The following is a 57671-nucleotide window of genomic DNA, read 5'->3' as shown; positions in this document are numbered from 1 at the left end:
GTCCTGGGACCTGACGAGGGGGTGGGAGTGACCGCGGAGACCGACTGGGGCGGCGCCCCGTCCGTGCTGCGCATGATCCTCGGCAGACGGCTGGAGGAACTGCGCACCCGGGCCGGCCTCAGCTACGCCGAGGCCGGTGCCGCCATCGGGGTCAGCCACTCCACGATCCGCCGCATGGAGGCCGCCAAGGTGGCCCGGCTGCGGCTCGCGGACGCCGAGAAACTCCTCCGGGTCTACGGCGTCACCGACCAGCAGGAGATCGACACCTTCCTGCACTCCGTGCGCGAGGCCAACAAGCGCGGCTGGTGGCACACGTACCGCGACGTCATGCCCGACTGGTTCTCCGCCTACCTCAGCCTGGAACAGGCGGCCCTGCACATCCGCGCGTACGAGAACCAGTTCATGCACGCCCTGTTGCAGACCGAGGACTACGCCCGCGCCCTGCTCACCGCGGCCGGTCCGCACGTCTCCGCGGAGGCCACCGAGCGCCGCGTCGCCCTGCGCATGCGCCGCCAGGAACTGCTGACCAGAGCCACGCCGCCACGGCTGTGGGTGGTGATGGACGAGACCGTGCTGCGCTGGCCGGTCGGCGGCCCCGAGGTGATGCGCGCGCAGATCGACCACCTCATCGAGGTCAACCGGCTGCCCCAGGTCACCGTGCAGCTCATGCCGTTCGCCAACGGCCCGCACCCCGCCCTGTCGGCCGGCGCCTTCCACCTCTTCCGGTTCCGGGCCCGCGAACTGCCCGACATCGCCTATCTCAGCGGCCTCCTCGGGGCCGTCTACCTCGACAAGGCCGACGAGGTCGTGGTCTACCGGGAGGCCCTGGACCGGCTGAGCGCCCAGGCCGCGTCCGCCAGGAAGACCGAGACCCTGCTCGCCGCGCTGCGCAAGGAGTGGTGACCCGCCCCGACACCCGCCCGCCCCGCCCTCGTACCTGCTGATGCGAAGCCCCGAGCCCCACCTGACCGAATGGGAGACACGGCGTTGCCCGACAACGGATGGCCGGCCGACCGGATCGACACCGAGAACGCCCACTCCGCCCGCATCTACGACTACATACTCGGCGGCAAGGACTACTACCCCGCCGACAAGGAGGCGGGCGACGCCATGTCCCGGGAGTGGCCCGCGCTCCCGGTGCACATGCGGGCCAACCGCGACTTCATGAACCGTGCCGTGCGCTGGCTCGCCGAGGAGGCGGGCATGCGCCAGTTCCTGGACATCGGCACCGGCGTCCCGACCTCGCCGAACCTGCACGAGATCGCCCAGGCCGTGGCCCCCGAGTCCCGGGTCGTCTACGTCGACAACGACCCGATCGTGCTCACCCTCTCCCAGGGCCTGCTGGCCAGCGCCCCCGAGGGCCGCACGGCGTACATCGAGGCCGACTTCCGTGACCCGGCGGCCATCCTGGACGCCCCCGAGCTGCGCGAGACCCTGGACCTGAGCCGGCCCGTCGCCCTCACCGTCATCGCGATCGTCCACTTCATGCTGGACGCGGACGACGCGGTCGGCGTCGTACGGCGGCTGCTGGAGCCGCTGCCGTCCGGCAGTCACCTCGCGATGTCCATCGGCACCGCCGAGTTCGCGCCCGAGGAGGTGGGCCGGGTATCCCGCGAGTACGCGGCCCGCGGCATGCCGATGCGGCTGCGCACCCTGGACGAGGCCCATGAGTTCTTCACGGGTCTGGACCTGGTCGAACCCGGCATCGTCCAGGTGCACAAGTGGCACCCCGACGGCAGCGGCGAACAGGGCATCCGGGACGAGGACATCGCGATGTACGGCGCGGTCGCCCGCAAGCCGTGACAGACCCGGGGCCGAGGTCCGACCCACCTCCCGGACCTCGGCCCCGCCTCCCGTCGTACCGACGGCCGGGGCGGTCGCCGGCCGCTACCGTGAGCCCATGTACACCACCCGCGTCACCCGGCACGTGGCAGCGCCCCCGCACGCCGTCTACCGGGCCCTGACCGACCCGGAGGCGGTCGCGGCCTGGCGGGTCCCGGCCGGCATGACCGCCCGCGTGCACGCCTTCGACGCCCGCGAGGGCGGGGCCTTCCGGATCTCCCTCACCTACGACGACCCGGCCGGCGCCGGGAAGTCCGGCGGACGCACGGACACCTACCAGGGGCACTTCGCCCGGCTCGTGCCCGGCGCCCTGGTCGTCGAGGTCTTCGCCTTCGAGACCGGCGACGACGCCCTGCGCCCCACGATGACCATGACGACGACGCTCACCGCGGCCGACGGCGGCACGCACGTGGAGATCCGGCACGAGGGCGTCCCCGACGCGATCGCGCCCGAGGACAACGAACGGGGCTCCCGCATGGCCCTGGACAACCTCGCCCGACTCGTCGAGGGGCGGGAGCCACCCGCACCGGAATGACCGGAAAGAGTGGAGTGGAAAGCGGAACCGGGGCGCGCGAAACGCGGTCTTAGGGTCTGTCGACGGCCGGGATCGGACCGGTCGCGAAGAAACCGGGGGAATGGGACACATGTCCATGCGCAACCGTAAGACCCTCCTCACCGCCGCGGCCCTCACGGCCGGCCTCACCCTGGCCGCCGTCACGCCCGCCCTGGCGGGAGCCTCCGCGAGCGGCACCACCCGTGCCGCCGCCGTGTCGTCCGCGCAGGGCGACCCGCGGAACGTCACCCAGCACGTGGCCGACTTCTACGGCGCCTACATCGACGCCGTCTGGGCCACCGACGACCCCACCGCCGCGGCCAGTGCCAAGGCGCTGCGCGGCTTCTACCTCTCCGCCGCCGCGCAGAAGAAGGTCGCCGCCTTCGAGAAGAAGGAACACGCCGACGGCATCCTGTTCGCGCAGAACGTGCCGGTGAAGTGGAAGGTGGCCTACACCGGCTCCGGTGCCGGTCACGCCACCAGCCGGGTCACGCTCACCTGGGGGGACGGGCCGCACCCGCAGGTCAGCCGGATCGACGTCCAGTCCGACCTGAAGACCCTGAAGATCACCGGCCTGAAGCCGGCCGGCTGACCGGGGTACCGGGCGCGGACCCCGCTCCGCCCCATTCGGAGCGGGGTCCGCGCCCGACCGGGGCCCTCCCTCGGGCCGAGGCGGGCGCGGGTGCCGTGGATCAGGCGTTGCCGTGGATCAGGCGTTGGGGTCGAAGGGGATGCCCGACGGCATGGAGTGCGCCAGCGCGTACTGGAAGTCGCCGTCGTCGATCTTGATGGTGGCCGCCCCGAAGTCCGCGCTCAGCAGCTTCTCGCGGTAGCCCGCCGGATAGCCGTTCCAGCCGACCAGCCGCGGATAGAACCAGCCGCCCGTCACGTTCTCCGGCGGCTCGTCGTTGGTGTTGGCGAACCGGAAGCAGTGGGTCGAGACGCCGTCCTTGTGGTAGACGATCTTCGGGTGGGTGCCGTCGAAGCGCACCGAGGAGCGGTCCGCCACCTGGTAGCCGGAGTGCTGGGACACCGAGACGTACTGGACGGTGTTGTCCTTGATCCACACCACCACGTGCTCCCAGTCGTGGGTGTGCCCGATGGCGGCGGGTCCGTAGGTCGCCTGGTCCTTCTCGAAGTAGCTGGCGTACATCACCGCACACCAGTCGTTGTTGCACTTCTCGCGCGAGTAGGTGTTGGCGTTGGCGAGCTGCGCGTAGTCGTGGCAGTGGCCGTTGACGTCGCCGCCCAGCTTCAGGCCGGGGTTGATGGTGCCGTCGCTGCCGATGGCGGCGGTGGCGTAACAGCCGTCCCCGTCGTAGTCGTAGGCGGGGGAGAAGGTCTGCTCCAGGCCGTCGGCGTTCTGCGGCAGCAGTTGCAGGACGTTGGCGTCGGCGGTGCCGGGCGAGGTGAGGACGAGGGCGAGCGCGCCGAGGGCGGCGGCGAGCGCGGAGGTCAACTGACGCACGTGGGCTCCCTGTTGTCGAGGCGCCGCAGATTCTCGCAACGCCTCGGCGGGAGGGGCTACCCTCTGAACTGAACTTTGCCGCAAGGCCAGTTGAACGTGGCGGCCGAAGCCGCCCGAGTGGGTGCTGTCGTACCGCTATCCGCCGGAAGCCAGGAGTTCACCCTGGTTACAGCGGTTAGGACGCGATTCGGACCGATGCCCGGGTCGTGCGTCGGCGGCGTCCGCGCCGGGCTCGCTCACCCGTGACGGGCCATCTCGCCGCGGCCGTGGTGGCGGCGCTCGACGGGGGTGCGGTGCACCGCGATGAGCGCGGCGTCGTCGCCGAGCCGGCCGCCGACGTGGGCGAGCAGATCGCGCCGCAGGTGGTGCATCAGCGCCTCGGGGCTGTCCTCGGTCCACCGCGCGACCCGGTCGGCCAGCGGATAGAACCGGCCGTGCCCGTCCCGGGCCTCCATGACCCCGTCCGTGTAGAGCAGCAGCGTGTCGCCCGGCTCGAAGGAGAACACGTCCATGGTGTGCTCGGCACTCGCGTGCACCCCGAGCGGCGGCGACGGGTGCAGACTCGGGACGGTCACGACGTGACCGGGGCTGAGCAGCAGCGGCGGCGGATGACCGCAACTGGTCATCCGGGTGACCGGGTCGCGGTCCGGGATGTCCACGAGCAGCGCGGTGGCGAACCGCTCGCCCTCCTCCTCCGGAGTCTCCAGATCGGCCGCGTAGCGGGTGACGCTCTGGTCCAGCCGGGTCGCCAGCTCGTCCAGCGGGATGTGCCGGTAGGCGCTCTCCCGGAACGAGCCGAGCAGCAGCGCGGCCTCGCCGATGGCGGGCAGCCCCTTGCCGCGGACATCGCCGATGAGGAGTCGGACCGAGCCGTCGCACACGGCCGCCGCGTAGAGATCGCCGCCGATCTGGGCCTCGTCCTCCGCGGCCAGGTACAGCGAGGCGATCCGCAGCGGGCCGATCTGCTCGGGCAACGGCCACATCAGGACGTGCTGCGCGGCCTCGGCGACCGTGCGGACCCGGGCGAGCTGGGTCTGCCGGCGCTCGCGCAGGACGCTGTAGACGACGGTGAGCACCACGAGGATCGCGAGGGTGATGATCTGCACCATGTGATTGGTGGTGGCGAGACCGCCGCGGTGGACGCCGATGAGGAACTGAGCGGTCAGCGCCAGCGCCCCGATGCCCGCCGTCGCCCGGGGGCCGGCGAAGGAGGGGGTGAGCGCGGGCGCGATCACCAGGGCCGGTCCCAGATGGATGTCCCAGGGCAGCCGCAGGTCCGCCACCGTGATCACCACGATGAGCAGGACCGGGAGCACCAGCAGCGCGTGGACCGACTGCCACCGCTGCCGGAGGCGGATGCGCGCGGCCCCGGGTGCCATGCCTACCAGCGTGCTCCCGGCCTGGTCGACCGGCCACTCGCTGGGTGCGGCTGCCTCACGGCGACCGCCGTCGCGGCCCGGCCGGCCGTCGGCCCCGGCACCGGCGGGCCGGGGCCCGGCCGACCCCGCCCCGGCCCCTGGGACCCCGGCGCTCGTCGTCGAAGGGGTGAAGCCTTTCGGTGACGCCGTGTCGCCGACGGCGCGCCGGGTACCCGTACGCACCCCGGGGCCGATCCGGCCGCCCCGGGACGCAGGGTGCCGAATGGAGAGGTCATGACGCACAACGGGGAGGACACCGCGCCCCTCCGGCGACCGGAGGTCACCGAACTCCGCCTCGCCGCGGACGGGGCCGGCCTGGAGTTCTCGTCCGCGCCGGAACCGGCGCAACTGCCGCACGACCGCAGCCAGGCGATCCTGGAGGCCGCCAAGGAGATCGGCTCGCTCCTCAAACGCGCGGGCCACCCCTTCGCGCTCGCCGGGAGTGTGGCCGTCTACGCCCACGGCGGCAGCCGCTACCTCCAGCACGACGCGGACTTCGCCATCCTGCCCGACGACGCCGAGGCGGTGGCCGTCACGCTGAGCGAGGCCGGCCTGCCCGTGCGGACCCCACCGGAGGACTGGCTGCTGAAGACCACCTGCCACGGGCAGAACATCGACATCATCTTCGCGCTGGCCCACCAGCCCGTCACCCGGGACATGCTCGACCGGGCCCATGTCCTGCCGGTCGACTCGGTGCTCATGCCGGTCCTGTCGCCGACCGACCTGATCCGCAGCCTGATCAGCGCCTTCTCCGAGCACTACTGCGACTTCGGGTCGGTCCTGCCGGTGGCCCGCGCCGTCCGCGAGAAGGTCGACTGGGACGAGGTCCGCACGACCTGCGGCGGCCAGCCCATGCCGGCCGCCTTCCTCTTCCTCCTCGAACGGCTGAACGTGATCGATGCCCAGGAGGGGCAGCCATGACCGACACGAGCCCGCCGCCCCCGTCGGCGGCAGGGAGTCTCGACTACCGCGTCGCCCACCTCGCCGAGCACCTGGCCTCGGGAGACCTCGGGGAACTCGGCGTACGGCTCGAACTGCGCGGCGACGCCGTCCTGCTCACCGGCACCGTGCCGTCCACCCAGTGCCGGGACGACATCCTGCGCATGGCCCGCGAGGAACTGGCGGGGCACCCGGTCCACAGCGACCTGCGCATCGCCGGGACCTCCTCGCCCGACCACGGAGAGGACCTGACATGATCCGCGTCGCGGCCGTGGGCGACATCCACATGGGCCCCGAGAGCCAGGGCACCCTGCGGCCCTCCTTCGAGACACTGCCCGCGTGCGCCGACGTCCTGCTGCTCGCAGGCGACCTCACCCGTCACGGCACACCGGAGGAGGCCGCGATCGTCGCCCGCGAGATCAAGGACCTCGGGGTCCCCGTCGTCGCCGTACTGGGCAACCACGACCACCACGACGAGCGGCCCGAGGAGGTCACCGCGATCCTCCGGGACGCGGGCGCGCACGTCCTCGAAGGGCAGGCGGCCGTCGTCACCGCCGACGGCGCCCGGATCGGGGTCGCCGGGACCAAGGGCTTCGGCGGCGGCTTCGTCGGCCGCTGCGCGGGGGAGTTCGGCGAACCGCTGATGAAGGAGTTCGTCCGTTACACCCGTCGGAGCGCCGACGGCCTGCACAGCGCCCTGAAGAACCTGGAGGAGTGGGACTGCGACGTGCGGATCGCGCTGACCCACTTCTCACCGGTGCCGGACACCCTGGCCGGGGAGCCGCTGGAGATCTACCCCTTCCTCGGCAGCTACCTGCTCGCGGAGGCCATCGACACCGGCGGCGCCGACCTCGCGGTGCACGGCCACGCCCACGCCGGCACCGAGCACGGCATGACCAGCGGGGGCGTCCGCGTACGCAACGTCGCCCAGCCGGTCATCGGCCAGGCGTTCCACGTCTACCACCTGCCAGGCCGGCACGGGTGACGGGGCGGGGCGCCGGGCGGTGCCGGGTGGGTGGTCAGCGGCGGGATGGACCGGCCGGCGCCGGACGCAGCCGAGTCTTTGTCGGCGCGGGTGGCTCCGCCCCAGGTGTGTCCGCACCGCCGCCGAGCGCCGGGGCCTCGCGGCTGGTGGCGTCACTGTCCGCCGCGGGCGACGCGGTTCACTCCCGGCGCTGCTGAGCCCGCGCGACGCCGTTCTTCGTCGGTGACCAGCGGCATGGGTCAGCCGCGCAGATACCCTCGCCCGGGTGTCACGCCGCCGTGCTCAGTGCCTCGCGGCCCGTCACGTCGCCGTCCTTCGCGGGCAGTGTCAGCGGTGCCGGTTCGCGGTGGCGGCGCAGCAGCAGGCCCGCGCCGATCGACCCGGCGATCAGCAGGCCGCCGGCCACCAGCGCGCCGCGGGCGCCGGCCCACTCCATGAGCAGGCCCAGCAGCGGCGGACCGCCGAGGCTCCACACCGTGCCGACGCTGCTCCACACGCCGAGCACCCGGCCCCGCAGATGCGGCGGCGGATCGGTCTGGAGCACGGCCGTGCCGGCGGTGTCGGAGACGGACTCCACGATCGCCATCGGCAGCACCAGGACCAGCAGCACGGCCAGCGACGGCGACAGGCCCGCCACCACCTGGAGCAGCGCGCCCCCCGCCGCCAGCAGACCCACGGTCCGCACGGACGGCCTGCGCAGCCGGGCGCCGAGGACGGCTCCGAGGATGCCGCCGACGGCGAGCACCGTGGACACCGTGCCGAACGCCCCGGCGCCGCCGGCCAGCGGTCCGGTGACGAGGACGGCGAGCGTCAGGCCGTAGTTGCGGCCGAAGACGGAGCTGAGCCCGGTGATGCCCGCGAGCGCGACCAGGCGGGGCCTGCGCGCGAAGAAGGACAGGCCCTCCCGCACGGTCATGCCCGCGCGCGCCGGAACCGCCCGCGCCCCGGCCGCCGGCTCCCCGGCGGCCCCGGGCACCGGCCGCAGGAACGGCACCACCGCGGCCACGAACAGGAACGACAGCCCGTTCGCGGCGTACGCGGCGGACGTGCCGAGGAAGCCGACGGTGACCCCGGCCAGGGCCGTGCCGGCCAGCCGGCCCGCGCTGTGCACCAGCGCGCCCACGCCGATCGCGGACGGCACGTCCTCCACCGGCACCAGATCGTTGCCGAGCAGGGCACAGGCCGGTCCGTCGACGGTGGCGATGACGCCGGTCACGCCGGCCAGCACCAGCAGCGCGGTCATGTCGATCCGGTCCAGCGCCACGAGCAGCGCCGTGGTGAAGGCGACCGCGCCGAGCAGGGCCTGGCTGACGGTGACCGTCAGCTTGCGGGGCCAGCGGTCCACGGCCGCGCCGCCGAGCAGGCTCACGAACAGCGCGGGCGCGGCCTGGACGGACATGGACAGTCCGGTCGCCGCCGCCGAGCCCGTGATGTGCAGGACGAGCAGGTTCTGCACGGTGAGCTGCATCCACGTGCCGGCGTTGGAGACGAAGTTCGCGGCCGACCACCAGCGCATGCCCCGGTGCCGCAGGGAACGCCACGGCGAACGCGGGGCCGGGGCGGTGAGGGGTGCTGACGGGGGCTGGACAGGGTCAGAAGACACGACGGGGTACTCGACAACCGGGAAAGTGGAGGACCGGCGAGCCCGTCGGGTCGGCAGCGCTGCACGGCCGGGGCTGCCAGGTCAGGGCGCCGACCATGGTGGCAGACGGGACGGCACGGTCGACGCCACCGCGTCCACCGGCACCCGGCCACATCCGCCAAACAGCCTCGGGCGTACGGTGGTTGGGGCGCGCGTGGGGTTCCTCACAGGCCCGGTTCCAGCCGGTCCGTCCCGAGGAGGTGTGCGCACCGCACGGCGTCACAGCGAACGGGCCCTGGCGACCCTCACGAGTACCGGGAGGCACCACCGCGGCAACCGCGAAGAACCCGCGGTCACCGGGCGGAGTCCCCCCGGCGCTTCTAGCGGTTGACGGCCCTCATCCCGGCCTCGTCATACCGCTCACCCGCCACCGCGGGCAGCTCCGCGTCGATGCGGGCCAGGTCGTCCTTGGTCAGCTCGATGTCCACCGCGGCGGCGTTCTGCTCCAGGTAGGTGCGGCGCTTGGTGCCCGGGATCGGCACCAGGTCCTCGCCCTGGGCCAGCACCCACGCGATGGCCAGCTGGGCCGGGGTCACGTCCTTCTCGGCGGCGATCTCCTTCACCTTCTCCGCCAGCCGCAGGTTCGCCTCCAGATTGGCGTCCGTGAACCGCGGGTTCGTGCGCCGGAAGTCGTTCTCGTCCAGCTCGTCGCGCGAGGTGAAGCGGCCCGCGAGGAAACCCCGGCCGAGCGGCGAGTACGGCACGAAGCCGATGCCCAGCTCCCGGCAGGTGGGCAGCACCTCGGCCTCCACGTCCCGCGACCACAGCGAGTACTCGCTCTGCACCGCGGTGACCGGGTGCACGGCGTGCGCGCGCCGGATGGTCTCGGCGCTCGCCTCGCTCAGCCCGATGTACCGCACCTTGCCCTCGGCGACCAGCTCGCCCAGCGCGCCGACCGTCTCCTCGATGGGCACGTTCGGGTCGACCCGGTGCTGGTAGTACAGGTCGATGTGGTCGGTGCCCAGCCGCTGGAGCGAGCCGTGCACCGAACTGCGCACATGCTCGGCCGAGCCGTCCTGCCGGCCGACCGTGCTCATGTCGCCGGGGACGGCGTCGTCCATCCGGTAGTTGAACTTCGTGGCGATGACGTACTCGTCGCGGTGGCCCCTGATCGCCTCACCGACGAGTGACTCGTTGGTGAGCGGCCCGTAGACCTGCGCGGTGTCGAGGAAGTCGATGCCGAGTTCGAGGGCGCGCCGGATGGTCGCGATGCCCTCCTCCTGGTCGGCGGAGCCGTAGAAGGCGGACATCCCCATGCACCCGAGCCCGATGGCCGATACCTGGAGGTCCCGTAGCCTGCGCTTCTGCATGTGGGGTCACAGCCTTCCGTGCACTCGTCGGTCGTTCTCCGGGCGCGAGGGCCTTCTTCCATCTAGCGACGGAATCCGGCACCCGGCATCCCGTGGGGGAGCCGGGTCCGGGCCGTGCGCACCGGTGTTCTGCGACGCTACGAGCTGGAGTGCTCTCGAAGTCAAGCGGTGCCGGGGCGGGACGGTGTTCCGCGGCGTTACGGATTCAGCCGTACCGGCAGTTCGAACAGGTCGTTCTGGGTGACCACCGGCTTGTTGCGCAGTTCGCTCGCGGGGACCGCCAGGTCCAGGCCGGGGAAACGGGCGTACAGCGCGGGCAGGGCGACGCTCGCCTCCAGGCGGGACAGGGCGGCGCCGGGGCACACGTGCGGGCCGTGGCCGAAGGAGATGTGCCGGTTCTTCGTGTCGCGGGTGATGTCGAACTCTCCGGCGGTCGGGCCGTGGGCACCCTCGTCCCGGCCGATCGCGCCGTACGACACGATCAGCGCGTCCCCGGCCGGGATCACCTTGTCGCCGACCGGTACGTCCTCGGTCGCGAAGCGGATCAGGACGTGCGAGGTGGGGGTGGAGTAGCGCAGCGTCTCCTCGACGACCGCGGACCAGTCGGCCCGGCCCGACAGCACCAGGGCGCGCTGTCCGGGGTGGGTGGACAGGTTGACGACGGCGTTGACGATCAGCGAGATCGTGGTCTCGTGGCCCGCCGCCACCATGAGCTGGAGGGTGGAGACGATCTCCTCGTCCGTGAGGCGGTCGCCGTCCTGAGAGGCGAGGACCAGCGCGCTGGTCAGGTCGTCGCCCGGCGCGGCCCGCTTGGCCGACACCGTCTGCGCCATGATCTGCGCCAGCTCCGTGAGGGTGGCGACGACCTCCTCCGGCGCGGTCTGCGTGGAGAAGAACTTCTCGAACAGCACCTTCAGCCGGGGCAGCAGGCCCTCGTCGATGCCCATCAGGTCGGCGATGACGTACATCGGCAGCGGGTAGGCGAAGGCCGCCTTCAGATCGACGGTCCCGCCGTCCGCCGGCAGCGCGTCCAGCAGGTCCTGGGTGAGCTTCTCGATCCGCTCCCGCATCCGCTCCACCCGGCGCGGGGTGAGCGCCTGCGCGACCAGGGTGCGCAGCCGGCGGTGGTCGGCGCCGTCCACCGTGAGCATGGAGCGGCCCGGGTTGGCCAGGCCGATCAGCGGCCAGTCCGCGGGTATCTCACCGCGCCGCCAGGCGCCCCAGACGTCGATGTCCTTCACCAGCCGCGGGTCGGTGAGCAGCGCCTTGGCCTCCGCGTGGCGGGTGACGGCCCACACCGGTACACCGCCCGGCAGTTCGACGGCGGCGAGCGGGCCGGCCGCGCGCAGCGCCGCGCTCTCGGCGTCCAGATCGGTGACGAAGGGATCGAGGGCGATGCGGGGTGCTTCGGTACCGGTCGTCATCGTGACGTGCCTCCCAGGGCAGGGGTCGGGTACGGCGGGTACGGCTCCGGTCCGGGGCGGCCCCGGGCGGGCAGCGCGACAACGGGTCGGCCGAGGCGACGCGGGTCAGCGGCCGGGTACGGGGCTGAACCGGACGGGCAGCCCGGACAGTCCCCTCAGCCAGGGCGAGGGCCGGCGCCTGAGGGACTCTGCGGGCACCGCCAGATCGATGTCCGGGAGCCGGTCCAGGACCACCTCGATACCGGTCCGCGCGATCACCTCGGCGATCTCCTGCGCGGGGAACGGGCAGCGGTGCTCGCCGTGGCCGAAGGAGAAGTGCGCGTTGTTGCCGCCGGTCAGCGCGGAGGCGTCGGTCCGCACCTGCGGGTCGGAGTTGGCCCCTTGCAGACCGAGCAGCAGCAGATCACCGGCCTTGACGCGCCGGCCGCCGAGGTGCGTGTCGCGGGCGGCCCAGCGGCCCGCCACGTTCTGCGTCGGCGTGTCCTCCCACAGCACCTCGTTCATCGCCTCGGCGACGCTGTTGCGCCCGCCGAACAGGGAGGCGGCGAACCGGTCGTCCGTCAGCATCAGCCGGAGCGAGTTTCCGATCCAGTCGGCGGTCGGCTGGTGCCCGGCCGCCATCATCACCATCAGGTCCTGCGCGATCTCCTCGTCGCTGAACCCGCTGTCGTCGGCCAGCATCCGGGAGACCACGTCGGCCGCCGGCTCCTTCCTCCGGTCGGCCAGCAACTGCGCCATGGACGCGGCCAGATGGGCCTGCCCGGCCAGCGCCCGCTCCCGCCCGTCGATCATGTCGTTCAGGGCGGTGACCAGCCCCGGACCGTCCTCGTCCGGGAAGCCGTACAGCCGGGCCAGAACCCGTACCGGCAGCAGCATCGCGTACTGCGCCACCAGATCGGCCTCACCCGCCGCGCACAGCGCGTCGATCAGCTCGTCCGCGAACCGCTCGGCGTGCGCGCGCAGTTCGAACGCGTCCACCTCCTCCAGCGCGTTGCTGATCATCGCCGCGCGCTGCCGGTGCCGTTCGCCGACCGTGTAGAGGATCGACGGCTGCTTGTGCCCGATCATGGGCAGCAGCGGCCAGTCCGCGGGGATGTTCTCCCACTGGTTCCACAGGTCCGAGTCCCGGCTGAACAGCACCGGGTCACCGGTCACCTGGTGCAGTTCCCGGTAGCCGAGCACCAGCCAGGCCGGGATGCCCCCGTCGAGCAGTACCGGCACGACGGCGCCGTGGTCGCGCCGCATCTCCCGGTACAGACGGGCGGGGTCGGTCTGGAACCGGGGCCCGCTCAGCGGGACGGCGTCGGGCGTGGTCACACGAACTCCTGTCGGGGCAGGACCGTCCGCGCGGACGGGTCGGCGTACCGGTTCTTCACGTGCTGCACCAGCGTGATCAGCACCTGCTTGCCCGACTCCCGGGAGCGGGCGTCGCAGTCGACCAGCGGCACCTGCGGGTCCAGGTCCAGGGCCTCGCGGACGTCCGCGCCGGCGCGGACCGGACCGCCGAAGTCGTTGCAGGCCACGATGAACGGCGTGCCGTGGTGCTCCAGCCGGTCGATGGCGTACCAGGAGTCGTCGATGCGCCGGGTGTCCACCAGGACGACCGCCCCGAGCGTGCCGGAGAACAGCTGGTCCCACAGGAACCAGAACCGCTCCTGGCCGGGCGCGCCGAACAGGTACAGCACATTGCGGGCGTCCAGGCTGATCCGGCCGAAGTCGAAGGCGACGGTGGTGCCGGACTTGCCGCGCACCTGGCGGATGTCGTCCACCGTGGCGCCGGCCTGCGTCATCGTCTCCTCGGTGTTGAGGGGACGGATCTCGCTGACCGAGCGGACCAGCGTGGTCTTGCCGACGCCGAAGCCGCCCACCACCACGATCTTGAAACCTTGGTCGGCGGTGGCACCCAGCGGGGTGCGCGCGGGAGTGCGCGCGTCAGAGATTGCGGAGTCCAACGAGCACCTGCTCCAGGATGTCGGGATCGGTAATGGCCGGTCTGCGCGGATGCCGGGCGCTGACCCGGCCCGCCGCGAGCAGATCGCACAGCAGCACCTTGGTGATGCCCACGGGCAGCCGCAGTTCGGCGGCGATCTCCGCCACCGAGGCGGGGAACCGGGTCAGCTCCAGGATCGCCACGTGCTCCGACTGCATGCCGGTCGCCGGCTCCGACTCGGCGACCACGAGGGTGACCAGGTCGAAGGGGTTGTCGGGGCTGGTGCGGGTGCGTCCCTGGGTGATGGTGTACAGCCGGTCGGGGGCGTCGTCCCGGCCCGGGCGGTTCATGCCCGGACGGTCCAGGTCCGGCCTGTCCCTGTCCGGTCGGCTCATGACGTGCGGGGCGGAGCGGTGAGGTACTCGCCGAGCTGCTCCACCAACTCGCTCATGTTGTGGCCGATGACGCCGGCGTCCGCGTCCTCCGTGGCGATCACGGCCAGATGGGCACCGGCACCCGCCTCCACGATGAACAGCACTCCGCCGTAGAACTCCGTCATCGCCGAGCGCACACCTCCGCTGCCGTCGCCGAACTCCACGGACGCGCCGTGCGACAGCGACTGGATGCCGGCGGCGATCGCGGCCAGCTGGTCGGCCTGGTCGACGCTCAGCTCTGGCGTACGGCACAGCTTCAGCCCGTCCCGGGACAGCACGAGCGCGTGCCGGGCACCCGGGGTCCTCTCCAGCAGGCCCTCCAGGAGCCAGGTGAGCTTGTCGTCGGCGGTGGTCGGGCCGGTCATGAAGTGGTGTCGCCTTCCGGGTACGCGTGCGGGTGGGAGGGGGCGGGGGAGCCGTGTTCGTCGGCGCCGTACGAGGAGTCGCCGGCCGGCACACCGTCCGGCGGCGGGGTGGCGGCTCGCTCGTCCGGCGCCGTGGTGTGCGAGGTGCCGGTGGGGTGGTTCTGGGACTGGTCTGCGGTGGGGTCGGTGCGGCGGGTGCCCGGCGCGGACGGGCGTACCGCCTGGCGGAAGCTGCTGAAGCGGGCGGCGCGGGTCCTGCCCGCGTCGGAGGCCGGGGCGGCGCGGGGAGCGTCGGCGGCCGGTGCCGTGCGGTGCCGCGTGTTGTCCGGCGCGGTGTCGTGTTCGGCCGTGTCCGGCGCGGTGCGGTGCTCGGGGTCGCTCGGCGCGGTGCGGTGCGGTGCGTCGTCCGGTGCGGTGTCGTGCTCGGCGGGGGCCGGCGCGGTGGGGGGTGTGTCGGTGCTCGGCGCGGTGCGGTGGTCCGCGGTACCCGGGGCCGTACGGTGCTCGGGCGTGTCCGGCGTCGTCCGGGTGCGTTCCGCTCGGGCGAGGGTGCGGCCCCGGCGACGCCTGGGCAGACCGGCCGGGCCCTCCTCCGGCGGCGCGGCGGGCTCGTGGACGACCGCGGTGTCCACGGCGGCCGGGGCCGGCGCGGACGGGCCGCTCCGCGGTCGCGGGGCCGCGGAGGACGGCTCGACGGGTGCGGAGGCGGGGCTGGTCAGGATCTCCTGCGGGATGAGCAGCAGCACGCCCGTGCCGCCGCGCGCCGACGGCCGGAACGACACCTTGAGCCCGTGCTTGCGGGCGAGGCGGCCGACCACGGCGAGCCCGAGCCGGGTGCCGGTCAGACCGCCCAGCTCGGCCACGTCACCGGAGACCGCCCGCTCGGCGCGGCGCAGCTGCACCTCGCCCATCACCAGCCCGCTGTCCTCCACGGACACGATGGCCCCGGCCGGCACCTCCTCCACGTAGACGTGGACCTCGGCGGTCGGCGGCGAGAAGTTGGCGGCGTTGTCGAGGAGTTCGGCGAGCGCGTGCATCACGCCCTCGGCGGCGTGCCCGGCGACGGCGGCCTCACTGACCGAGTGCACCCGCACCCGCCGGTACCCGGCGATCCGCCCCATCGCGCCGCGCAGGATCGACTCCATCCCGATCGGCCGTGCCCAGCGGCGGCCCGAACGCGCCCCGGTGAGCACGGCGATGGAGTCCGCGAGCCGGCCGGCCTGGGCGGTGCGGTGGTCGAGGTGGAGCAGGTCGGCCAGCACGTCCTCGTCGGTGTGCCGGTCCTCCATCGCCCGCAGGTCGGCGAGGGTCGCCGTGGCGAGGGCCTGCATCCGGGCGGCGACGTTGGAGGTCGCGGCGACCGCGGCCGCCCGCTCCCGCCGGGCCCGCTCCAACTCGCCCGAGAGACGGGCGTTCTCCTTCGTGACCCGGTCCAGCTCCCGCGCGCCGTCCTCCTCCAGACGCGCGCGTTCGGCCGCGAACGACCCCGTGAACTCGGTGCGCTGCTGCGCGAGTTCGTCGATGAGCCGCTGCTGCTCCTGGCGGGCCTCCTCGGCCGTACGGGCCTGCTGCTGGAGCAGCCGTCCGACGTCCTGCGTGACGCTCTCCAGCCTGCGCCGGGTGCCGCGCGCGGTCCGCAGGGCGTGCGCGGCGGTGGCCACCGCCACGCTGAGCACGACCGCCGCCGCGCCCGCGCCCGCGGTGAGCGGGGTGCGCACGGAGTCCGGCGCCACCGCAACGGCCGCGCAGACCACGAGCGCCGACAGCACGCCGGTCACGGCGAGGGCGGAGACGAACGTACGGAGGGAAGGTCGGTCGCCGGGATGCGTGGGCGCGGTCATCGGTCCGGTCTGATCCTTGCGGCGGAGACGGCGGGTTGGGGCTGGGCTGGCAGGAACATCGGGTGGTGAGGCGTGACAACGATGGTGAGGCGTAGCACCGGTGGTGAACTGGCGGTCACTATACGAGAGTTCTTGATCGAAATAGAAAGGTTCCGTACTACTTCCGGACCGCGGCCCGAGAAACGCCTGTATCGGAGGACGGTTCCGCGGGGATGCCGGTTGCCTCCCGGCCCCTGTTTTCCGCGCCGTGCGCCTGTGCGTCTTCCCACACCGGCGTGCCCTCGCGACGGATGTTGACGCCCGCCTCCCGGCTCGCTGGACTGCACGGAGGGGCGGGTCGGACCGGAGCGATCCGTGCATCCGCACGATCCCGCCCGAAGCAGACGGATGACGGACGAAACGCCTCGCACGGTCGGACCGCCGGGAGCGAGGCGAAGGGGGCGATGCGCGTGACGGGGGAACCGACGGCGACGGGCTGCCGTGCCTCATGACCGCTGAAGGGCGCACCCCGCGTGTCCGCCCGCCGCTCGCGCGGCTCGCCCGGTTCACCGGGCGGACACTGTGGAGCGAGTGGCACGCCATCGTCGTCGACCCGGTGCGACGGCTCGCGCGGCGCGGACTGTCCGGGCTGCTGCTGGCCTTCGTCGCCGCGTTCGGCGTCGTCTTCTTCCACGACATCGCCCAGCACCCCACGGGAGCGCTGTGGGTGGAGCGGCTCGGCGGGGTCCGGGCCGAGCTTCCCCTGTGGCTGTCCCTGCTGCGCACCCCCGTGTCGCTGTACGTCCCCGCCCTCGACCTGCCGGTATGGGCGGGCATCACCCAGCTGTTCCTCGCCTTCGCCCTCGCCGAACTGGCCCTGGGCCGGGCCCGGACCCTGGTGATCGCCTACGCCACCACCCTGGCCGGCACCCTCACCGCCCGCCTGATGATCGCGCTGGGGCCCGGCTGGTGGGGGTTCGGACTGCCGCCCGAGGCCGGGCAGGTCCTGGACACCGGGCCCTCCGCGGCCGTGGTCGGCCTGTTCACCTACCTCTCGGCGGTCCGGCGCGCGCCCGTGGTGTTCACGCTGACCGGCGGCTCGATGGTGTGGGAGTCCGTCGCCGTACCCAACCTGGCCGGCCGCGAGCACCTGATCGCGGTGGCCGCGGCGATCGTCCTCGGTCTGCTGCACGGCCGGGGGGAGCGGCTGCGTGCCGCCGTACGGTCCCCGCGGCCCGCGCGTCGACGGCCCTCGCGCACACCCCCGCCCGTCCCCGGCCCCACCCCGACGGCCGACCGCCCCGGACATACCAAGGCCAAGGTCTCGGCGCATTCCCTCGAACGCTAGTCCGACCCGGCGGAACATCCCGCACCGCGCTGCCGCTTCCGACCCGCCCGGCCCGGCGCGCCCGTGTGGCGCCGCCCACCCCGTCGGTGTGATGGTTTTCGCACATCGACCCGTACGGGCACCCCCTAAGGTGGCCGCGAGTACGGCAGGTGTGGCTGACACCAGGGTGTTCGTCGCCGGCAGGCAGCTGAAGGGAATCCAGGATGTTCCGCAAGGTGCTGGTCGCCAACCGTGGAGAGATCGCGATCCGCGCGTTCCGGGCGGGCTACGAACTCGGTGCGCGCACCGTCGCCGTGTTCCCGCACGAGGACCGCAACTCGCTGCACCGGCTGAAGGCCGACGAGGCGTACGAGATCGGGGAGCCGGGCCACCCGGTGCGGGCCTACCTCTCCGTCGAGGAGATCGTGGGCGCCGCCCGCCGGGCGGGCGCCGACGCCGTCTATCCGGGGTACGGCTTCCTGTCCGAGAACCCCGAACTGGCCCGTGCCTGCGAGGAAGCCGGCATCACCTTCGTCGGCCCCAGCGCGGCCACCCTGGAGCTGACCGGCAACAAGGCCCGCGCGGTCGCCGCCGCCCGCGCCGCGGGCGTGCCCGTTCTCGGCTCCTCCCAGCCCTCCACCGACGTGGACGAACTGGTGCGCGCCGCCGAGCGGATCGGCTTCCCCGTCTTCGTCAAGGCGGTCGCCGGCGGCGGCGGGCGCGGCATGCGCCGCGTGGAGGACCCGGCCCAGCTCCGCGAGTCCATCGAGGCCGCCTCCCGCGAGGCCGCCTCCGCGTTCGGCGACCCGACCGTCTTCCTGGAGAAGGCCGTCGTGGAGCCCCGCCACATCGAGGTGCAGATCCTCGCCGACGGCGAGGGCAACGTCATCCACCTCTTCGAGCGGGACTGCTCGCTCCAGCGCCGCCACCAGAAGGTCATCGAGCTGGCCCCCGCGCCCAACCTGGACCCGGAGCTGCGCGACCGGATCTGCGCCGACGCCGTCCGCTTCGCCCGGGAGATCGGCTACCGCAACGCCGGCACCGTCGAGTTCCTGCTCGACCGCGACGGCAACCACGTGTTCATCGAGATGAACCCGCGCATCCAGGTCGAGCACACCGTCACCGAAGAGGTCACCGACGTCGACCTGGTCCAGGCCCAGATGCGGATCGCGTCCGGCGAGACCCTCGCCGGCCTCGGCCTCTCCCAGGACACGGTCACCCTGCGCGGCGCCGCCCTCCAGTGCCGCATCACCACCGAGGACCCCGCCAACGGCTTCCGCCCCGACACCGGCCGGATCAGCGCCTACCGCTCCCCGGGCGGCTCCGGCATCCGCCTCGACGGCGGCACCACCCACGCCGGTACGGAGATCAGCGCGCACTTCGACTCGATGCTGGTCAAGCTCACCTGCCGGGGCCGTGACTTCCAGGCCGCCATCGGCCGGGCCCGGCGCGCGGTCGCCGAGTTCCGCATCCGGGGCGTGGCCACCAACATCCCCTTCCTCCAGGCGGTCCTGGACGACCCCGACTTCCAGGCCGGCCGGGTCACCACCTCCTTCATCGAGCAGCGCCCGCACCTGCTCACCGCCCGCTCCTCCGCCGACCGCGGCACCAAGCTGCTCACCTACCTCGCCGACGTGACGGTCAACCAGCCGCACGGCCGACGGCCCGACCTGCTCGACCCCCTGACCAAGCTGCCGCCGCTGCCCGCCGGCGAGCCGCCCGCCGGCTCCCGCCGGCTCCTCGTGGACCTCGGCCCCGAGGGCTTCGCCCGGCACCTGCGCGAGTCGCCGACCACCGGCGTCACCGACACCACGTTCCGCGACGCCCACCAGTCCCTGCTCGCCACCCGGGTACGCACCAAGGACCTCCTCGCCGTCGCCCCGGTCGTCGCCCGCACCCTCCCGCAACTGCTCTCCCTGGAGTGCTGGGGCGGCGCCACCTACGACGTCGCGCTGCGCTTCCTCGCCGAGGACCCCTGGGAGCGGCTGGCCGCCCTGCGCGAGGCCGTCCCCAACATCTGCCTCCAGATGCTGCTGCGCGGTCGCAACACCGTCGGCTACACCCCGTACCCGACCGAGGTGACCGACGCCTTCGTACAGGAGGCCGCCGCCACCGGCATCGACATCTTCCGCATCTTCGACGCCCTCAACGACGTCGGCCAGATGCGGCCCGCCGTCGACGCCGTACGCGAGACGGGCACCGCGATCGCCGAGGTCGCCCTCTGCTACACCGCGGACCTGAACGACCCGTCGGAGCGCCTCTACACCCTCGACTACTACCTGCGCCTCGCCGAGCAGATCGTCGAGGCCGGCGCCCACGTCCTCGCCATCAAGGACATGGCCGGCCTGCTGCGCGCCCCGGCCGCCGCCAAGCTCGTCTCGGCGCTGCGCCGCGAGTTCGACCTGCCCGTGCACCTGCACACGCACGACACCGCCGGCGGCCAGCTCGGCACGTACCTCGCCGCGATCCAGGCCGGCGCCGACGCGGTCGACGGCGCGGTGGCCTCCATGGCCGGTACGACCTCCCAGCCGTCGCTGTCCGCGATCGTCGCCGCCACCGACCACTCCGAGCGGCCCACCGGCCTGGACCTCCAGGCCGTCGGCGACCTGGAGCCGTACTGGGAGGGCGTCCGGAAGGTCTACGCCCCGTTCGAGGCCGGCCTCGCCTCCCCGACCGGGCGCGTCTACCACCACGAGATCCCCGGCGGCCAGCTGTCCAACCTGCGCACCCAGGCGGTCGCCCTCGGTCTCGGCGACCGCTTCGAGGACATCGAGGCGATGTACGCCGCCGCCGACCGCATCCTCGGCCGGCTGGTGAAGGTCACCCCGTCCTCCAAGGTCGTCGGCGACCTGGCCCTGCACCTGGTGGGCGCCGGGGTCTCCCCGGACGCGTTCGAGGCGACCCCCGACAAGTTCGACATCCCGGACTCGGTGATCGGCTTCCTGCGCGGCGAGCTGGGCACCCCGCCCGGGGGCTGGCCGGAGCCGTTCCGCACCAAGGCGCTCCAGGGGCGGGCGGCGCCCAAGCCCGTGCCCGAGCTGTCCGCCGAGGACCGCGAGGGGCTGGCGAAGGACCGCCGGGCCACCCTCAACCGGCTGCTGTTCCCCGGCCCCACCCGCGAGTTCGAGACGCACCGCCAGTCCTTCGGCGACACCAGCGTCCTCGACAGCAAGGCGTTCTTCTACGGCCTGCGCCCGGCCAAGGAGTACGCCGTCGACCTGGAGCCCGGCGTCCGGCTGCTGATCGAGCTCCAGGCGATCGGCGAGGCCGACGAGCGCGGTATGCGGACCGTGATGTCCACGCTCAACGGCCAGCTGCGGCCCATCCAGGTCCGTGACCGTGCGGCGGCCTCCGACATCCCGGTCACGGAGAAGGCCGACCGCTCCGACCCCGGCCATGTCGCGGCACCCTTCGCCGGGGTGGTGACCCTGGTCGTCGCCGAGGGCGACGAGGTGGCGGCGGGTGCGACGATCGCCACTATCGAGGCCATGAAGATGGAGGCCACGATCACGGCCCCCAAGGCGGGCCGCGTCTCCCGCCTCGCCATCAACCGCATCCAGCAGGTGGAGGGCGGCGACCTCCTGGCGGAACTGACCTGACCTGACGCCGCCGGGTTCGCCGCCGGGGCGGCGACGCGTGGTGGGGCCGGTGCCGGACGCCGTGAGGCGGGTGAGCCGGCGGGAACCGCAGTCGGTGGCCCGGAGGGCGTCGAGGCGCTCGTGGCGGGTGGGCGGGACCGCCCGGCCGTCCGGAGGATGGTGAGCCGGCCGGCGCCGCCGATCGCCTGGCGGCGCGCTGTGGCCCGGAGGTCCCGATCGGCTCTGGCCCGGGGGAGCCGGGCCAGGGCCGTCCCCAGGGAACCGGGCCCCGAGCCGCTGGCCGGCGGGCCGGAGATCCGACCTGTGCCCCCGTGAGCCGAACCGGCAGCGGTCCGTGGTGAGCGGGAGCCCGGCGCCGTACACGCCTTCGTCACCCGCGGCCGATGAGGTGGCGCAGACGGGCGAGGAGGAGGTGCGGGTCGTGGCGGGTGGTGGACGCGGCGCTCGGGACGTACACGGTTCGGCCGCGGACCGCCACGGAGGTCGGGTTGGACAGGCCGTCCCGCGCGGTCAGCACGGTCGTGACGGTGCCGTCCGCGCGGACCAGGACGACCCTGTTGCCGGTGTTCAGCGCGGCGAGCACGCTCCTGCCGTGGCCGGGAAACGCGAAGTCGTCGATGCCGGCGAGTCCGTCGGCCCGGGTCTCGACGGGTCCGGCGGCCCCGTCCGGGCGGACGGGGACGCGCAGCAGCGTGCCCCGGTCGGTGTTGGACACCCACACGGAGTCCCGGCGGACCTTGACGCCGTTGGCGCCGAAGCCGCGGGCCGGGGCCGCCGGGAGCGGAGCGAGGGCCGCGCCCTTCGCCCATGCCGTGGCCGTGCCGCCCGCCTGCGGGACGCGCCAGACGGTGCCGCGCGCCGAGTCGGCGACGTAGAGCACGCCCCGCCGCTCGTCGAGGGCCAGCCCGTTGGGCAGCCCGTCGGCCGGCAGCGCGGCGATCTGCTCCGGCGCGTCGCCGGGGGAGAGGCGCCAGACGCCGGTCGCGCTGGTGCCGGTGGCGTAGTCGACGTACAGCGTGCCGTCGTGGGCGCGGGCGATGCCGGTGACCACGGCGCTGTGCAGCAGGGGCGTGGCGGCGTGCGCGACGGCGGGCAGGGTGGCGCGGGTCCGGACGCGGCCGTCGTCGGTGACATGGGCGACCTGCCGGGCGAAGGCGAAGGTCACGTCGGCGGAGCCGTCGAGGTCGAGCGCGATGTTCTCGGGCGTCTGCCCGGCGGCCAGGTCGAAGTGGGCGAGCACGCGCGCGTCGGTGACGAGGGGCTCATGGGCGGGGGCGGGCGCGGCGGCGACGAGGCCGAGCGCGAGCGTGGCCGCGGCGGCTCCGGCCAGACGGGGGAGTAGGGGCATGTGACCTCTTCTCGGTCGGCGCGCGGCGGCGCCGGCGTGCGGGGTCACACCAACATGACGGGGAGCGGGTCGCCGGTGGCGGTAACCGGGGCCGCGGCATCGCCCGCGCGGACCACCGGCACGGCCGTACGAGGCACGGCCCGGCGACGTACCGCCCGGCCGCGTGGTCCGCGTGCGTCCCGTCAGTCCCAGAGCGGATACGTCATGACCTGCTTGAAGCCCTCCGGACGGCCTTCCTGGTAGGTGAGGCTGATCCGGCTGTAGCGCTGCACGTCAGGGTGCTTCTTCCAGGGCTGGGGGCCGTCGAGCCGGACGGTCACCGGGTACGCGTGGAAGGAGCCGGCCGCGCAGTACGGCTTGCAGTCGTTGACCATGTTCATGCCGACGGCGGTCGCCCCCTCCGGACCCCACTTGGTCCAGTGGAGTCCGGCGAGGCGGCTGTTTCCGTCGCCGCAGGCCAGGATGAAGTCGCCGGGGCGGACGGTGCGGTTCCACAGGCAGTCGACCAGGACCGGCTGCGACGGACCGGTGTGGGACGGCGACGCGCCGGCGCGGGGCTGCGTCGTGGCGGTGACCGGCGGACTGGCCGTCGCCGTGGTCATGGCCGCTGTCAGCAGGGCTCCCGCCGCGAGGACGATCGCCGTTCCCGTCACTGGTCCGCGCATGGTCGCTCCCACCCGTCGTGCTGTGTCCGACCGCGTGCACCCGACGCTACGACCCTCCCGCCGTTCGCACCAGTCGCGCAGGTCGGGCCGGGTGTCAGCCGTGCGAGACGGTCAGCCCGTAGAAGGCCACGCGGGCACCGTTGGTGGTGCTGTCCGAAGAGGACTGGTTGTAGGAGCCGGCCTTGAAGTACTGCTTGTACGGCTTGAAGGAGGACGGGATGGCGTAGTGCGTGGTCGTGCCGTTCACGGTCAGGTCGATGGTGTTCCCGCCGGAGACGGCGATGGTGTAGTTCCAGGTCTTGCCGATGGACACGTGCCCGACGGGGTGCTGGGTCTGGCCGCCGTCCGGCGAGTCCTCGGTGCCGAGGACGATGTCCCCGTTGGCGCGGTAGTACAGCTCCACCAGCGGCTTGGTGGAGGAACCGCCCGAGCCGAGGTGGATCTGGCCGACGCAGACGTTCTTGGTCACGGACACCACGCGCAGGGTCGCGCTCATCCGGTGGCTGCCGCTGAGCGCCCAGTCGGCGGCGGAGCCGTCGCGGTTCATCTCGCGCAGTTCGGAGCGGGCGTACTTGGAGTTCGGCGTGGTGACGCCCTTCTCGGGCGCCCAGAAGGTCATGGCGCCGTCGCGGGTGTCGGTGTAGAAGTACGCGTCCTGGTAGCCGTTCGCGCCCTGGAGCCGGGACGACGGGATCGTGGTGGGCTTGCCGGGGGAGCCGACGGGCTCCTGGAGCTGCCACACGGACAGGTCGAAGTTGCCGCCGGGTGCGACACGCGGGTCGGCCGCGTCCGCGCCGCCGGTGGCGAGGGCGGTGAGGGCGAGGGCGAGGACGGCGGTGGCCGTCGCCGTGGGTATCCGGGATCGGGTCATGTGGGGGTCCCTTCGTCGGACCGGATGCGGACCGGGTGCGGGCCCGGTGTGCACCAAGGGTTCGTTCAAGATGGTGAACGCTGAACGCATCCTTGTTCTCCGGTGACCCGAGAAGTTAAAGGTCTGAACCAGACACGTCAAGAGTGTGCGGCCGACTCGCACGCCGTCGACGGCCCCTCACCAAGAGCCCTTCTCGATCGCTCGGCACCCGTGGCCCCTGACCGCGCTGGTGCCGACGTCGTCGATCCGGTCGCAGTGCCAGTCGTTCCGGCCGGCCCGGTCCTCGACGTAGACGCCCCCGCCTCCGGTCGGCTCGGAGACCTTGGCGCACCCCTCGCCCACGAGCGTGCCGGAGCCCTGGTCCTCGGAGGTGCTCGCGCAGTCGTAGTAGTAGGGCGGTGACGCGGTTGCGGCGAGGGCGGCCGGGGCCGACAGCGTCCCGCCGCCTGCTGCCAACAGGCCGACGCAGAGGGCCGTCACGGTCCGGCGGCGCGTGATGCGAGCGCGCATGCGGCGTTCCTTCCGGTGCTCGGCCGGGTGAGCGGGCGGGTGCTGATCCGGATCCGGCCTCACGCGGGAGCGTTCCACCCGGCCGACCGCCCTGAAGCACCGCTCACCCGAACGAGGACAGCGGGTGGTCCCGCTGTGCGCCGCGCACCGTCAGGAGAAACACACCGCCGCCCGCTGACCATCCGTCACGGGGACGGGCTCGCGATGCGGAGCGGTGCCGCGGGACCCGGAGCGGTGTCGGTCTCGCCGGTGGCGTCCGCCCACCAGTCGGCGCCGTCCTCGGCGTAGCGCAGCAGCACGCCCTCGCGGATCGCCCAGGGGCAGACGACGGCCCGGGGCAGGCCCATCAGCTTCAGCGCCGTGTGCCCCACGACCGCTCCGGCCAGGCTCTGGGCGGCGCGCGGCGCGGAGATCCCGGGCAGCTGGGCGCGTTCGACGGCGGGCAGCCCGGCGAGGGCGTGCACCGCCGCGCGCAGGTCCCGGCAGGCCAGCTCCCGGTCCACGAAGGGGCCGAACCGCCCCGGCGCGGCCCCGCACAGCCGGGCCAGTTGCTGGAACGTACGGGACGTGACGGCGGCGGTGCGCGGACGCTCCCAGCGGATCCGCGAGGCCACGTCCCGCAGTTCATGGCGGATACGGCGGCGCAGCTCCTTCAACTCGCCCGGCCCGGGCGGATCCTGGACACCCAGGTACTCCCGGGTCAGCCGGTTCGCGCCGAGCGGCAGGGACGCGGCGAAGTCGGGCAGCCGGCCCCGGCCGAAGGCCACCTCCAGCGAGCCGCCGCCGATGTCGAGCAGGGCCAGGGGCCCCGCCTTCCAGCCCAGCCAGCGGCGCGCCGCCAGGAAGGTCAGCTCCGCCTCCGTCTCGCCGGGCAGGGTGCACATGCGGATACCGGTGCCGGACGCCACCCGTTGCAGCACCTCGTGGCGGTTGGGGGCGCTGCGCACCACCGCGGTCGCGAAGGCCAGCGGGCCCGCCGCGTGCCACCGCCGGGCCGTGGCGCCCGCCGCGGCCACCGCCTTCACCAGTCGCTCCACCGCCTCGTCGGCGATGGTGCCGTCCGGGCCGACCTGTTCGGACAGGCGGAGCTTCCACTTGACGGTGTGCACCGGCAGCGGAACACCACCCTCCACGTCTGCGATCACCAATCGGACCGTGTTCGACCCCGCGTCCACCACGCTCACCCGCATGGCCGGGGAGTACCCAGTTCACCGGCGATCACCCTTCGCACAGGGGGCGTGCCGGTGCACGGCGCACCCGCCGCGTGCCTCAGGAGCGGCTCGCGCGGCAGCCGGAGGCGGGCAGCAGCGCGAGGCGCACGGGCCGGAGTCCAGTGGACACCCGCCGCGCGGCAGCGTACGCGCACACCCCCGGCACACCACGTCCACGTCGGCTCAGGCCCCGTACAGTCGCGCCGCGGCCCGGCAGTCCGCCGCGCACCGCGTTGCGTCGACGGCCGGCACGGAGCGGCGGCCCTCACCTGTGCGCTCCGCCGGGCACTCGGGCGGGCCGGCGTGTCCGAATCCCGGCCCCGTGGGTCCCGGCAGACCCGCCGCTGCCCTTGGATGGTCACGCCCACGGTCGGCGCGCGCAGCGGCAGGTGACGGAGCGGATGCGATGAGGGTACTGGTGATCGGCGGCGGCATCGCGGGGACCGCGACCGCCCTGGGCCTGCACAAGGCCGGTGTCGACGTCACCGTCTTCGAGGCACACCCGGACACGGCCGAGGACATCGGCGCCTTCCTCACCCTGGCGAGCAACGGCATGCGCGCCCTGGCCGAGCTGGACGCCACGCACGCCGTCACGGCCGTCGGTTTTCCGCTGACTTCGCTGCGGCTGCTGGACAGCCACGGCACCGAGGTCGCGCACGCGCCGCTCGGCGAGGCGGACGACCCCGCCCTGCGCTACCGCTGTCTGCGCCGCGGCGAGCTGAACGCGGCCCTCCAGGGCGAGGCGGTCCGGCGCGGCATCCGGCTGCGCCACGGCGCCCGGCTGGTGTCCGTGACGGACGGCCCGCACGAGGTCACCGCCCACTTCGCCGACGGCTCCACGGCCGGCGGCGACCTGCTCATCGGCGCCGACGGCCTGAACTCCACCGTGCGCGGACTGCTCCTGCCCGAGGTCCGGCCCGGGTACGCCGGCCAGCGGGTCTACTACGGCTACACCGCAACCGCGTCCGGACCCGGCCCGGACGGCGCCATCACCATGGTGCGGGGCAGCGCGACCGCCTTCGGGTACGCGGTGTCGCCGGCGGGGGAGACGTACTGGTTCGCCCGTGCCGGCGGCGATCCGCTGTCCGCCGGGGCCCTCGCCGCGCCGCCCGCCGTGCTGCGCGCACAACTGCTGCCGCTGCTGCGGAAGGACGACACCCCGGCCGCCGCACTGGTCGAGGCCTCCGCCGACGCCCTCATGGTCACCAACGCCACGGAGCTGCCGCTCGGCACCGCCTGGCACACCGGGCGGGTCCTGCTCGTGGGCGACGCGGCCCACGCGGCCTCCCCGGCGACCGGCCAGGGTGCCTCGATGGCCCTGGAGGACGCCGTGGTCCTGGCCAAGGCCCTGCGCGACCTGCCCGATCAGCGGGCCGCGTGCGCCGGGTACGAGCGGCACCGGCTCCCGCGGACGGAACACAACATCACCGTCAGCGGCGGCCTCACCCGCGGCACCCGCACGCCGTCCCGCCCCGCACCCGGCACGCCCCCGCCCACCGGACCGGACGAGCGGCTCATCCGCCAACTCGCCTGGGACACCCCGCTGTCCGCCACCCCGCCCGAGCCGCGCTGACCCGCTCCCGACCGCGTGCGCGCGGCGGACGAGCCGACCGCCGTGCAACCGGGGGACGGCGCCGGCAGTTGAAGGATCTGATGTCCGAAGGCTTGTGGCCCGGTTGGTTCATCCCTTAAATCAAAGCATGAACTAAGCCGTGGGTCATACCCGTTGGATCCCCACACGTCTGGAGCCGCCGCATGAGACTGAGATCCCTGGGCGCAGTGCTGGCCGCCACGGCCGCGCTGCTCGCCCTGCCCGCCACGCACCCCTCGGCCACCGCCGCCGAAACCCCCTTGTCCCAGGGGAAGTCCGCGACCGCGTCGTCCGAGGAGAACGGCGGCACCGCCGCCGCCAAGGCCGTCGACGGCGACACCGGGACCCGCTGGTCCTCGGCCGCGAGCGACGACCAGTGGGTCCGGGTCGACCTCGGGAGCACCGCCACCGTCACCCGGGTCGTCCTGGACTGGGAGGCCGCCTACGGCAAGGACTACAAGGTCCAGATATCCGGGGACGGGAGCACCTGGACCGATCTGAAGTCCGTCACCGGCTCCGACGGCGGCACCGACACGCTCGACGTGTCCGGCCGGGGCCGCTACGTACGGATGCTCGGCGTGCACCGGGCCACCGCCTGGGGCTACTCCCTGTGGGAGTTCCAGGTGTTCGGCACGGCGGACGGCGCCCAGGCCGGCTGCGGCACCGCGAACGCCGCCCAGGGCAAGGCCGCCACCGCCTCCTCCACCGAGAACGCCGGCACCCCCGCCTCCGCCGCCGTCGACGGCGACACCGGGACCCGCTGGTCCAGCCAGGCCGCCGACCCGCAGTGGCTCCGCGTCGACCTCGGCTCCGTCCAGGACCTGTGCCGGGTGGACCTGAACTGGGAGGCCGCCTACGGCAAGGACTTCCAGATCCAGGCATCCTCCGACGGGCAGAGCTGGAACACCCTCAAGACCGTCACCGGGGCGACCGGCGGCACGGCGTCCTACGACGTCAGCGGCTCCGGCCGGTACGTCCGCATCTACGGCACCGCCCGCGGCACCGGCTACGGCTACTCCCTGTGGGAGGTCGCCGTGCACACCGGCACCACCGGCGTCCCGCCCGTCCAGGGCGGCGGCGACCTGGGACCGAACGTCATCGTCGTCGACCCCTCGACCCCGGGCCTCCAGCAGAAGTTCGACGACGTCTTCGCCAAGCAGGAGTCGGCCCAGTTCGGCACCGGCCGCTACCAGTTCCTGCTCAAGCCCGGCACCTACGACAACATCAACGCCCAACTCGGCTTCTACACCTCGATCTCCGGCCTCGGCCTGAACCCCGACGACACCCGGATCAACGGGGACATCACGGTCGACGCGGGCTGGTTCAACGGCAACGCCACCCAGAACTTCTGGCGTTCGGCGGAGAACCTCGCCCTCAAGCCGGTCAACGGCACCGACCGCTGGGCCGTCGCCCAGGCCGCGCCCTTCCGCCGCATCCACGTCCAGGGCGGCCTCAACCTCGCCCCCAACGGCTACGGCTGGGCCTCCGGCGGCTACATCGCGGACTCGAAGATCGACGGTACGGTCGGCCCGTACTCCCAGCAGCAGTGGTACACCCGGGACAGCTCGGTCGGCGGCTGGACCAACGGCGTGTGGAACATGACCTTCTCCGGCGTCCAGGGCGCCCCCGCCACCAACTTCGACAGCGGTCCGTACACCACCCTGGACACCACCCCGGTCTCCCGCGAGAAGCCGTTCCTCTACCTCGACGGCTCCGCCTACAAGGTGTTCGTCCCGGCCAAGCGCACGAACGCCCGGGGCGTCTCGTGGCCCGCGAACGCCGGCACGTCGGTCCCGCTCGACCAGTTCTACGTCGTCAAGCCCGGCGCGACGGCCGCCACCATCAACCAGGCCCTCGCCCAGGGCCTCAACCTCCTGTTCACCCCCGGCGTCTACCACCTCGACCAGACCCTCGACGTCACCCGGCCGAACACCGTCGTCCTCGGCCTCGGCCTCGCCACCCTCGTCCCCGACAACGGGATCGACGCGATGCACGTCGCCGACGTCGACGGCGTGCGGCTCGCCGGGTTCCTGATCGACGCGGGCCCGGTCAACTCCGACACGCTGCTGCGCATCGGCACCCCCGGCGCCACCGCCGACCACTCCGCCAACCCCACCACCATGCAGGACGTGTTCATCCGCGTCGGCGGCGCCGGACCCGGGCTCGCCACCAACTCCGTGGTGGTCAACAGCGACGACGTCGTCATCGACCACACCTGGATCTGGCGCGCCGACCACGGCAGCGGCGTCGGCTGGGACACCAACCGCGCCGACTACGGCCTGCGCGTGAACGGCGACGACGTCCTGGCCACCGGCCTGTTCGTGGAGCACTTCAACAAGTACGACGTCTACTGGAACGGAGAACGCGGCCGGACGATCTTCTTCCAGAACGAGAAGGCCTACGACGCCCCGAACGCCGCCGCCATCACCCACGACGGCATCACCGGCTACGCGGCCTACAAGGTCGCCGACTCCGTCACCACCCACGAGGCGTGGGGCCTGGGCAGCTACTGCAACTACACGGCCGATCCCTCGATCGTCCAGGCGCACGGCTTCCAGGTGCCCGTCGGCTCGGGGATCAGGATGCACGACCTGCTGGTGATCTCCCTCGGCGGCAAGGGCCAGTACGCGCACGTCGTCAACAGCACCGGCGCACCCACCTCGGGCACCGACACGGTCCCGTCCAAGGTGACGTCCTTCCCGTAGGACACCGCGCAGCCGCGGGTCAGCCGCCGGCCAGGGCCTCGTGCGGGGCCTTCCGGTAGGTGTCCCGGTACAGGGAGGCGAAGCGGCCCGGGTGGTGGAAACCCCACCGGGCCGCGATCTCCGTGACCGTGATGCCGCTGCCGGGGTCGGCGGCCACCAGCTCGTGGTGGGCGTGCGCGAGCCGCACCCGGCGCAGCTGGGCCAGCGGAGTGGTGTCCAGATGACGACGGAAGGCGTACTGGAGCGCCCGCACCGTCACATGGGCCGCGGCGGCGATGTCCGCGACCGTGACGGGCTGGTCCGCGTGGTCGTCTATGTAGGCGAGCGCGCGGCGCAGCACCGCCGGGTGCGCCTCGGTGCCGTGGGCGGCGGGCTCGTCCAGCGCCGTGTTGGGGAACGCGGCGAGAACGCTCGCCGCCAGGTGCTGGGCGGCCGTGGCGGCGATCAGCGGCTGGTCCGCGATCTCGGCGTCGGACAGCACATCGTCCCGCAGATGGGCGATCGTACGGCTGAGGTGGCGCGCCGCGGCGGCCGAGCGCGGCCGGTGCCCGGTCAGCCGTACCGGTCGCGAGCCGTCCCCGGCCACCTGGGCGAGCAGCGCGGGATCCAGCATGGTGATGTTGTAGCGGGCGTTGCAGATGCGGCCCGCGTACGGCAGGTCCGGCGGCGCGAACAGCACCACGTCACCGGGGCCGAAGGAGTCCTCGACGCCCTGGAAGCCGTGGTCGCGCACGGTTCCCTCGTGCACGACGCACAGGCAGATCCGGCCCAGCGGCGACACCGAGTAGGCCATCTCGAAGTCCAGCGCGAGTTCGTCGACACTCATCGTGGGGATGCCGGCGCGGTGGATCTGGGCACGGGTCGAGCCGGGCGTCCCGCTGGCGATGCGCATGCGGGCGTAGGCCCGGCTGAGGAAATCCTCCGTCACGTCCAGGTCGCGGCTGTCGAAGGTCAGGGTGTCCATGTCCCCCCGGCTGCCCCCGAATTCTCCTTCCACGACCCGTCGACCTGCGATTTTTCGTTTTCCGTACGGCCTCTTGCCCTGTTGTTCGCCTGGCGGCTGGCGTGCGGCGGCCGGGCTGCGGAGGGTGAGGGCATGATCGGACGCGACGAGCAGACGGACCAGCTGGAAGCACTTCAGGAGGAGGTGGAGCAGCTGCGTCGTGCCCTCGGCTCCCACGCCCTGGTCGACCAGGCGATCGGTGTGGTGATCACCGTGGGCGGGCTGCGTCCGGAGCAGGGCTGGGAGGTGCTGCGGCACATCTCGCAGCACACCAACATCAAACTGCGGGAGGTCGCCCGCGGCCTGGTGGAGTGGCCGACGCGCCGCCGGCTGCCCGAGGCGATCCGCGGATCCCTGCCCGCCGCCCTGGAGCACGCGCGCACCCAGGCCGAGGCCGCCGACCGGGGAGACGAACGCGAGGTCCGCTGCGGCCTGCCGGACTGAACCGCCGCCCGGCGGCCCGGCCGCCGGGCCGAACGGGCGGGCCGGTCGGCCGGGCGTACGGCGGCCGGTGCGCCCGTCAGTCCGCCGTCAGGAGCAGATCCGCCCACGCGCGACCGCGCAGGTCCGCGTCCCGCAGGACGTCCACCGCCGTGCAGGCCAGCGCCTCCACCACCGCCGTCAGCACCCCGCGGGCCCGCTGTGAGGCCGCGGCCTCGGCGAACTCCGGCGTGTGGTCGGAGCCGTCGGCGCCCATGATCGCGACGAACGGGTGGATGGCGGGCACCCTGCCGCTGACGTTGCCGATGTCGGAGGAGCCCAGGTAGACGCCGGGCGTGGGCGCGGTGAGCGCGATCCCGGCGCGGTCCAGGTGTCCGGCGAACCGCTCGGACAGCACCGAGCTGTCCCGGAAGTGCTCGTACCGCACGCTCGCGCGTTCCACCGTGACGGCCGTGCCGGTCGCCAGCGCCACCCCCTCCGCGGCGGTGCGCACCTGTTCCGCCAGCTCGTCCAGGGCCGCCGTCGTGACCGCGCGCAGCCCGAAGCGGCCCTCGGCGTACTCCGGGACGATGTTCGTGGCCGTACCGCCCTGGGTGATGATCCCCTGGACATGGGACCCCTCCGGCAGCCGCCGCCCGAGTGCCGACAGGACGTTGAACAGCTCGATCAGCGCGGCGAGCGCGTCGATGCCCTCCGTCGGACTGCCCGTCGGGTGCGCGGCCCGGCCCCGGAAGCCGACCCGGTACTGCTCCTGCGCGGTCAGCGGCGCCCGCACCCAGTCGTACACCCCGGGGTGGAACATCAGGGCGGCGTCCACCCCGTCGAAGACCCCGGCCTCCACCTCCAGGGCCTTGCCGCCACCGCCCTCCTCGGCCGGCGTGCCCACGACGAGGACCGTGCCCCCGGTGCCGTCCCGCACCGCCTCCGTGACGAGTGCCGCGCCGAGGCCCGCCGCCGCGATCAGGTTGTGCCCGCAGGCGTGCCCCAGCCCGGGCAGGGCGTCGTACTCCAGGGGGAAGGCCACCACCGGCCGGCCCTCGCCCGAACGGGCCGTGAACGCGGTCGGCAGCCCCGCGGCCTCCCGCCGCACCGCGAACCCGGCGCGTTCCAGCTCGCCCGTGAGCAGCTTCGCCGCGCGGTGCTCGGCGAACGCGGTCTCCGGGTCCGCGTGCAGGGCGGTCGCCACGGTCCACAGCGCGTCGGCGCGGCGCTCGGTCTCCTCCCGGATCCGCTGGTACAGCGACACGAGACCTCCTGGGGTTCGGCGGGCGTGTTCCGTGCCGGCCCGGGTTCCACCGAACGGCCCGCTGACACCGGCCGCGTGTTTGGGGAGCCCGGCCGGTGCAACACGGTGGATGCGGCACCGACCAGCTCAGGAGGACAGCCATGGATCACTCACGCGTACCCGTCCTGGAGGCTTTGCAGGAGTTCCGGCGGCGGGGAGACGTGGCGTACGGACCACCCGGGCACAAGCAGGGCCGCGGCACCGACCCCCGGGTGGCCGAGATCCTAGGGCTGGACGTCTTCCGCTCCGATGTGCTCAGCCTCAACGGCCTGGACGACCGCCGCCAGTCCCAGGGCGTGCTGGAGCAGGCCCAGGAGCTGATGGCGGACGCGGTCGGCGCCGAGCACGCGTTCTTCTCCACCTGCGGCAGCTCCCTGTCCGTGAAGACCGCGATGTGCTCGGTCGCCGGACCGGGGGAGAAGCTGCTGCTGTCCCGCAACGCCCACAAGTCGGTCATCGCGGCGGTGATCATCAACGGTGTGGAGCCGGTCTGGGTCCACCCCAAGTTCGACGCCGAACGGCACATGGCCCATCCGCCCGAGGCCGACGACGTGCGCAACCGGCTGCGCGAACACCCCGACGCCAAGGGCATGCTGCTGATCACGCCCACCGACTGGGGCACCTGCGCCGACGTGCGCGCGGTGGCCGACGCCTGCCACGCCTTCGACGTCCCGCTCATCGTGGACGAGGCATGGGGCGCCCACCTGCCCTTCCACCCGGAACTGCCCGTCTGGGGCATGAACGCGGACGCCGACCTGGTCGTCACCAGCGTCCACAAGATGGGCGGCGCGATCGAGCAGAGTTCCGTCTTCCACCTCCAGCACGACCGGGTCTCGCCCACCGTGCTCAAACAGCGCGAGGACCTGCTCGGCACCACCAGCGCCTCCAGCCTGGTCTACGCGGCCCTCGACGGCTGGCGGCGGCAGATGGTGGAACAGGGGCATGACCTCCTGGACGCGGCGCTGCACCGGGCCGAGCGCGTCCGGGCCCTGCTGCGCGAGCTGCCGGGGCTGCGGGTGATGGGCGGCGAGGTGGTCCAGCAGGACCTGGCCGCCGAGTTCGACCCCCTGAAGATCGTCGTCGACGTACGCGACCTCGGCATCAGCGGCATGCAGGCGGCCGAGTGGCTGCGGGCCAACTGCCACATCGACGTGGGCGGCTCGGACACCTGCCGGATCAGTGCCTCCCTCACCCACGCCGACGACGACGAGACCGAGAAACTGCTGGTGGAGTCCGTGCGCTCGCTGGTGGAACGCGCGGACACCATCGAGCGGCGGCCCGCCGTGCACCTGCCCGAGCCCCGGGCCCTGGAACTGGAGCAGGCGGTGCTGCCCCGCGAGGCCTTCTTCGGTCCCGCCGAGGACGTGCCCGCCGAGCGGGCCGTGGGCCGGATCGCCGCGGAGACGATCAGCCCGTACCCGCCGGGCGTGCCGGTCGTGGCGCCGGGCGAGGTGATCACCGCGGAGATCGTCGACTACCTGCGCAGCGGTATCGCCCACGGCTTCCTCGTCCCGGACGCGGCGAACTCCTCCCTGGAGACCCTGCGGGTCGTGGCGCGCCCGTGACCGGCGGCCGAGCGGCCGTGCTCCAGGCCGTACCCCCATGCCCGTCCCGAACTGCGCCCGACGGGGTCAGCGCCTAGGGTGGCCTGTGCGGGCGGCCACCGGGTGACCGCCTGCCCCGGGTCAAGAAGCCGGCCCTGCTGACCAACACGTCCTCGGCAGGGGGCACTTGGCCCTGCCGGTGGTCCCCGGGCCCGGACCAGCGCGTCCGGCGGGCCTCCCGCCCCGGCAACGCGACAGGAGACGGCCCGACTTCACCCCGACCGGAAATCCCCGTGGTTCCCGGTTTCGGACGCCCCGGCCCGGGGACCTCGGTACGAACCCTGTCGTACCCCTTCTCATGCGACTTTCCATTCGACGTTCGCCCGGTACGTCCCTGGTGTCGGCCATGCCCCGGCGTGGGCAGCCGCACCTCGGGCACCCGCCTCGCCCCCAGCCGGGCCCGCCCCCGTGACCAGCGAAGGAATTGGAACTGATGAGCGAGACGAACCCTCTGAAGCGAGCGGCGGACAAGGTGGCGGACGCCTTGCAGGGCGGTCCGACGGGCCCCGAGGACGGCATCCCGGGCAAGCCGGGACCCAAGTCGCCGCCGGTCGCCGAGCCGACCGACCCCCATGAGCCGTACCCGCCCAAGCCCGACCAGAGCGGCCCGGACACCGTCTCGCCGACCGGGCAGCCGACCGGCGCCGACCAGGCGCGGATGGCACAGAGCGGCAGCTACCTGACCAACGCCCAGGGCACCCGGCTCCACGACACCGACCACTCCCTCAAGGCGGGCCCCCGCGGACCGGTGCTCCTCCAGGACCACCACCTGCGCGAGAAGGTCATGCACTTCGACCACGAGCGCATCCCCGAGCGCGTGGTCCACGCCCGCGGCGCCGGCGCGCACGGCGTCTTCCGCAGCTACGGCACCGCCGCCAACGTGACCAAGGCGGCCTTCCTCGCCGAGGACGTGGAGACACCGGTGTTCGTCCGCTTCTCCACCGTGCTCGGCTCCCGCGGCTCCTCCGATACCGTCCGCGACACCCGTGGCTTCGCGACGAAGTTCTACACCAGCGAGGGCGTCTTCGACCTCGTCGGCAACAACATCCCGGTGTTCTTCATCCAGGACGCCATCAAGTTCCCGGACGTCATCCACGCCGGCAAACCGCACCCGGACCGGGAGATCCCCCAGGCGCAGAGCGCCCACGACACCTTCTGGGACTTCGTCACCCTGCACACCGAGGCCACCCACCACACCCTGTGGAACATGTCCGACCGGGGCATCCCGCGCTCCTTCCGCACGATGGAGGGCTTCGGCGTCCACACCTTCCGCCTGGTGAACGCCGAGGGCGGGACCACCCTGGTCAAGTTCCACTGGAAGCCGAAGCTGGGCGTGCACTCCCTGGTGTGGGAGGAGGCCCAGATCATCAACGGCGTCGACCCCGACTTCCACCGCCGGGACCTCGCCGACGCCATCGAGGCGGGCGCCTACCCGCAGTGGGAGTTCGGCATCCAGACCTTCCCCGACACCCCCGACCAGACCTTCGAGGGCATCGACCTGCTGGACCCGACGAACATCGTCCCCGAGGAACTGGCCCCCGTGCGGCCGATCGGGCTGCTCACCCTCGACCGCAACCCGTCGAACTTCTTCGCCGAGACCGAGCAGGTCGCCTTCCACGTCGGCCACCTCGTCCCCGGCATCGACATCACCGACGACCCGCTGCTCGCCGGCCGGCTCTTCTCCTACCTGGACACCCAGATCACCCGGCTCGGCGGGCCCAACTTCCCGCAACTGCCCATCAACCGGCCGCACGCCCCCGTCAACGACATGCTGCGCGACGGCATGCACCAGACCGCCGTGCACCGGGGCGTGGCCCCCTACCGCCCCAACTCCCTCGACGGCGGCTGCCCGTTCACTCCCGGCGCCGGCCTCGACGGCGCGTACGTCGAGACGCCCGTGCGCATCCCGGAGGCGACCAAGGTGCGCGAGGCACCCGAGTCGTTCGACGACCACTTCAGCCAGCCGCGCCGGTTCTGGCTCAGCATGAGCCCGCCCGAGCGCGAGCACATCATCGGCGCCTACACCTTCGAACTCGGCAAGTGCTACGAACAGGCCATCCGGGAACGGGCCCTGCACGTCCTTGCCAACATCGACCCGGAGCTGTGCGAGGGCGTCGCCGCCGGCCTCGGCCTGCCCGCTCCCGCGCCGACGGTGCCGCTCGCCGACGTCGAGCCCAGCCCCGCCCTCTCCCAGATCGGGCACACCTGGCCCACCGACGGCCGGATCATCGGCATCGTCACCGGCCCCGACGGCGACCTGGACGGCGTACGGGCCGTGCGCCGGCAGGTGCTGGACGGCGGCATGGTCCCGCTGATCGTCGCACCGGTCGGCGGCACCCTCGGCGACGGCGCGGACGCCCTGACCGTGCAGCGGACCTACGCCACCGCGCGTTCCGTGGAGTTCGACGCGCTGCTGGTGGCCGGCACCCCCGGCGTGGGCGCCGACGCCTACGGAGCCCGGGACGCCAAGGCAGGTCAGCCCAACGGCCACCAGGCCACCCCCGACCCGCGGGTGGGGCTGCTGCTGGCGGAAGCCTTCCGGCACGGAAAGGCCATCGGCGCCGCCAAGGGCGGGCAGAGCGCCCTGGAGGCGGCCGGCATCCCGCTGGAGGCACCCGGTGTCGTCGCCGACGACACCGCCACCGCCGCGCTCCAGCAGCTCACCCAGCTGCTCGGCACCCACCGGGTCTGGGAACGCTTCCCGACCGCCGCCTGACGGCCGTTCGGACACTCGTCCGGACCCGCCGTACGAGCGTCGGCCCCGCGCCGGCCCCCACGACACCGGGAGCCGGCGCGGGGCCGCTCACTCAAGGGTGGTGCGGCACAGCAACAGGCAGATGTCGTCGTCGTGTTCGGAGTCGTGCAGCATCGGCTTGAGCAGCGCGTCGGCCGCCCCGTCCAGATCCGCCAGATCCGACCGGCCGAGCGCCTCCATGGCCTGGGCGAGGCGGTCGATGCCCGCGTCGATCCCGGCCGACCGCCGCTCCACCAGCCCGTCCGTGTACAGCGCGAGCGTCGAGCCCACCGGAAGCTCCAGGGTGTGCTCCTCGTACGAGAACGCCATCGGAACCCCCAGCATGATCCCCGGTCTGGTCTCCAGCACCCGCACCTCGCCGTGGGGGCCGCGCGCGATGGCCGGCGGATGCCCGGCCGCCGCCCACACCACACCGGGCTCCCCGGGCGTGAACCGGGCGATCGCACAGGTCGCGTACAGCTCCGGCTGCTGATGGCGGAGCATCCGGTGCAGCAGGGTGAGGATGCGCGCCGGGCCGTTGCCCTCGACGGCGTAGGCGCGCAGCGCGGTCCGCAGCTGGCCCATGATCACCGCCGCGCGCAGCCCGTGCCCCGTGACGTCCCCTATCACCGCCAGCACACTGCCGTCCGGCTGCGGAAACGCGTCGTACCAGTCGCCGCCGATGTTCAGACCGTGCGTCGCCGGCAGATAGCGCGCGGCCAGGTCGAGACCCGGGGTGGCGGGCAGCTCGGTCAGCTGGGCCCGTTGCAGGGCCTCGGCCACGTCCCGGTGCTGCTCGTACTGGCGGGCGTTGTCCAGGGCGATGCCCGCCCGCCGGGCCAGTTCCAGCAGCATCACGGTGGTGTCCGGGTCGAAACGCTCGCCGGGCGCCGCCAGGGTCAGCACCCCCTGCACGGTGCGCGCGCCGAGCGGCAGGCACAGCAGCGGCCGGTCCGGGAAGAGCGCGGAGGCCGGCAGGTCGTCCACGCCGGGGAGGTCACCAGGGTGCGGGGCCGCGTGCTGCGGACGGCCGGTGCGTGCCGCCGTCACCGTGGCCGCCGCCCGCTCGGCCGGCGGGATCCGCTCGTCGTCCACGAACCAGACGTCGACGTGCCGCGCGTACTCCGGGACCAGCAACTCGGGCAGCCGGCGCAGGATGTCCTCGTGATCGAGGGAGGCGTTCAGCACCGCGCTCGCGTTGGCCAGGAAGGTCAGCAGCCGGCGGGCCTTCTCCGCCTCCGCGCGCGCCGCCCGCTCCGCGTCGAGGAGTTCACGCTGCGCCAGCGCCGCCGCCTCCAGCTCGGCGTGCAGCGCCAGCACGCCCTGGTTGGTCTGGTGCAGCTCCTCCCGGTGGAACCGCAGCAGCTTCTCCCGCTCCGCCAGGTGCGCCAGCAGGGCGGTGGTGTCCTCGTTGGCGCCCAGCACGGCCTCGGCGAGCGGGGCGTCGTCGAGGCCGGGCAGCGGGCCGGCCACGGAGGAGGGGCAGACGAGCGTGTGCTGCCACGGCTCCGGCCCGTCCAGGGCGACCCGCAGCTTCCCGTCCGCCTCGGCGGTCACGGCCAGGTCCGCGCCGCCGGCGTCGACGGCGCGGCGCAGCCGGGCGCCGAGTGCGCTGAGGAAGCGGGCGCGGTCGAGCGCGGGCACCCCGGCGTCCGTGGTGAGCCGCGCCAGCAGGGCACGGGCACGGGCCGCGTCGGCGGCGGAGGCGATGGTCCAGTTCTCAGAGGCGGCTGTCATGGGCGCTGGTCCGGCGGTCGGGGGCCAGTACGGCCACACTGGTGTCGTCGCGTGCGGGGCGGGCCGGGCTGCCCGCGTCGCGCAGGATGGCCCCGGCCACCACCGACGGGTCGTGGGCGAGCAACTGGGGGTCCTCCGGCGGACGCCACCGGCTGGGCAGTCCGTCACTGTGCACGACGAGCAGGCTGTCCGGGCGCCACGGCACCCGGCGCACGGGCACGTGCGCCGGGAAGTACGCGCCGACGATCCCCGGATGGGAGACGAGGGACGTCCAGGAGTCCCCGGTGCGCACCCGGGCGCCGACGTTGCCGACGCCCGCGAAGCTGAGTTCCCCCCGGTCCGTGTCCACCTGGGCGACCGTGACCGCGGCACCCCGGGTGGGCCGCAGCGCGGTGTGCAGCCGGCGCAGGATGTCGGCCGGCGGCAGATGGGCGGTGCGACTCAGCTCCGCCACCGCCGCGGTGGAGGCGTGCGCGGCCTTCGGACCGTGCCCCAGACCGTCCGCGAGCAGCAGCGTCACCAGGCTCCCGGAGCGTACCCAGCTCCACGCGTCACCGCTCTGTTCGGCCTGCGTGAGGGCGATCGTGATCCCGGCCGCCGGCACCGGTGCCGCCGGTGTCCCGCGCCGGCCGGGCTCCGGGTCGATCCGCGCCGCAGCCACCGTCCCACGGCCCGGCAGGCTGTACAGATGGAAGGCGTTGGCGCTGCGCTGACAGCTCCCCAGACCCGCGCCGAGCGAGCCGGCGGCGGTGGACCAGCCGTCCCGCAGCGCGGCGCCGACATCGGGGATGCCCGGACCGTTGTCGAGCGAGAAGAGCTGCACCGACGTGTCCTCCCCGCCGCCGACCGGCGCCATCACCAGGTTGACCACCATGCGGCCCCCGCCGGCGTGTTTGAGCAGGTTGGTGGCCAGCTCGGTGGCGACCAGCTCCGCGGCCGACGTGCGCGCGGCGGCGAGCCCCGCCTGTCCGCACGCCTCACGGGCCGCGATCCTGGCGTCCCGGACACGCGTGGAGTCGTGCACCGGGATCTCCCACACCCGGCTCATCCCACCCCCGGACGCGACGCGGGCACCTGGGCCACCCAGGCGACGGCGGTGACGGTCGTGCCCCGGCCGGGCTCGGTGTCCACACTGAACTCGTGCACCAGCCGCTTCGCTCCGCTCAGTCCGAGTCCCAGGCCGCCGCCGCTGGTGTACCCGTCGGTCATGGCCAGTTCCAGGTCGCGGATGCCCGGACCGCTGTCGATGAAACACATGCGCAGACCCCGGCTGCGGCCGTTGTCCAGCGGCGTGATCTCCGCCCGTCCGCCGCCGCCGTGCACCAGCGTGTTGCGGGCCAGCTCGCTCGCCGCCGTGACCAGCTTGGTCTGCTGCACCAGACCGAAGCCGAGGTGCGCCGCGCACTGCCGCACCTGCTGCCGGACCCAGGCCAGATCCGCGTCCGAGCCGATGGGCAGGCGCGTCGCGGAGACCTGGCCGGACGACCGCATTAGCTCCCCCTCTGCGACAGCAGTTCCATGGCACGGTCGACGTCCAGGGCGGTGACCAGGCCGGGCAGGGTGAGCCCCAGCTCGACCAGGGTGATCGCCACGGCGGGCCGCATACCGGCCAGGACCGTACGGGCGGCCAGCAGGCCGGCCGTGGAGGCGATCTCCGCGAGGACCCGGCCGAGGAACGAGTCGACGATGTCCACGCCGGAGATGTCGAGGACCACACCGGTCACCCGGCTGGTGGCGATGCGGTTGGTGATGTCGTGTTGCAACTGCTCGGCCATGCCGTCGTGCAGCTCGCCCTGCAAGGAGACCAGCAGGACGTCGCCCAGGGCGAGCACCGGGACCTGGGACGGCTGGGCGGGAGTGGGCTGGTTCACCGGGCGCTCGCACCCGCGTCCGCACGGGACACCTCGATGCCCTGCTTGCCCAGCGCGTAGGCCAGCGCGTCGGACAGCGAGGCGCGGGTGAGCACCGAGCCCAGGTCGATGCCGAGCTGCACGATGGTCTGCGCGATGGCCGGGCGGATCCCGGACACGATGCACTCCGCGCCCATCAGGCGTGCCGCGGCCACCGTCTTCATCAGGTGCTGCGCGACGAGCGAGTCGACCGTCGGCACGCCGGTGATGTCCAGGATGGCGTAGCGGGCCCGCTGGTCGACGATGGCCTCCAGCAGCGACTCCATCACGACCTGGCTGCGCGCGCTGTCCAGCGTCCCGATCAGGGGCACGGCGACCGTGCCCTCCCACAACTTGATGACGGGGGTGGCCACTTCGAGCAGCTGCTGGCGCTGCCGCTCGATCAGCTCGGCGTTCGCGTCCAGCGCCGTCTCCATCACCACCAGGCGCAGCGTGCCGAGCAGCAGCGTCAGCGCCATCACGCACTCCTGGGCCTGCGGGGCGGCGGGGTCGGCGAACTCCTCGCGCAGCAGGTCGACCGCGGGCACGCGCAGGCCGGCCACCTCGTCGGCGATCTGGGCCGGGGTGGATCCGGTGCGGGTCCGGGTCTGGGTCATCCGCCCCAACTGGTCACGCACCGGCGCGAAGCCGGGCGCCGTGATGTCCTCCAGCCGTCCGCTGACGGCCACGTCGGACAGCGCCTCCACCACGGCCTTGCACGCCTCGACCGCCTCGTCACGGGAGACGGTGAAGACCGAGCGGAACAGGGGGGCGTCGGCCCAGCGCTGGGCGATCTGCTCCTTGCGCCGTTCCAGGAAGGAACTCACCACCTGCGGGGCCGATGCCGCCGCGTCCTGCTCGGGCACTCTCATCCTCTCCTCTCGCACAGCCAGGTCCGCCGGCCGGCCGGCTCCCCGTACCGATCATTGCCGACCGCCCACCGTAGCCTCCGCCGTCCGGCCGGGCCAAACCCGGTCCCGGCAACTTTCCCCAGGTCAGGGTCGTTTGACCGGAGACACCGCGCGGACCCCGCCGACAGCGGCGGCGCAGTCGGCCGCGGCATCGGCCGGCGGGCCGGGGCAGCGACCCCGGGCGCCGACACGGCCGGACGGCCAAGACGCCGGGTGCCGTCCCGAACGGGGAGGCCGGCGCGACCGGGGGACGGGGGTGCCGGACGGGCGGGGCCGTACGCCGCCGTGCCGTGGCGCGGGTCCGCGACTCGGCCATGGGCCGCCGTGCCGTGGTGCGGGACCGGTGCCGGGCGGTGGCCCGCGCTGTCGTGGTGTGGTGTGCGGGCGTGGCCGGGAGCCCCCCGGCCGTGGTGCCGCGTACGGGTCGGGCCGTGAGCCGCCACGGCGTGGTCCGGAGCGTGGGCCGTGCCGCAGGATCCCGTGCCGCGGTGCGGAGCGTGGGGTTGCGTCGCGTCGCGGACCAGTCGGCGGGCAGGGGTGGGGGACGGCCCGGCCGCGCTCGGCCGCCGGCTCGTCCTGGTCTGCTTCCCGAGCACGTCGATTCGGCTCCTTCGGTGCGTTCACGTGGTGCCGGCCCGCCGGTGTGTGCCGCCGGGCCGGTGTCGGTGAGCCGCCTACCCCGAAACCCGCGGGACTCTCCTCGCTGTTGCGGACGTCACCCGTGCGTGCGACCGGCCGCGACCGCGGGGGTCAGTCGCGCGCCGGTGCCGGGGCCTCGGAGCGGACCGGTGCGGGGTCCGGCTGGAGGGAAGGGCGGCGACGGCGCAGCAGCAGGCGCCGCGCCGGACGCTCCACCCCCTCGTACAGGACCCAGGACAGGGTGAGCGACACGGTGAACGCGGCGGCGGTGACCGCGAGCCCCGCCAGGGCGCCGAAGTGCGGCTTCTTGCCCACAAACTCCGTCGCGGCGCGCAGGACCAGCAAGTGGACCATGTAGAAGGCGAACGACAGCTCCCCCAGCCGTACCATCAGCCGGCGCCGCCACAGGGACGGCAGCCCGTGAAGGTCGGCGACCGCCGCCGCCGGGATGAGCAGGGCGAACCCGGCGATGGTGCACACGGTGGCGGAGTAGCCGGGCGTGACCTGCGGAACCATGAAGTAGCCGATGACGGCCAGGGCGAGCGAGCCCTCCAGACCGGGTCCGCGCCAGCGGCCGAGCAGCACCAGCCGCGCGGTGACCGCGCCGAGCACGAACTCGGGCAGCCGCGCGGCGGGGAACGAGTAGATCGAGTAGGTCCACCAGTGGTGGGCGTCCGACCAGGCCAGCAGCAGGACCGCCGCCACCGACAGTCCGCCCAGCGCGGCCGACCCGTGCGCCCCGAGCCGGCGCAGCAGCAGGATCAGCAGCGGGAAGGCGGCGTAGAAGAACGCCTCGCAGGCCAGCGACCAGCTCACCGGGTTCAGCGTCTGCCACCACGGGCGCCACCAGGAGTGCAGCAGCAGCGCGTTCCCCAGCGTCTGCTTCGCCGTCGGCCGTGCCAGGTGCGTCAGCGTGTACGCCATGACGAGGGCGACGGCGAGGGTGGCCAGGTGCACCGGGTAGATCCGGGCGACGCGCCGCCGCCAGAAGGCGAGCGCCCGGTCGCGGGGCCGTGCCGACCAGGTCAGCACGAATCCGGACAGGACGAAGAAGAACGACACTCCGGTGGCGCCGGCACCGAAGGCCCACGACACGAGGCGGCCACCGGTGCCGCCGAACCAGCCGAAGTTGTGCACGTGCAGTCCGAACACCAGCAGTGCCGCCATCCAGCGCAGCCCGGTGAGAGACGGCAGGGCGGCCGGTGCGCCGGACCCGGCGCTCGCCGCGCCGGTCCGGGCGGGTGGCGTCCGGAGCGCCGGGGTCGTCGCCGTGGTCATCACATCACCTGCCGCAGGGGGTTCGCGTGGGGCATGAAGGGGAACGTTGCCCGCCGGCCCCCGCTCCCTCACGCCGCACGGGAAACATCACACTGCTGCCGAACGACGGACCGCCGTCCGTGCCACGGACGGCGGTCCGGGTGCACCCGCCCGGGTGAGCACGCTCACCGCGGTGCCGGGTGCACCCCACGCCCCCCGGACGGGTCAGCCGGCCGGCTCCTTGCCGATCCGCTCCGGCATGAACGCCGATGCACCGCAGCCCGGAGGACCCCATGGACGGCGGGCGCAGCCCCGGCTCGGCCGAGCGGCGCCGCGCCTACCGGGCCGCGATGCGCCGGCACGGGCTGCGCGACGGGCAGCGCGTCATCGCAGGCGGCCACACCGAGCGGTCCGGTACCGAGGCGGGCCGGCTGCTGCTCGCCGAACGGGACGCGGGTACGCCGCTGCCGGCGGCCGTCCTCGCCGGCAACGACCGCAGCGCCATGGGCCTGTTGATGGCGCTGACCCGGGCGGGGTGGAGGTGCCCCGCGACCTCTCCGTCGTCGGGCCGCAACCGTACGACTCTGCTGGGAGGTGGAGCCGGGGAAGGGGCAAATCGGGCAGGATCGATGGTCTGACGGTTCCTCATGTCCCAGTCATCTGACAGGACATCAAAAGCTCTGCTCGGCGCACTGGTTACGTGTCTCGCGAGGTGACCTCTCGCTGTCGTGGCGGGTCTCGCCCTCGCGCCGGGCGGTGCCGCGGCGTCGGCCTCCGCCGCTCCGGCGGCAGCCCACTGCACCGTTGAGGACCACGGGGCCACGGAGGCTACGGCGGCCATGGCCACGGCGGATGTGGTCATGGCCGAGGGAGCGCGCCGTCAGCCGCGAGAACCCGCACCCGTGGTGGGCCGCTCCAGTCGCGCGGCGGCCTTCTCGGCCCGGCGCCGGGCCTCCCGGACGGCGCGGCCGGTCCGCCGCTCCCGGTCCCGCGCGTCCCGCTCGGCGGCCCGGGCCCGCTGCTGCTCCTGCTCGGCGTCCCGCAGCCGCTCCCGCAGCTCACGGACCCGCTCCTCCACACCGGCCAGCCGTGCGCCGGCCTCCTCCACCGCCCGCGCGGCGGTGTCGGCCTCCTCCTCGTGTGCGCGCAGGTCCCGCTCGGCCTCGCGGGCCTCGGCGAGGCGTCGGCGTCGTTCCTCGGCCTCCTGAGCCTTGGCCTCCCGGGCCGTCTCCTCCCGGGCCTTGGCCTCCCGGGCCGTCTCCTCCCGGGCCGTGGCCTCCTGCCGGCCCTCGTCTTCCTCTTCCTCACGGCCCCCGCCCCGGGCATGCTGCTCCGGTTCGGGAGTGGGGCGGTGGGCGAGCAGGGCCTCGTCGGCCGCCGGGAACCCGATCATCGAGCTGAGCGGCTTCACCAGCCGGCCCGCCGCCCACTCCCGCGCGGCCTCCGGATCGGCGAGCGCGGCGTGCAGGGTTCCCTCGACCTCGCGCTGGACGCCCTCGCCCACCGGATGCCCCGCCTGCGCGGCCAGCTGCCGGGCCTGTCGTCCCAGCGCGCCGATCACCTCGTTCCGCCGGCGGGCCAGCCTGCGCAGCTGTGTTCCGTTCAGCTCGCGGTGCGCGCGGCGCAGCTCCTCGCCGAGGCCGAGCAGCGGCTGGACCTCTTCCGGCTGCCGGCGCACCAGCAGATTGCTGACCCAGGCGGCCAGGCTCGGCCGCCGCAACGCGCCGATCTCGTTGGCGAGGGCCTGGTCACCGGCCTTGCGGGCGTCCCGGACCCGGCGGTCGCGGGCCGCCACGAACTCCTCCGGCCGCAGCCCGTACAGCTCGTCGGCGACGGCGTCCAGGTCCATGAGCGTCCCTCTCGACGGCCACCTCGATGACGGGCTCCGGGTTTCTCGCTCGGGCCGGTCCATGTGCTCTGCGGGCTCATCTGCTGTGCCACGTGCACCGGCGGGTGTGCGGCGTGCGCACCGAGTCACCGGTTCGCAGGACCGCCCGGCTCGCCGCGCGGATCGCGCCCATTCGGGGCAGCATGATGCGGGAACGCCCGGGACCGGCCTCCGGCTGACCGGGAAGGTGTATGCATGTGCAAACGTCCGGCGTGTGGTGCGGCGGGCGGAAGGTGGGCGGGGAAGTGGACGTGGGGCGACGACAGACGGCCAAAATTGGACTATTCGTTTTCTTGAATCCCTCGTGTTTTTGAGGATAGGTTCGGCCGCATGACCGCCTCCCCGACCCCGACCACCGCCGAGGAGCTCCGCGGTGCCGGCCTGCGCGTGACGGCAGCCCGCGTCGCGCTGCTGGAGACCGTCCGGGACGGCGACCACCTCGGCGTCGAGGCGATCGCCTCCGGAGTCCGCGATCGCGTAGGCCACATCTCCCTGCAAGCCGTCTACGAGGCTCTTCACGCGCTGACCGCGGCGGGTCTCGTCCGCCGTATCGAGCCGGCCGGCCACCCGGCCCGGTACGAGGGGCGCGTGGGCGACAATCACCACCACGTCGTGTGCCGGTCCTGCGGCGCCGTCGCCGACGTCGACTGTGCCGTCGGCGACGCGCCCTGCCTGACCGCCGCGGACGACCACGGCTTCACCATCGACGAGGCCGAGGTCGTGTACTGGGGCCTGTGCCCCGACTGTTCCACCGGCCGCAGTTCCTGAGCACCGAGTTCCGCACAGTTCGGAAGGAATTTCCATGACTGAGAACCATGACGCGATCGTCACAGACGCGAAGTCGGAGGAGGGGAGCGGCGGTTGCCCCGTCGCGCACGACCGGGCCCTGTACCCGGCCCAGGGTGGTGGCAACCGCCAGTGGTGGCCGGAGCGGCTCAACCTGAAGATCCTGGCGAAGAACCCGGCCGTGGCGAACCCGCTCGACGAGGACTTCGACTACGCCGAGGCCTTCGAGTCGCTCGACCTCGCGGCCGTGAAACGTGACATCGCCGAGGTGCTCACGACGTCGCAGGACTGGTGGCCCGCCGACTTCGGCAACTACGGCCCGCTGATGATCCGTATGGCCTGGCACAGCGCCGGCACCTACCGCATCAGTGACGGCCGCGGTGGCGCCGGGGCCGGCCAGCAGCGCTTCGCCCCGCTCAACAGCTGGCCGGACAACGGCAACCTCGACAAGGCCCGCCGTCTGCTGTGGCCGGTCAAGAAGAAGTACGGCCAGAGCATCTCCTGGGCCGACCTGCTGATCCTCACCGGCAACGTCGCCCTGGAGACCATGGGCTTCAAGACCTTCGGCTTCGGCGGCGGCCGAGCGGACGTCTGGGAGGCGGAGGAGGACGTCTACTGGGGTCCCGAGACCACCTGGCTGGACGACAAGCGCTACACCGGCGACCGCGAGCTGGAGAACCCGCTCGCCGCCGTGCAGATGGGCCTGATCTACGTCAACCCCGAGGGCCCGAACGGCAACCCGGACCCGATCGCCGCGGCCCGCGACATCCGTGAGACGTTCCGCCGCATGGCGATGAACGACGAGGAGACCGTCGCCCTGATCGCCGGCGGCCACACCTTCGGCAAGACCCACGGCGCCGGTCCCGCCGACAACGTCGGCCCCGACCCCGAGGCCGCCTCGCTGGAGGACCAGGGCCTGGGCTGGAAGAGCACCTACGGCACCGGCAAGGGCGGGGACGCCATCACCTCCGGCCTGGAGGTCACCTGGACCAGCACCCCGACCCAGTGGAGCAACGGGTTCTTCAAGAACCTGTTCGAGTTCGAGTACGAGCTGGAGCAGAGCCCGGCCGGCGCCCACCAGTGGGTGGCCAAGAACGCTCCCGAGATCATCCCCGACGCGCACGACCCGTCGAAGAAGCACCGCCCGCGGATGCTGACCACCGACCTGTCGCTGCGCTTCGACCCGATCTACGAGCCGATCTCCCGCCGGTTCTACGAGAACCCGGACGAGTTCGCGGACGCCTTCGCCCGCGCCTGGTACAAGCTCACCCACCGCGACATGGGCCCGAAGTCGCTGTACCTCGGCCCGGAGGTCCCGCAGGAGACGCTGCCGTGGCAGGACCCGCTGCCGGAGCGCGAGGGCGAGCTGATCGACGACGCGGACATCGCGACCCTGAAGACCAAGCTGCTCGAATCGGGCCTGTCCGTGTCCCAGCTGGTCACCACCGCGTGGGCGTCCGCCTCGACGTTCCGCGCCAGCGACAAGCGCGGCGGCGCCAACGGCGCCCGCATCCGCCTCGCCCCGCAGCGCGCCTGGGAGGTCAACGACCCCGACCAGCTGGCCCAGGTGCTGCGCACCCTGGAGAACGTCCAGCAGGAGTTCAACGCCTCCTCCGGCGCCAAGAAGGTCTCCCTGGCCGACCTCATCGTCCTCGGCGGTGCCGCCGCCGTGGAGAAGGCCGCCAAGGAAGCCGGCTACGAGATCCAGGTGCCGTTCACGGCGGGCCGTGTCGACGCGACCGAGGAGCAGACCGACGCCGAGTCCTTCGAGGCGCTGGAGCCGACCGCGGACGGCTTCCGCAACTACCTCGGCAAGGGCAACCGCGTGCCGGCCGAGTACCTGCTCCTCGACAGGGCGAACCTGCTGGGCCTGAGCGCCCCGGAGATGACCGTCCTCGTCGGCGGTCTGCGCGTCCTCGGCGCCAACCACCAGCAGTCGCAGCTCGGCGTCCTCACCCCGACGCCCGGCGTCCTCACCAACGACTTCTTCGTCAACCTGCTCGACATGGGTACGGCGTGGAAGGCGACCTCCGAGGACCAGACCACGTTCGAGGGCCGCGACGCCGCCACCGGCGAGGTGAAGTGGGCCGGCAGCCGCGCCGACCTCGTCTTCGGCTCCAACTCCGAGCTGCGCGCGCTCGCCGAGGTGTACGCCAGCGACGACGCGAAGGAGAAGTTCGTCAAGGACTTCGTCGCCGCCTGGAACAAGGTCATGGACGCGGACCGCTTCGACCTCGTCTGACCGACCGGTTCCACCACGCCCGACCCGTCGAACAGCACGTCCGGGTCCGCCCCCGTCGGGCGGACCCGGACGTCCTGCTGTCCGGCGGGACCGGGCGTGTCAGTGGCCCAGCGCCGCCGCGCCCGCCCGCGCGTACCGCTCGTCCAGGTCGCCCGACGGAGCGCCCGCGACGCCGATGCCCGCGACCGGGGCGCCCTTGGCGGTCACCGGCGTGCCGCCCGCGAGGAACAGCGTGCCCGGGATGTCCTTCAGGGTCGGCGCCTGGGCCAGCCGCCCGGTCAGCTCGGAGGTCGGCGCGTTCCAGGACACCGCGGTGAACGCCTTGCGCTCGGCGGACACGTACGACTGCGGACCCGCCCCGTCTCCGCGCAGCATGACCAGCGTGTTGCCGTTCCGGTCGACGACGGCCACGGACACGTGCCGGCCGTCCTTCTCGGCCGCATCGATCGCGGCGCGCGCCGCCTTCGTCGCGGCGTCCAGGGTGAGGTGCGTGCTCTGGGTCAGCTCTCCGCCGCGGGCCGTGACGGGAGCGGCGGCGGGCGTGGCGTCCGTGGAGTCGGCGGCGTTGGCGGCCACCGTGCCGACCACACCGGCGCCGGCGACGGCCAGGGCGGCGCCGCCCACGAGAACGCGGGCACGCAGGGACGGCTTCTTACGGCTGGGCATGCTGAGGAACCTTCCGGTAGGGGCTGGGCCGGGGGCGGAGTCGCTCCCGGAACCGATCCTCGACCCGGTGCCGGCCGGGTTCCGTCGCCGGACCGGATGTCCTGGGGGTCATCCGATCGGATGACCCCGGAGGTTGGGGGGCGTGGGCACAATGGAGGGTGTTTGCCCAGTTCAGCGCGGAGAGCGAGGTGCTCGCGGTGGCCGTACCCGAGCGCGACGACACCCGTGCCCTCACCATCGTCATGCACACGGCGTTCTTCGTGCTGCTGTCCGCGTCCGCCGCCCGCTACCTGGCCCGGCACGCCGACGGACCGCACACCCCCTGGGTGATCGCCCTGTCCGCGCTGCTGGCCGCGCTCTACGTCCTCGGCCCCGCCCTCGGCACCCGGCCCACCCCGCGCCGCCTCACCTGGCTCGGCCTGGTCGTCGCCGCCTGGGCGCTCCTCGTCGTCCTCGCCCCGAGCTTCGCCTGGTGCGCGGTCCCGCTCTTCTACACCGGCCTGCGCACCCTCCCGCCGCGCACCGCGATCCCGCTGGTCGCGCTCCTCACCGCGCTCGCGGTGGCCACCCAGCTCGGCCTGGCCGGCTGGCCCGACCCGAACGTGCTCCTGGCACCGCCCGCGGTGGCCGCCGTGGCCACCACCGTGTTCGTCGTCATGCAGCGTCAGGCGGCGCGTCAGGACGCCCTGATCGACGACCTGGTCCGCACCCGGCGCGAACTCGCCGCCACCGAACGTCGCGAGGGCACCCTCGCCGAACGCGAACGGCTCGCCCGGGAGATCCACGACACCCTCGCCCAGGGCCTGTCGAGCCAGCGCATGCTGCTCCAGGCGGCCGACCGTCTCTGGGACACCGCGCCCGGCACCGCCCGCGACCACGTCCGTACGGCGGCGGCGATCGCCGAGCGCAGCCTCGCCGAGGCCCGCCGCTTCGTCCACGACCTGACCCCGGCCGACCTGGCCGAGGGCGGCGGCCTGCTCCAGGCCCTGCGCGCGGTCGCCGAGCGCGAGACGACACCCGCGCTCACCGTCCGCGTCCACACCGAGGGCAGCCCGCCCGTCCCGCTGCCCGCCCCCGTGGAGTCGGCACTGCTGCGCATCGCCCAGGGCGCCCTCGCCAACGTCCGCGAACACGCGGCGGCCACCACCGCCACCCTCACCCTGACCTGCCTGGACGACCAGATCGTCCTCGACGTCACGGACGACGGCCGCGGCTTCGACCCGCGCACCCCGCGCACCCCGTCCGCCCCCGGAGCCGCCCCGGCCGACGCACGCGGCCACGGCCTGCCCGCCATCCGCGCCCGCCTGAGCCAGCTGGGCGGCACCCTCACGATCGAGTCGGCGCCCGGCGAGGGCACCGCGCTGTCGGCGGCGATCCCGTTGGAGCCGAGATGACCCACACCCCCGAGACGGCCGCACCGGCACCGGTGCGCATCCTCGTCTGCGACGACCACGCCGTCGTACGCGCCGGACTGCTGGCGCTCCTGCACAGCGCCCCGGACATCGAGGTCGTCGGCGAGGCCGGCAGCGGTGAGGAGGCGCTCGCCCTGGCGCGCAAGACCGCCCCGGACGTCGTGCTCATGGATCTCCAACTGGGCGAGGGCATCGACGGCGTCGAGACCACCCGCCGACTGCGCGCCGAGCCGTCCGCCCCGCACGTCCTGGTCCTCACCACGTACGATACCGACGCCGACGTGACCCGTGCCGTCGACGCGGGCGCCACCGGCTACCTGCTGAAGGCCGAGCGCGCCGAGGACCTGTTCACGGCGATCCACGCCGCCGCCCAGGGCCGCCCGGCCCTATCGCCCCCGGTCGCCGACCGTGTCATGTCCCGTCTCCGCAACCCGCGCCCCACCCTGACACCCCGCGAACTGGACATCCTCACCCACCTCTCGCGAGGTCTCTCCAACCACGCCATCGCCCGCGCCCTCTACATCAGCGAGGCCACGGTGAAGACGCACCTGCGGCGCATCTACGACAAGCTCGGCGTGGACACGAGGGCGGGCGCGGTGGCGGTGGCGAAGGAACAACGGCTGCTGCCCTGACCGGTGCCACGGAACGCCGGTCAGGACGACGCCCGCCGGGGGCGCGGTGCGGTGTCCCTGTGCGGCTCCGCCGCGCGGGAGCGGCCGGCCACCGGAAACCCGCAGCCGTGCGGTGACTCTCCCGTCCGGTGGCGCCGGCGCGCGACAGCCCCCTACTTCCGCAACGCCTCGAACGCCTCCCGCCCCGCCACCCCGATCGCGAGGTCGATGTCCGGAGCCAGCCCCGCCCGCCGCCCGGCCCGGGTCAGCGCGGCGATCGCCACCCGCTCCCCGGACTCCGCCTCGACGACCCCGATCTCGTGCCGGAGATGCAGGAACGTGCCCGTCTTCCCGCTCCACCGCAGCGTGTCCGTCCGCAACTCGCTCGCCAGCCGCTGCGTGAACACCTGGAGCCCCATCAGCCGGCGCAGCTCCGCCGTCGCCCCGGGACCGGCGATGCCGTCGCACCACACGCGCTCCAGCAGGCCGACGAGCGCCGCGGCCGAGCCGGCGTTGGCATGAGCCGGGTCCAGGGTCTCGATGGTGTGCCGGCCCGCCCCCTCGTCCCGGACGGCCAGCTCCAGCGCCAGGGAGAAGTCGTTGCCGGCGGCACCGGCGGCGCACTCGTACAGGTGGTTCATCCGGTGCCGCATCCGGATCCCGTCGCAGCCCCAGGCGCGCAGCCGCGCGTCGACGTCCGCCACCGGCACCAGGTCCAGCAGCGCGTCCGCGGCGGCGTTGTCGCTCACCGACAGCATGAGCGCGAGCAGGTCGCCGACGGCCACGGTGGCCGGGTACCGGAAGGCGGCGAGCCCGGTGGGGCCGACGCTGCTGGTGCCGGGATCCACCGTGACCGGGTGCGCGGGGTCGAGGTCCCCGTGCGCGATCCGGTCCAGCACGACCAGGGCGAGCGGGACCTTCACCACCGACGCCAGGGGAGTCGACTCCTCGATGTCGAAACCGAGTTGCTCACCGGTGCCGAGGTCACGGGCGAGGAAGGAGCCACGGACGCCGAGCGCCGCCCAGTCCGCGGCGATGCCCTCGGCGACATCGAGCAGGGCCCGGTCGTCGCCGACGTACACCGGCCGGTGCGCCGGTGCCGCGCTGCTCGGTGAGCGGCGTGCGGTACTCATCGGCGAGCCGCCCGTCGTGCCGTCCGTCGTGCCGTCCGGCACGGCGCCCGCCGGGGAGCCGCCCGCCGTGTCTCTCCCGGTGAGCTGCCCACCGAGTTCCTCGGCGAGCCGTCTGCCGTGTTCATCCGCGAGTCCCTTCCCCCACTCGTCCCCGAGCCCTTCCCCCACTCATCCGCAAGCCCCCGCCCCGCTCACCCGCGAGCCGCCAGCCGCGCGCGAGCGTCCTCGGGGCCGACCCCCGCCCCCGGCCCCCCACGCCGGGCTGGCGTCGCGTCCACGGCCGACGCCAGCAGCGTGGCCAGCCAGCCCGGTACGGCTCCCGCGCTGTCGCGGCCCCGGGCGGCGCTCACGTCGTACCCCCGGTGCAGGGCGGGGTCGGCGAGGGGTCTCCAATGGGCCCCGTGCTGCCGCGCGAACGGCTCGGTGCACAGCAGCAGCGCGCTCCCCGCGAGCGTCTCGGCGAGCGCGGTGGCCGCCGGTCCGGCCGGCCGGATCCGGCTCTCGGGCAGTCCGGCGCGCGCGGCCGCCCGATACAACCGTTCCTCGAAGTACGGCACTTGGTCCTCCGTCAGGAGCAGCAGGGGCGGTGGTGCGACGGGTCCGGCGGCGCGACCGCGGCGTGGCCGTAGCTCTTCGAGGTGGACCGTACGCCGCGCGGCCCCGCCCCCGCTGCCCTCCGGCACCGGCGCGGACGCCAGCCCCAACGGCACCCGGAACGCGGCCCCTTCCGGAGGTTCGCGCACCAGCGCGTACCCGAGCGAGCCGTCGGCCAGCCCGGAAGCCCGCTCCAGGGGCGGCAGTTCCCGCATGCCGAGGGTGATCCCGTGCTCGGTGCCGGCGCGGAGGGCCCGGGCCAGCGCGGCGGGCGCGCAGTCCGCGGGCACACCGACGGCGCACACCCGGGACCGCCGGGCCGAGCGGGCGACCTGCCGCAGCCGCTGGGCCCGGTCCAGCACGTCCCGGGCGTACGGGAGCAGCAGCAGGCCCAGCTCGGTGGTCGCGATCTGCCGCCGCGACCGGTCGAAGAGCGAGCCACCGAAGTGTGCCTCCAGCGTCTTGATACGACGGCTGAGCAGCGGCTGGGCGATTCCGAGCCGGTCGGCCGCCCGGGAGAAGCTCGCCTCGTCGGCCGTCGCCACGTACGCCTCCAGGTGTGCCAGGAGATCCACCCTGCATTCATATCAATACGGTATGGGATCTTCAAAGTTCCCTCTTGGACATGAGTGGCCTCCCGCTGTTTCGCTGTCCCCGTCGACGGCCGCCGGTGAAGACCGACGCCGGAGTGAACCCCGCCGACCGACCCCGCCGACCGACCCCGATGACGGGCCGACCTGGGAGGACCTCACCCATGACCGATCTCGACCGCCGCACCCGACTGCCGCGCCGCCGCCTGATCAAGGCCGGCCTCGCGCTCACCGGCGCCGCCGTGACCACCACCGCCCTCTCCGCGCCCGCCGCCTCCGCGAGCCCGGACGCCGCATCGCGCGCCGGACGAGCCGAGCTGGCCGATCTGGAGCGACGCCACGGTGCCCGGCTCGGCGTGTACGCGCGCAACGTCCGTACCGGGCGGACCGTGTCCCACCGGGCGGGGGAGCGGTTCCCGATGTGCTCCACGTTCAAGGCGTTCGCCGCGGCGGCGGTCCTGAGCGACCGGGCCGGGTGCGCGCCGCTGGACCGGGTGGTGCACTACCCGCCGCACGACCTCCTGCCCAACTCCCCGCGCACGGAGGAGAACCTGGCGACCGGCATGACCGTGGCCGGCCTCTGTGCGGCGGCGATCCAGTACAGCGACAACGCGGCCGGCAACCTGCTGCTGCGGGAGCTGGGCGGCCCGGCCGGACTCACCCGCTTCTACCGGTCGCTCGGCGACGAGGTGAGCCGGCTCGACCGGTGGGAGCCGGAGCTGAACACCGCGATCCCCGGGGACCCGCGCGACACGACCACCCCGGAGGCGATCGCCGCGAGTCTGGAGCGCGTCACCCTGGGCCGGGCGCTGGCCCGCGCCGACCGCGAGCGGTTCGTCGGCTGGCTGAAGGGCAACACCACGAGCTCGGCACGGTTCCGCAAGGGGCTGCCGAAGGAGTGGGCCGTGGCGGACAAGACCGGTACCGGCGACTACGCGACCGCCAACGACATCGGCGTGGCCTGGACGACCCGGCGGACCCCGGTCGTGCTGGCGGTGCTGTCCGGCAAGGCCACCCCGGACGCCCCGGTGGACGAGGCGCTGATCGCCGACGCGGCGGCCGTCGTGGCCCGCACCCTCGCCCCCGGCGAGTAACTCGGGGCAGCAGCCCGGGAATTCACTTACCTGAATATGCATCATGTACGCGGCTGTTGACGCGTCCATGACGTTTCCCTGCCGTCGGGAAGGTCCAGGGGCAAGCGCTTTCCGTCATCGTTCACCATGCCATGACCGGTCGGCCGGTTCATCCCCCTGGACCACTCGCATCCGCACAGCCGAGCCAACCCGCAGGGAGACACACCGATGCACCCGAGATCAGCCCTCGCATGCGCCGGTCTGCTCGCCGGCGCGCTCGTCGCGCTGCCCGGCATCACGGCCGAGGCCGCCACAACCCGGTACGAGGCCGAGAGTTCCACCGCGGTCTGCACCGGCACCGTCGACTCCGACTGGACCGGCTACTCCGGCAACGGGTTCTGCAACGGCACCAACACCTCCGGCGCGTACGCCCAGTTCACCATGGACGCCGCCAGTGCGGGCACCGCCACCCTGGGCATCCGCTTCGCCAACGGGACGGCCGGCGCACGGCCCGCCACCGTCGCGGTCAACGGCACGACGGCCACCACCGCGTCGTTCGAGGCCGTCGGCGCCTGGACCACCTGGACGACCAAGACGCTCACCGTGCCGGTCAAGGCGGGCAGCAACACGATCCGGCTCACCCCCACCACCGCCGACGGCCTGCCCAACCTCGACTACCTCGACGCCGACGTGGCCACGGCCGCCACCGGAACCGTCCTCTACGTGTCACCGGCCGGCACCGACGGCGCGGCCGGCACGGAGTCCGCCCCCACCACCCTCACCTCGGCCATCAGCCGGATCACCCCCGGCGGCACGATCTACCTGCGCGGCGGGACGTACACGTACTCCTCCACGATCACCATCCCGGCCGGCAGAAACGGCACATCCGGTGCCCGCACGACGCTGTCCGCCTACCCGGGCGAGAAGCCGGTGCTGAACTTCTCGGCGCAGAGCGAGAGTCCGTCCAACCGGGGCCTCCATCTGTTCGCCGAATACTGGCGGCTGTACGGCCTCACGGTCGAGCACGCCGGCGACAACGGGATCTACGTCGGCGGCAGCAACAACGTCGTGGAGCGCGTGGTGACCGCCTACAACCGCGACACCGGGCTCCAGCTCGGCCGGATCGCCTCCACCACCCCCAGGCCCCAGTGGCCGTCGAACAACCTGATCGTCAGCTCCGAGTCGCACGACAACGCCGACTCCGGCGGCGAGGACGCCGACGGATTCGCCGCGAAGCTCACCACCGGCACCGGCAACGTCTTCCGCTACGACGTCTCCCACCACAACATCGACGACGGCTGGGACCTGTACACCAAGACCGACACCGGCGCCATCGGCCCGGTGACCATCGAGTACTCCCTGTCCTACAACAACGGCACGCTGAGCGACGGCACCGTCAACTCCAACGGCGACCGCAACGGCTACAAGCTCGGCGGCGACGACATCGCCGTGAACCACGTCGTCCAGCACAGCATCGCCTACAAGAACGGGCACCACGGGTTCACCTACAACAGCAACCCCGGCACGATGACGATCTCCAGCAACGTCGGCATCGACAACGCCCAGCGCAACTTCTCCTTCGACGCGGGCACTTCGGTGTTCCGGACGAACACCTCCTGCCGCTTCGCCGTCAGCGGTTCCAACGACAAGACCATCGGGAACGCCGACGGCTCCAACCAGTTCTGGACCGGCACCAACGGCTCCCGCTGCGCCTCGTACGCGGGCGCCCTCGGCTGGTCCTTCGCCTCCGACGGCCGCCTGGCGGTGACCTTCGGCGGCAGCGTCGTGACGCCGTAGCCACTGCTCCACGGTGAGGGAACGCGGGAGCGCCGCTCAGCCGACGAGGTCGCCGGGGGACACCGGATGGACCTCCAGGTCCGCCGCGGCCAGCAGGTCGGCGATCAGCTCCGGCGAACCGCCGACGTACGTGCTCACCAGATCCACGTCTCCGCCCACGATCCAGGCGCGGTCCTGCGGCCACCACAGGTCGGGGAGCTCGGCGAACTCGTCCAGCGTCACGGGGGAGACGGCGTCGGCCAGCGGGCCGGCCAGCAGGACCTCGTCCCGGCCCGGCGTCCCGAACGTGGCGAACCGGCCCCAGTCCCAGCGGCCGTACCCGCACCACAGCCCGAACCAGCACCGGTCCGGGGTCCCCGTGTGCCGGGCCAGGACGGGCAGCAGCGCCCGTGCCACGTCCGGCGGGGTCGGCCCCTGTCCGGGGTGCTCGTCCCACACGCCGGGCAGGCCGTGGTCGGAGCGGTCGACGTGGTCCTGGTCCGCCCCGATCACCTCGTGCCAGCGGGTGACCGGAGTGACGCGCGTGCCGTGGGCGGCGGCCACCGTCGACCAGCGCACCGGCCGCTCGTCCAGCTGGGCCGGGTGCAGGATCCGTGCGTAGGCGGCGAAACCCGGCGCGGCGACGCCCGCCACCGTGCCGAGCGCGCCCAGTTCCGATCGGGTCAGCCAGTCGGCGGGGGAGAGGTCGCCGGCCCGCACCCGCAGCCGGCCGTACCACTGCGGAGCGGGGTCCTGGTCGACCAGGGGGTAGTCGTTCACTTCCACAGTGTGCCGTGCCACCATCCGCAGCGGCCGACCGGGCGGGCCGGGGCCCGGGCCCCGGCCCGCCCGCCCGCTCAGGACCCGGACGGCTGCGGGTGGCTGCCGTAGGGGCGGGTGATGATCTCCATGCCGTGTCCGGCCGGATCCATGAAGTACACGCCCCGGCCGCCGTGGTGGTGGTTGATCTCGCCCGGCTGCCGTCCGTGCGGGTCGGCGTAGTAGGTGAGGCCGGCCTGCCGGATGCGGGCGAAGGCCGCGTCGAACTCCTCGTCGGAGACGAGGAAGGCGTAGTGCTGCATGACGATCGACTCCGCCGGGATGGTGGCGAAGTCCAGGGTCACCCCGTTGCCCGTGGCGACCGGGACGAACGGGCCCCATTCGGGGCCGGCCTCCAGCCCCAGGATGTGGGCCAGGAACGCGGCGGACTCCCGGTTGTCCCGGGCGTGGACGATGGTGTGGTTCAACTCGACTGACATGAGTGGAATGCCTCCGAGGGCAATCTCACGGGCACCTCCATGCCTCACCCGGTCGGTGACCGGCACGCGATGCCGTACGACGATCTTACAGACCCGGTGCCGACGGGTCCCGGTGCGCCACATACCCCCCGGTCACCGTCAACACCACCGGCGCGTCCGTGAGTTCGTCGGCGGACGCCCGCAC

Annotated in this window: 50 protein-coding genes and 1 pseudogene (1 of these 51 running past the window's edge); 21 read left to right on the top strand and 30 right to left on the bottom strand. The window is 73.4% G+C overall.

The annotated features are described in order from the left end of the window. The first annotated feature begins 27 nt into the window (after positions 1-27). The 4 genes from IE294_RS19375 (at position 28) to IE294_RS19360 (ending at position 2987) form a co-directional block, all read left to right on the top strand. Positions 28-903: a Sco1979 family transcriptional regulator gene (locus tag IE294_RS19375; protein ID WP_189887721.1), complete on the top strand. Its 876-nt coding sequence runs from the start codon at positions 28-30 to the stop codon at positions 901-903. 84 nt (positions 904-987) lie between these two features. Beyond that, positions 988-1803 (top strand): SAM-dependent methyltransferase, encoded by an 816-nt coding sequence (locus tag IE294_RS19370; RefSeq protein ID WP_189887719.1) that lies wholly within the window; start codon positions 988-990, stop codon positions 1801-1803. A gap of 97 nt (positions 1804-1900) precedes the next feature. Then, positions 1901-2377 (top strand): SRPBCC domain-containing protein, encoded by a 477-nt coding sequence (locus tag IE294_RS19365; RefSeq protein ID WP_189887717.1) that lies wholly within the window; start codon positions 1901-1903, stop codon positions 2375-2377. Between the two features lie 109 nt (positions 2378-2486). Continuing rightward, positions 2487-2987, top strand: coding sequence for a hypothetical protein (locus tag IE294_RS19360; RefSeq protein ID WP_189817926.1), 501 nt, complete (start codon positions 2487-2489; stop codon positions 2985-2987). Positions 2988-3104: 117 nt separating this feature from the next. On the opposite strand, the gene IE294_RS19355 is transcribed toward IE294_RS19360, so the two are convergent. Together IE294_RS19355 and IE294_RS19350 are read right to left on the bottom strand one after the other, a co-directional pair. Continuing rightward, complete coding sequence (locus tag IE294_RS19355) at positions 3105-3863, bottom strand: NPP1 family protein (RefSeq protein ID WP_189887715.1); 759 nt, start codon at positions 3861-3863, stop codon at positions 3105-3107. 236 nt (positions 3864-4099) lie between these two features. Further along, positions 4100-5242 carry a PP2C family protein-serine/threonine phosphatase gene (locus tag IE294_RS19350; RefSeq protein ID WP_189887713.1) on the bottom strand — a complete coding sequence of 381 codons (1143 nt, stop codon included), beginning with the start codon at positions 5240-5242 and terminating at the stop codon, positions 4100-4102. Between the two features lie 273 nt (positions 5243-5515). On the opposite strand from IE294_RS19350, the gene IE294_RS19345 reads away from it, so the two are divergent. From IE294_RS19345 to IE294_RS19335, 3 genes are read left to right on the top strand one after another with little or no spacing between them, the layout of a single operon-like run. Further along, complete coding sequence (locus tag IE294_RS19345; protein ID WP_189887711.1) at positions 5516-6202, top strand: hypothetical protein; 687 nt, start codon at positions 5516-5518, stop codon at positions 6200-6202. Then, positions 6199-6477 carry a BON domain-containing protein gene (locus IE294_RS19340; RefSeq protein WP_189887709.1) on the top strand — a complete coding sequence of 93 codons (279 nt, stop codon included), beginning with the start codon at positions 6199-6201 and terminating at the stop codon, positions 6475-6477. Before IE294_RS19345 ends, IE294_RS19340 begins: the two co-directional genes overlap by 4 nt. Then, positions 6474-7205 (top strand): metallophosphoesterase family protein, encoded by a 732-nt coding sequence (locus tag IE294_RS19335; protein WP_189887707.1) that lies wholly within the window; start codon positions 6474-6476, stop codon positions 7203-7205. The genes IE294_RS19340 and IE294_RS19335 overlap by 4 nt, the downstream gene beginning before the upstream one ends. A gap of 268 nt (positions 7206-7473) precedes the next feature. On the opposite strand, the gene IE294_RS19330 is transcribed toward IE294_RS19335, so the two are convergent. The 8 genes from IE294_RS19330 to IE294_RS19295 all read right to left on the bottom strand — a co-directional run bounded on the left by IE294_RS19330 (position 7474) and on the right by IE294_RS19295 (position 16151). After that, positions 7474-8721, bottom strand: a complete 1248-nt coding sequence (locus IE294_RS19330; RefSeq protein ID WP_229917232.1) for an MFS transporter — start codon at positions 8719-8721, stop codon at positions 7474-7476. Positions 8722-9167: 446 nt separating this feature from the next. Then, complete coding sequence (locus IE294_RS19325) at positions 9168-10157, bottom strand: aldo/keto reductase (RefSeq protein WP_189887703.1); 990 nt, start codon at positions 10155-10157, stop codon at positions 9168-9170. Between the two features lie 197 nt (positions 10158-10354). Beyond that, complete coding sequence (locus IE294_RS19320) at positions 10355-11581, bottom strand: cytochrome P450 family protein (RefSeq protein WP_189887701.1); 1227 nt, start codon at positions 11579-11581, stop codon at positions 10355-10357. A 105-nt stretch (positions 11582-11686) separates the two neighbouring features. Continuing rightward, a complete protein-coding gene (locus IE294_RS19315; protein WP_189887699.1) occupies positions 11687-12898 on the bottom strand; it encodes a cytochrome P450 in 1212 nt (403 codons plus the stop codon). Further along, positions 12895-13533, bottom strand: coding sequence for a GTP-binding protein (locus IE294_RS19310; RefSeq protein WP_229917223.1), 639 nt, complete (start codon positions 13531-13533; stop codon positions 12895-12897). The genes IE294_RS19315 and IE294_RS19310 overlap by 4 nt, the downstream gene beginning before the upstream one ends. Beyond that, positions 13514-13861 (bottom strand): DUF742 domain-containing protein, encoded by a 348-nt coding sequence (locus IE294_RS19305; protein WP_189817936.1) that lies wholly within the window; start codon positions 13859-13861, stop codon positions 13514-13516. The genes IE294_RS19310 and IE294_RS19305 overlap by 20 nt, the downstream gene beginning before the upstream one ends. 41 nt (positions 13862-13902) lie before the next feature. Then, complete coding sequence (locus tag IE294_RS19300) at positions 13903-14310, bottom strand: roadblock/LC7 domain-containing protein (protein WP_189887697.1); 408 nt, start codon at positions 14308-14310, stop codon at positions 13903-13905. Then, positions 14307-16151: an ATP-binding protein gene (locus IE294_RS19295; protein ID WP_189887695.1), complete on the bottom strand. Its 1845-nt coding sequence runs from the start codon at positions 16149-16151 to the stop codon at positions 14307-14309. The genes IE294_RS19300 and IE294_RS19295 overlap by 4 nt, the downstream gene beginning before the upstream one ends. A 487-nt stretch (positions 16152-16638) precedes the next feature. Between IE294_RS19295 and IE294_RS19290 the strand changes: the two genes are divergently transcribed. Then, positions 16639-17478 (top strand): hypothetical protein, encoded by an 840-nt coding sequence (locus tag IE294_RS19290; RefSeq protein WP_189887693.1) that lies wholly within the window; start codon positions 16639-16641, stop codon positions 17476-17478. Positions 17479-17681: 203 nt separating this feature from the next. Next, positions 17682-21056 (top strand): pyruvate carboxylase, encoded by a 3375-nt coding sequence (locus tag IE294_RS19285; RefSeq protein WP_189887691.1) that lies wholly within the window; start codon positions 17682-17684, stop codon positions 21054-21056. A 370-nt stretch (positions 21057-21426) separates the two neighbouring features. Here IE294_RS19285 and IE294_RS19280 read toward each other — a convergent pair whose 3' ends face one another. The 5 genes from IE294_RS19280 to IE294_RS19260 all read right to left on the bottom strand — a co-directional run bounded on the left by IE294_RS19280 (position 21427) and on the right by IE294_RS19260 (position 25640). Further along, the gene (locus IE294_RS19280) at positions 21427-22404 is read right to left on the bottom strand and encodes an SMP-30/gluconolactonase/LRE family protein (RefSeq protein ID WP_189887689.1); all 978 of its coding nucleotides are present in this window, start codon (positions 22402-22404) and stop codon (positions 21427-21429) included. Positions 22405-22586: 182 nt separating this feature from the next. Continuing rightward, the gene (locus IE294_RS19275) at positions 22587-23069 is read right to left on the bottom strand and encodes a hypothetical protein (protein WP_189887687.1); all 483 of its coding nucleotides are present in this window, start codon (positions 23067-23069) and stop codon (positions 22587-22589) included. A 94-nt stretch (positions 23070-23163) separates the two neighbouring features. Beyond that, positions 23164-23940, bottom strand: a complete 777-nt coding sequence (locus tag IE294_RS19270) for a polysaccharide lyase family 7 protein (RefSeq protein ID WP_189887685.1) — start codon at positions 23938-23940, stop codon at positions 23164-23166. A gap of 177 nt (positions 23941-24117) precedes the next feature. Further along, a complete protein-coding gene (locus IE294_RS19265; protein WP_189887683.1) occupies positions 24118-24450 on the bottom strand; it encodes a hypothetical protein in 333 nt (110 codons plus the stop codon). Positions 24451-24635: 185 nt separating this feature from the next. Next, positions 24636-25640, bottom strand: a complete 1005-nt coding sequence (locus IE294_RS19260; protein ID WP_189887681.1) for a Ppx/GppA family phosphatase — start codon at positions 25638-25640, stop codon at positions 24636-24638. Between the two features lie 427 nt (positions 25641-26067). On the opposite strand from IE294_RS19260, the gene IE294_RS19255 reads away from it, so the two are divergent. Further along, a complete protein-coding gene (locus IE294_RS19255) occupies positions 26068-27234 on the top strand; it encodes an FAD-dependent oxidoreductase (RefSeq protein WP_189887679.1) in 1167 nt (388 codons plus the stop codon). 182 nt (positions 27235-27416) lie between these two features. Continuing rightward, on the top strand, positions 27417-29957 hold the full coding sequence (locus IE294_RS19250) for a discoidin domain-containing protein (RefSeq protein WP_189887677.1): 2541 nt from the start codon (positions 27417-27419) through the stop codon (positions 29955-29957). A gap of 19 nt (positions 29958-29976) precedes the next feature. On the opposite strand, the gene IE294_RS19245 is transcribed toward IE294_RS19250, so the two are convergent. Next, positions 29977-30921 carry a helix-turn-helix transcriptional regulator gene (locus IE294_RS19245; RefSeq protein WP_189887675.1) on the bottom strand — a complete coding sequence of 315 codons (945 nt, stop codon included), beginning with the start codon at positions 30919-30921 and terminating at the stop codon, positions 29977-29979. Between the two features lie 132 nt (positions 30922-31053). Here IE294_RS19245 and IE294_RS19240 point away from each other — a divergent pair, with 132 nt between their 5' ends. Then, the gene (locus IE294_RS19240) at positions 31054-31404 is read left to right on the top strand and encodes an ANTAR domain-containing protein (RefSeq protein WP_189887673.1); all 351 of its coding nucleotides are present in this window, start codon (positions 31054-31056) and stop codon (positions 31402-31404) included. A gap of 76 nt (positions 31405-31480) precedes the next feature. Here IE294_RS19240 and IE294_RS19235 read toward each other — a convergent pair whose 3' ends face one another. Beyond that, positions 31481-32647 carry an amidohydrolase gene (locus tag IE294_RS19235; RefSeq protein WP_189887671.1) on the bottom strand — a complete coding sequence of 389 codons (1167 nt, stop codon included), beginning with the start codon at positions 32645-32647 and terminating at the stop codon, positions 31481-31483. Positions 32648-32787: 140 nt separating this feature from the next. Between IE294_RS19235 and IE294_RS19230 the strand changes: the two genes are divergently transcribed. Both IE294_RS19230 and IE294_RS19225 read left to right on the top strand, forming a co-directional pair. Further along, positions 32788-34251 carry an aminotransferase class I/II-fold pyridoxal phosphate-dependent enzyme gene (locus tag IE294_RS19230; protein WP_189887668.1) on the top strand — a complete coding sequence of 488 codons (1464 nt, stop codon included), beginning with the start codon at positions 32788-32790 and terminating at the stop codon, positions 34249-34251. Positions 34252-34723: 472 nt separating this feature from the next. Beyond that, positions 34724-37006 (top strand): catalase, encoded by a 2283-nt coding sequence (locus IE294_RS19225; protein ID WP_189887666.1) that lies wholly within the window; start codon positions 34724-34726, stop codon positions 37004-37006. A gap of 87 nt (positions 37007-37093) precedes the next feature. On the opposite strand, the gene IE294_RS19220 is transcribed toward IE294_RS19225, so the two are convergent. From IE294_RS19220 to IE294_RS19195, 6 genes are all read right to left on the bottom strand, one after another. Continuing rightward, positions 37094-38761 (bottom strand): PP2C family protein-serine/threonine phosphatase, encoded by a 1668-nt coding sequence (locus tag IE294_RS19220; protein ID WP_189887664.1) that lies wholly within the window; start codon positions 38759-38761, stop codon positions 37094-37096. Then, a complete protein-coding gene (locus tag IE294_RS19215) occupies positions 38745-39800 on the bottom strand; it encodes a SpoIIE family protein phosphatase (RefSeq protein WP_435858047.1) in 1056 nt (351 codons plus the stop codon). The genes IE294_RS19220 and IE294_RS19215 overlap by 17 nt, the downstream gene beginning before the upstream one ends. Before the next feature lie 5 nt (positions 39801-39805). After that, positions 39806-40252: an anti-sigma regulatory factor gene (locus tag IE294_RS19210; protein ID WP_189887660.1), complete on the bottom strand. Its 447-nt coding sequence runs from the start codon at positions 40250-40252 to the stop codon at positions 39806-39808. Next, positions 40252-40632 (bottom strand): STAS domain-containing protein, encoded by a 381-nt coding sequence (locus IE294_RS19205; RefSeq protein WP_058083291.1) that lies wholly within the window; start codon positions 40630-40632, stop codon positions 40252-40254. The genes IE294_RS19210 and IE294_RS19205 overlap by 1 nt, the downstream gene beginning before the upstream one ends. Then, a complete protein-coding gene (locus IE294_RS19200; RefSeq protein ID WP_189887658.1) occupies positions 40629-41522 on the bottom strand; it encodes an STAS domain-containing protein in 894 nt (297 codons plus the stop codon). Before IE294_RS19200 ends, IE294_RS19205 begins: the two co-directional genes overlap by 4 nt. A gap of 789 nt (positions 41523-42311) precedes the next feature. Next, complete coding sequence (locus IE294_RS19195) at positions 42312-43478, bottom strand: acyltransferase family protein (protein WP_189887656.1); 1167 nt, start codon at positions 43476-43478, stop codon at positions 42312-42314. A gap of 272 nt (positions 43479-43750) precedes the next feature. Between IE294_RS19195 and IE294_RS19190 the strand changes: the two are divergent. Beyond that, positions 43751-44025, top strand: a pseudogene (locus IE294_RS19190) (substrate-binding domain-containing protein); the annotation flags it as partial. 312 nt (positions 44026-44337) lie between these two features. Here IE294_RS19190 and IE294_RS19185 read toward each other — a convergent pair. Further along, positions 44338-45306: a hypothetical protein gene (locus tag IE294_RS19185; RefSeq protein ID WP_189887654.1), complete on the bottom strand. Its 969-nt coding sequence runs from the start codon at positions 45304-45306 to the stop codon at positions 44338-44340. Between the two features lie 369 nt (positions 45307-45675). Here IE294_RS19185 and IE294_RS19180 point away from each other — a divergent pair, with 369 nt between their 5' ends. Both IE294_RS19180 and katG read left to right on the top strand, forming a co-directional pair. Beyond that, complete coding sequence (locus IE294_RS19180; protein ID WP_014676807.1) at positions 45676-46113, top strand: Fur family transcriptional regulator; 438 nt, start codon at positions 45676-45678, stop codon at positions 46111-46113. A gap of 34 nt (positions 46114-46147) precedes the next feature. After that, complete coding sequence (gene katG / locus IE294_RS19175; RefSeq protein WP_189887652.1) at positions 46148-48373, top strand: catalase/peroxidase HPI; 2226 nt, start codon at positions 46148-46150, stop codon at positions 48371-48373. 99 nt (positions 48374-48472) lie between these two features. Here the strand turns inward: katG and IE294_RS19170 are convergent, their stop codons facing one another. Continuing rightward, entirely contained in the window at positions 48473-49039 is a 567-nt protein-coding gene (locus IE294_RS19170) for a GlcG/HbpS family heme-binding protein (protein ID WP_189887650.1), read from the bottom strand. Positions 49040-49281: 242 nt separating this feature from the next. Here IE294_RS19170 and IE294_RS19165 point away from each other — a divergent pair, with 242 nt between their 5' ends. Further along, positions 49282-50433, top strand: coding sequence for a sensor histidine kinase (locus IE294_RS19165; protein ID WP_229917231.1), 1152 nt, complete (start codon positions 49282-49284; stop codon positions 50431-50433). Next, on the top strand, positions 50430-51083 hold the full coding sequence (locus IE294_RS19160; RefSeq protein ID WP_058083298.1) for a response regulator: 654 nt from the start codon (positions 50430-50432) through the stop codon (positions 51081-51083). Before IE294_RS19165 ends, IE294_RS19160 begins: the two co-directional genes overlap by 4 nt. Positions 51084-51235: 152 nt before the next feature. On the opposite strand, the gene IE294_RS19155 is transcribed toward IE294_RS19160, so the two are convergent. After that, positions 51236-52363, bottom strand: a complete 1128-nt coding sequence (locus IE294_RS19155) for a serine hydrolase (protein WP_229917222.1) — start codon at positions 52361-52363, stop codon at positions 51236-51238. 23 nt (positions 52364-52386) lie between these two features. Then, on the bottom strand, positions 52387-53364 hold the full coding sequence (locus IE294_RS19150) for a LysR family transcriptional regulator (protein WP_189887648.1): 978 nt from the start codon (positions 53362-53364) through the stop codon (positions 52387-52389). A 179-nt stretch (positions 53365-53543) separates the two neighbouring features. Here IE294_RS19150 and bla point away from each other — a divergent pair, with 179 nt between their 5' ends. Further along, positions 53544-54473 (top strand): class A beta-lactamase, encoded by a 930-nt coding sequence (gene bla / locus IE294_RS19145; protein WP_189887646.1) that lies wholly within the window; start codon positions 53544-53546, stop codon positions 54471-54473. Between the two features lie 207 nt (positions 54474-54680). Then, complete coding sequence (locus IE294_RS19140) at positions 54681-56249, top strand: right-handed parallel beta-helix repeat-containing protein (protein ID WP_189887644.1); 1569 nt, start codon at positions 54681-54683, stop codon at positions 56247-56249. Between the two features lie 36 nt (positions 56250-56285). On the opposite strand, the gene IE294_RS19135 is transcribed toward IE294_RS19140, so the two are convergent. The 3 genes from IE294_RS19135 to IE294_RS19125 form a co-directional block, all read right to left on the bottom strand. After that, positions 56286-57008: a hypothetical protein gene (locus IE294_RS19135; RefSeq protein ID WP_229917221.1), complete on the bottom strand. Its 723-nt coding sequence runs from the start codon at positions 57006-57008 to the stop codon at positions 56286-56288. A gap of 77 nt (positions 57009-57085) precedes the next feature. Then, complete coding sequence (locus IE294_RS19130; protein ID WP_189887641.1) at positions 57086-57487, bottom strand: VOC family protein; 402 nt, start codon at positions 57485-57487, stop codon at positions 57086-57088. Between the two features lie 85 nt (positions 57488-57572). Beyond that, a protein-coding gene (locus tag IE294_RS19125; protein ID WP_189887639.1) for an amidohydrolase crosses the window boundary here: on the bottom strand, positions 57573-57671 show its final stretch. 1488 nt of this gene lie beyond the right edge of the window; only the last 99 of its 1587 coding nucleotides appear in the window; its start codon lies beyond the right edge, outside the window; the stop codon is at positions 57573-57575.

It is taken from the genome of Streptomyces canarius (assembly GCF_014650735.1).
GTDB classification, from domain to species: domain Bacteria; phylum Actinomycetota; class Actinomycetes; order Streptomycetales; family Streptomycetaceae; genus Streptomyces; species Streptomyces olivaceoviridis.
The sequence above is the reverse complement of the archived record's forward strand: the minus strand, read 5'-3'. Positions and strand labels throughout refer to the sequence as shown.

Coding starts and splice junctions, on each gene's coding strand:
- IE294_RS19300 (WP_189887697.1), bottom strand. CDS start 14,310: ATGACCGGCCCGACCACCGCCGACGACAAGCTCACCTGGCTCCTGGAG.
- IE294_RS19340 (WP_189887709.1), top strand. CDS start 6,199: ATGACCGACACGAGCCCGCCGCCCCCGTCGGCGGCAGGGAGTCTCGAC.
- IE294_RS19245 (WP_189887675.1), bottom strand. CDS start 30,921: ATGGACACCCTGACCTTCGACAGCCGCGACCTGGACGTGACGGAGGAT.
- IE294_RS19240 (WP_189887673.1), top strand. CDS start 31,054: ATGATCGGACGCGACGAGCAGACGGACCAGCTGGAAGCACTTCAGGAG.
- katG (WP_189887652.1), top strand. CDS start 46,148: ATGACTGAGAACCATGACGCGATCGTCACAGACGCGAAGTCGGAGGAG.
- IE294_RS19165 (WP_229917231.1), top strand. CDS start 49,282: ATGCACACGGCGTTCTTCGTGCTGCTGTCCGCGTCCGCCGCCCGCTAC.
- IE294_RS19345 (WP_189887711.1), top strand. CDS start 5,516: ATGACGCACAACGGGGAGGACACCGCGCCCCTCCGGCGACCGGAGGTC.
- IE294_RS19295 (WP_189887695.1), bottom strand. CDS start 16,151: ATGACCGCGCCCACGCATCCCGGCGACCGACCTTCCCTCCGTACGTTC.
- IE294_RS19140 (WP_189887644.1), top strand. CDS start 54,681: ATGCACCCGAGATCAGCCCTCGCATGCGCCGGTCTGCTCGCCGGCGCG.
- IE294_RS19170 (WP_189887650.1), bottom strand. CDS start 49,039: ATGCCCAGCCGTAAGAAGCCGTCCCTGCGTGCCCGCGTTCTCGTGGGC.
- IE294_RS19220 (WP_189887664.1), bottom strand. CDS start 38,761: ATGACAGCCGCCTCTGAGAACTGGACCATCGCCTCCGCCGCCGACGCG.
- IE294_RS19320 (WP_189887701.1), bottom strand. CDS start 11,581: ATGACGACCGGTACCGAAGCACCCCGCATCGCCCTCGATCCCTTCGTC.
- bla (WP_189887646.1), top strand. CDS start 53,544: ATGACCGATCTCGACCGCCGCACCCGACTGCCGCGCCGCCGCCTGATC.
- IE294_RS19290 (WP_189887693.1), top strand. CDS start 16,639: ATGACCGCTGAAGGGCGCACCCCGCGTGTCCGCCCGCCGCTCGCGCGG.
- IE294_RS19260 (WP_189887681.1), bottom strand. CDS start 25,640: ATGCGGGTGAGCGTGGTGGACGCGGGGTCGAACACGGTCCGATTGGTG.
- IE294_RS19160 (WP_058083298.1), top strand. CDS start 50,430: ATGACCCACACCCCCGAGACGGCCGCACCGGCACCGGTGCGCATCCTC.
- IE294_RS19365 (WP_189887717.1), top strand. CDS start 1,901: ATGTACACCACCCGCGTCACCCGGCACGTGGCAGCGCCCCCGCACGCC.
- IE294_RS19255 (WP_189887679.1), top strand. CDS start 26,068: ATGAGGGTACTGGTGATCGGCGGCGGCATCGCGGGGACCGCGACCGCC.
- IE294_RS19195 (WP_189887656.1), bottom strand. CDS start 43,478: ATGACCACGGCGACGACCCCGGCGCTCCGGACGCCACCCGCCCGGACC.
- IE294_RS19230 (WP_189887668.1), top strand. CDS start 32,788: ATGGATCACTCACGCGTACCCGTCCTGGAGGCTTTGCAGGAGTTCCGG.
- IE294_RS19250 (WP_189887677.1), top strand. CDS start 27,417: ATGAGACTGAGATCCCTGGGCGCAGTGCTGGCCGCCACGGCCGCGCTG.
- IE294_RS19325 (WP_189887703.1), bottom strand. CDS start 10,157: ATGCAGAAGCGCAGGCTACGGGACCTCCAGGTATCGGCCATCGGGCTC.
- IE294_RS19130 (WP_189887641.1), bottom strand. CDS start 57,487: ATGTCAGTCGAGTTGAACCACACCATCGTCCACGCCCGGGACAACCGG.
- IE294_RS19285 (WP_189887691.1), top strand. CDS start 17,682: ATGTTCCGCAAGGTGCTGGTCGCCAACCGTGGAGAGATCGCGATCCGC.
- IE294_RS19275 (WP_189887687.1), bottom strand. CDS start 23,069: ATGCGCGGACCAGTGACGGGAACGGCGATCGTCCTCGCGGCGGGAGCC.
- IE294_RS19270 (WP_189887685.1), bottom strand. CDS start 23,940: ATGACCCGATCCCGGATACCCACGGCGACGGCCACCGCCGTCCTCGCC.
- IE294_RS19225 (WP_189887666.1), top strand. CDS start 34,724: ATGAGCGAGACGAACCCTCTGAAGCGAGCGGCGGACAAGGTGGCGGAC.
- IE294_RS19305 (WP_189817936.1), bottom strand. CDS start 13,861: ATGAACCGCCCGGGCCGGGACGACGCCCCCGACCGGCTGTACACCATC.
- IE294_RS19200 (WP_189887658.1), bottom strand. CDS start 41,522: ATGAGAGTGCCCGAGCAGGACGCGGCGGCATCGGCCCCGCAGGTGGTG.
- IE294_RS19185 (WP_189887654.1), bottom strand. CDS start 45,306: ATGGACCTGGACGCCGTCGCCGACGAGCTGTACGGGCTGCGGCCGGAG.
- IE294_RS19360 (WP_189817926.1), top strand. CDS start 2,487: ATGTCCATGCGCAACCGTAAGACCCTCCTCACCGCCGCGGCCCTCACG.
- IE294_RS19350 (WP_189887713.1), bottom strand. CDS start 5,242: ATGGCACCCGGGGCCGCGCGCATCCGCCTCCGGCAGCGGTGGCAGTCG.
- IE294_RS19180 (WP_014676807.1), top strand. CDS start 45,676: ATGACCGCCTCCCCGACCCCGACCACCGCCGAGGAGCTCCGCGGTGCC.
- IE294_RS19210 (WP_189887660.1), bottom strand. CDS start 40,252: ATGCGGTCGTCCGGCCAGGTCTCCGCGACGCGCCTGCCCATCGGCTCG.
- IE294_RS19330 (WP_229917232.1), bottom strand. CDS start 8,721: ATGCGCTGGTGGTCGGCCGCGAACTTCGTCTCCAACGCCGGCACGTGG.
- IE294_RS19280 (WP_189887689.1), bottom strand. CDS start 22,404: ATGCCCCTACTCCCCCGTCTGGCCGGAGCCGCCGCGGCCACGCTCGCG.
- IE294_RS19335 (WP_189887707.1), top strand. CDS start 6,474: ATGATCCGCGTCGCGGCCGTGGGCGACATCCACATGGGCCCCGAGAGC.
- IE294_RS19265 (WP_189887683.1), bottom strand. CDS start 24,450: ATGCGCGCTCGCATCACGCGCCGCCGGACCGTGACGGCCCTCTGCGTC.